This is a genomic window from Bartonella silvatica, from assembly GCF_040545155.1.
Taxonomy (GTDB): Bacteria; Pseudomonadota; Alphaproteobacteria; order Rhizobiales; family Rhizobiaceae; genus Bartonella; species Bartonella silvatica.
This window is the reverse complement of the sequence record NZ_JBEPLI010000010.1, coordinates 1-55,222: the sequence shown is the minus strand read 5'-3', so window position 1 is coordinate 55,222 and position 55,222 is coordinate 1. Positions and strand designations below refer to the sequence as shown.

42 protein-coding genes, 3 tRNA genes and 2 pseudogenes are annotated in these 55,222 nt (G+C 36.1%); 20 read left to right on the top strand and 27 right to left on the bottom strand.

All coding sequences use genetic code 11. From position 1 onward, the window contains the following. The first annotated feature begins 891 nt into the window (after positions 1–891). Both ABID23_RS05160 and ABID23_RS05155 read left to right on the top strand, forming a co-directional pair. Positions 892–1,581: an LbetaH domain-containing protein gene (locus ABID23_RS05160; protein WP_354189986.1), complete on the top strand. Its 690-nt coding sequence runs from the start codon at positions 892–894 to the stop codon at positions 1,579–1,581. 80 nt (positions 1,582–1,661) lie between these two features. Continuing rightward, entirely contained in the window at positions 1,662–2,225 is a 564-nt protein-coding gene (locus ABID23_RS05155; RefSeq protein ID WP_354189984.1) for a hypothetical protein, read from the top strand. A gap of 2,301 nt (positions 2,226–4,526) precedes the next feature. Here ABID23_RS05155 and ABID23_RS05150 read toward each other — a convergent pair. From ABID23_RS05150 to ABID23_RS05100, 12 genes and pseudogenes are all read right to left on the bottom strand, one after another. Continuing rightward, the gene (locus tag ABID23_RS05150) at positions 4,527–4,844 is read right to left on the bottom strand and encodes a YadA-like family protein (RefSeq protein WP_354189982.1); all 318 of its coding nucleotides are present in this window, start codon (positions 4,842–4,844) and stop codon (positions 4,527–4,529) included. Positions 4,845–4,926: 82 nt separating this feature from the next. Then, a complete protein-coding gene (locus ABID23_RS05145) occupies positions 4,927–5,754 on the bottom strand; it encodes a hypothetical protein (RefSeq protein WP_354189980.1) in 828 nt (275 codons plus the stop codon). A 15-nt stretch (positions 5,755–5,769) separates the two neighbouring features. Beyond that, positions 5,770–5,901, bottom strand: coding sequence for a hypothetical protein (locus ABID23_RS05140; RefSeq protein ID WP_354189996.1), 132 nt, complete (start codon positions 5,899–5,901; stop codon positions 5,770–5,772). 45 nt (positions 5,902–5,946) lie between these two features. Next, positions 5,947–5,997 (bottom strand): annotated as a pseudogene (locus ABID23_RS08215) (hypothetical protein); the annotation flags it as partial. A gap of 289 nt (positions 5,998–6,286) precedes the next feature. Next, positions 6,287–6,379: pseudogene (locus ABID23_RS05135) on the bottom strand (hypothetical protein); the annotation flags it as partial. 128 nt (positions 6,380–6,507) lie between these two features. Beyond that, positions 6,508–6,924: a hypothetical protein gene (locus tag ABID23_RS05130; RefSeq protein WP_354189978.1), complete on the bottom strand. Its 417-nt coding sequence runs from the start codon at positions 6,922–6,924 to the stop codon at positions 6,508–6,510. Continuing rightward, entirely contained in the window at positions 6,917–7,489 is a 573-nt protein-coding gene (locus ABID23_RS05125) for a hypothetical protein (RefSeq protein WP_354189976.1), read from the bottom strand. Before ABID23_RS05125 ends, ABID23_RS05130 begins: the two co-directional genes overlap by 8 nt. Positions 7,490–9,472: 1,983 nt before the next feature. After that, a tRNA-Arg gene (locus tag ABID23_RS05120) sits at positions 9,473–9,549 on the bottom strand. A gap of 39 nt (positions 9,550–9,588) precedes the next feature. Then, positions 9,589–9,894, bottom strand: a complete 306-nt coding sequence (locus tag ABID23_RS05115) for an ETC complex I subunit (RefSeq protein ID WP_354189974.1) — start codon at positions 9,892–9,894, stop codon at positions 9,589–9,591. An 83-nt stretch (positions 9,895–9,977) separates the two neighbouring features. After that, positions 9,978–10,054: transfer RNA gene (locus ABID23_RS05110), tRNA-Pro, on the bottom strand. A 406-nt stretch (positions 10,055–10,460) separates the two neighbouring features. Further along, positions 10,461–11,150, bottom strand: a complete 690-nt coding sequence (gene hdaA / locus ABID23_RS05105; RefSeq protein WP_354189972.1) for a DnaA regulatory inactivator HdaA — start codon at positions 11,148–11,150, stop codon at positions 10,461–10,463. Next, a complete protein-coding gene (locus ABID23_RS05100) occupies positions 11,147–12,358 on the bottom strand; it encodes an AI-2E family transporter (RefSeq protein ID WP_354189970.1) in 1,212 nt (403 codons plus the stop codon). Before ABID23_RS05100 ends, hdaA begins: the two co-directional genes overlap by 4 nt. A 161-nt stretch (positions 12,359–12,519) precedes the next feature. On the opposite strand from ABID23_RS05100, the gene purM reads away from it, so the two are divergent. Further along, positions 12,520–13,605: a phosphoribosylformylglycinamidine cyclo-ligase gene (purM, locus tag ABID23_RS05095; RefSeq protein ID WP_354189968.1), complete on the top strand. Its 1,086-nt coding sequence runs from the start codon at positions 12,520–12,522 to the stop codon at positions 13,603–13,605. Next, positions 13,602–14,213 carry a phosphoribosylglycinamide formyltransferase gene (purN, locus tag ABID23_RS05090; protein ID WP_354189966.1) on the top strand — a complete coding sequence of 204 codons (612 nt, stop codon included), beginning with the start codon at positions 13,602–13,604 and terminating at the stop codon, positions 14,211–14,213. Before purM ends, purN begins: the two co-directional genes overlap by 4 nt. Before the next feature lie 248 nt (positions 14,214–14,461). Here purN and ABID23_RS05085 read toward each other — a convergent pair whose 3' ends face one another. Continuing rightward, positions 14,462–16,999, bottom strand: coding sequence for a response regulator (locus ABID23_RS05085; protein WP_354189964.1), 2,538 nt, complete (start codon positions 16,997–16,999; stop codon positions 14,462–14,464). 213 nt (positions 17,000–17,212) lie between these two features. Here ABID23_RS05085 and ABID23_RS05080 point away from each other — a divergent pair, with 213 nt between their 5' ends. Continuing rightward, positions 17,213–17,725: a hypothetical protein gene (locus ABID23_RS05080; protein WP_354189962.1), complete on the top strand. Its 513-nt coding sequence runs from the start codon at positions 17,213–17,215 to the stop codon at positions 17,723–17,725. Between the two features lie 51 nt (positions 17,726–17,776). On the opposite strand, the gene dksA is transcribed toward ABID23_RS05080, so the two are convergent. Together dksA and ABID23_RS05070 are read right to left on the bottom strand one after the other, a co-directional pair. Then, positions 17,777–18,193: an RNA polymerase-binding protein DksA gene (dksA, locus tag ABID23_RS05075; RefSeq protein WP_354189960.1), complete on the bottom strand. Its 417-nt coding sequence runs from the start codon at positions 18,191–18,193 to the stop codon at positions 17,777–17,779. Between the two features lie 322 nt (positions 18,194–18,515). Beyond that, positions 18,516–19,049 (bottom strand): flavin reductase, encoded by a 534-nt coding sequence (locus ABID23_RS05070; RefSeq protein ID WP_354189958.1) that lies wholly within the window; start codon positions 19,047–19,049, stop codon positions 18,516–18,518. Positions 19,050–19,192: 143 nt separating this feature from the next. Here ABID23_RS05070 and rpe point away from each other — a divergent pair, with 143 nt between their 5' ends. From rpe to ABID23_RS05020, 10 genes are all read left to right on the top strand, one after another. Continuing rightward, entirely contained in the window at positions 19,193–19,867 is a 675-nt protein-coding gene (gene rpe / locus ABID23_RS05065) for a ribulose-phosphate 3-epimerase (protein WP_354189956.1), read from the top strand. A gap of 10 nt (positions 19,868–19,877) precedes the next feature. Further along, on the top strand, positions 19,878–21,182 hold the full coding sequence (gene purB / locus ABID23_RS05060; protein WP_354189954.1) for an adenylosuccinate lyase: 1,305 nt from the start codon (positions 19,878–19,880) through the stop codon (positions 21,180–21,182). Positions 21,183–21,237: 55 nt separating this feature from the next. Continuing rightward, positions 21,238–21,786 carry an RBBP9/YdeN family alpha/beta hydrolase gene (locus ABID23_RS05055; protein WP_354189951.1) on the top strand — a complete coding sequence of 183 codons (549 nt, stop codon included), beginning with the start codon at positions 21,238–21,240 and terminating at the stop codon, positions 21,784–21,786. A 434-nt stretch (positions 21,787–22,220) separates the two neighbouring features. Beyond that, a complete protein-coding gene (purC, locus tag ABID23_RS05050) occupies positions 22,221–22,985 on the top strand; it encodes a phosphoribosylaminoimidazolesuccinocarboxamide synthase (RefSeq protein ID WP_354189994.1) in 765 nt (254 codons plus the stop codon). Positions 22,986–23,075: 90 nt separating this feature from the next. Then, a complete protein-coding gene (purS, locus tag ABID23_RS05045; protein ID WP_354189949.1) occupies positions 23,076–23,315 on the top strand; it encodes a phosphoribosylformylglycinamidine synthase subunit PurS in 240 nt (79 codons plus the stop codon). 12 nt (positions 23,316–23,327) lie between these two features. Further along, entirely contained in the window at positions 23,328–23,999 is a 672-nt protein-coding gene (purQ, locus tag ABID23_RS05040) for a phosphoribosylformylglycinamidine synthase subunit PurQ (protein WP_354189947.1), read from the top strand. 297 nt (positions 24,000–24,296) lie between these two features. Then, positions 24,297–26,507 (top strand): phosphoribosylformylglycinamidine synthase subunit PurL, encoded by a 2,211-nt coding sequence (purL, locus tag ABID23_RS05035; protein ID WP_354189945.1) that lies wholly within the window; start codon positions 24,297–24,299, stop codon positions 26,505–26,507. A gap of 63 nt (positions 26,508–26,570) precedes the next feature. Next, positions 26,571–26,804 (top strand): BolA/IbaG family iron-sulfur metabolism protein, encoded by a 234-nt coding sequence (locus tag ABID23_RS05030; protein ID WP_354189943.1) that lies wholly within the window; start codon positions 26,571–26,573, stop codon positions 26,802–26,804. A 98-nt stretch (positions 26,805–26,902) separates the two neighbouring features. Next, positions 26,903–27,235 carry a Grx4 family monothiol glutaredoxin gene (grxD, locus tag ABID23_RS05025; RefSeq protein ID WP_354189941.1) on the top strand — a complete coding sequence of 111 codons (333 nt, stop codon included), beginning with the start codon at positions 26,903–26,905 and terminating at the stop codon, positions 27,233–27,235. Positions 27,236–27,304: 69 nt separating this feature from the next. Beyond that, positions 27,305–28,561, top strand: coding sequence for a multidrug effflux MFS transporter (locus tag ABID23_RS05020; RefSeq protein WP_354189940.1), 1,257 nt, complete (start codon positions 27,305–27,307; stop codon positions 28,559–28,561). Positions 28,562–28,910: 349 nt separating this feature from the next. Here the strand turns inward: ABID23_RS05020 and parC are convergent, their stop codons facing one another. Both parC and aspS read right to left on the bottom strand, forming a co-directional pair. Further along, positions 28,911–31,160 (bottom strand): DNA topoisomerase IV subunit A, encoded by a 2,250-nt coding sequence (parC, locus tag ABID23_RS05015; protein ID WP_354189992.1) that lies wholly within the window; start codon positions 31,158–31,160, stop codon positions 28,911–28,913. 629 nt (positions 31,161–31,789) lie between these two features. Continuing rightward, the gene (aspS, locus tag ABID23_RS05010; protein ID WP_354189939.1) at positions 31,790–33,583 is read right to left on the bottom strand and encodes an aspartate--tRNA ligase; all 1,794 of its coding nucleotides are present in this window, start codon (positions 33,581–33,583) and stop codon (positions 31,790–31,792) included. A 133-nt stretch (positions 33,584–33,716) separates the two neighbouring features. On the opposite strand from aspS, the gene rnd reads away from it, so the two are divergent. Next, a complete protein-coding gene (gene rnd, locus ABID23_RS05005; RefSeq protein WP_354189990.1) occupies positions 33,717–34,871 on the top strand; it encodes a ribonuclease D in 1,155 nt (384 codons plus the stop codon). A 343-nt stretch (positions 34,872–35,214) separates the two neighbouring features. Here rnd and ppx read toward each other — a convergent pair whose 3' ends face one another. Together ppx and ABID23_RS04995 are read right to left on the bottom strand one after the other, a co-directional pair. Further along, the gene (gene ppx, locus ABID23_RS05000; protein ID WP_354189937.1) at positions 35,215–36,726 is read right to left on the bottom strand and encodes an exopolyphosphatase; all 1,512 of its coding nucleotides are present in this window, start codon (positions 36,724–36,726) and stop codon (positions 35,215–35,217) included. 6 nt (positions 36,727–36,732) lie between these two features. Continuing rightward, a complete protein-coding gene (locus tag ABID23_RS04995) occupies positions 36,733–38,910 on the bottom strand; it encodes an RNA degradosome polyphosphate kinase (protein WP_354189935.1) in 2,178 nt (725 codons plus the stop codon). 314 nt (positions 38,911–39,224) lie between these two features. Here ABID23_RS04995 and ABID23_RS04990 point away from each other — a divergent pair, with 314 nt between their 5' ends. Further along, positions 39,225–39,473, top strand: a complete 249-nt coding sequence (locus tag ABID23_RS04990) for a zinc-finger domain-containing protein (protein WP_354189933.1) — start codon at positions 39,225–39,227, stop codon at positions 39,471–39,473. 31 nt (positions 39,474–39,504) lie between these two features. Next, entirely contained in the window at positions 39,505–40,749 is a 1,245-nt protein-coding gene (locus ABID23_RS04985; RefSeq protein ID WP_354189931.1) for an FAD-binding protein, read from the top strand. Positions 40,750–40,833: 84 nt separating this feature from the next. Here ABID23_RS04985 and dnaE read toward each other — a convergent pair whose 3' ends face one another. Then, positions 40,834–44,322, bottom strand: a complete 3,489-nt coding sequence (gene dnaE, locus ABID23_RS04980) for a DNA polymerase III subunit alpha (protein ID WP_354189929.1) — start codon at positions 44,320–44,322, stop codon at positions 40,834–40,836. Positions 44,323–44,725: 403 nt separating this feature from the next. On the opposite strand from dnaE, the gene recG reads away from it, so the two are divergent. Further along, positions 44,726–46,834 carry an ATP-dependent DNA helicase RecG gene (recG, locus tag ABID23_RS04975; RefSeq protein ID WP_354189927.1) on the top strand — a complete coding sequence of 703 codons (2,109 nt, stop codon included), beginning with the start codon at positions 44,726–44,728 and terminating at the stop codon, positions 46,832–46,834. A 394-nt stretch (positions 46,835–47,228) separates the two neighbouring features. On the opposite strand, the gene glmS is transcribed toward recG, so the two are convergent. From glmS to ABID23_RS08175, 6 genes are all read right to left on the bottom strand, one after another. Next, positions 47,229–49,052, bottom strand: a complete 1,824-nt coding sequence (glmS, locus tag ABID23_RS04970) for a glutamine--fructose-6-phosphate transaminase (isomerizing) (protein ID WP_354189925.1) — start codon at positions 49,050–49,052, stop codon at positions 47,229–47,231. Between the two features lie 145 nt (positions 49,053–49,197). Continuing rightward, entirely contained in the window at positions 49,198–50,547 is a 1,350-nt protein-coding gene (glmU, locus tag ABID23_RS04965; RefSeq protein ID WP_354189923.1) for a bifunctional UDP-N-acetylglucosamine diphosphorylase/glucosamine-1-phosphate N-acetyltransferase GlmU, read from the bottom strand. 14 nt (positions 50,548–50,561) lie between these two features. After that, positions 50,562–51,347 (bottom strand): cytochrome c biogenesis CcdA family protein, encoded by a 786-nt coding sequence (locus tag ABID23_RS04960; RefSeq protein ID WP_354189921.1) that lies wholly within the window; start codon positions 51,345–51,347, stop codon positions 50,562–50,564. Between the two features lie 36 nt (positions 51,348–51,383). Then, complete coding sequence (locus tag ABID23_RS04955; RefSeq protein ID WP_494337404.1) at positions 51,384–52,397, bottom strand: RgsD C-terminal domain-containing protein; 1,014 nt, start codon at positions 52,395–52,397, stop codon at positions 51,384–51,386. A 776-nt stretch (positions 52,398–53,173) separates the two neighbouring features. Beyond that, entirely contained in the window at positions 53,174–53,302 is a 129-nt protein-coding gene (locus ABID23_RS04950; protein ID WP_354189919.1) for a hypothetical protein, read from the bottom strand. Positions 53,303–53,446: 144 nt separating this feature from the next. Beyond that, entirely contained in the window at positions 53,447–53,602 is a 156-nt protein-coding gene (locus ABID23_RS08175) for a glycoside hydrolase family protein (protein WP_435521250.1), read from the bottom strand. Positions 53,603–54,269: 667 nt separating this feature from the next. On the opposite strand from ABID23_RS08175, the gene ABID23_RS04945 reads away from it, so the two are divergent. Further along, positions 54,270–54,359: transfer RNA gene (locus ABID23_RS04945), tRNA-Ser, on the top strand. 143 nt (positions 54,360–54,502) lie between these two features. On the opposite strand, the gene ABID23_RS04940 is transcribed toward ABID23_RS04945, so the two are convergent. Then, on the bottom strand, positions 54,503–55,222 hold a 720-nt coding region (locus ABID23_RS04940; RefSeq protein ID WP_354189917.1), incomplete at its 5' end, for a DNA adenine methylase.

Sequence of the window (55,222 nt, the reverse complement as noted above, 5' to 3'; positions counted from 1 at the left end):
TGAGTTATGTTTTAAAGAGATTAACCTATTGAAATATAATATTTTTAATTTTTCTCATTTAAAAAAATAATAGAGGCTCTAAAAAGAACTGACAACACTGATATTAAAAGGGATTTTGATAATCTCTATAATTATCAGTTTTTCTTTAGATGTTTTCATAACAGTCTATAAATTACAATTATCCTATTTATCGTTTCTCTTATGAAAATGAAAAATGATGCGATGGCTGTAAAGAAGATAACAGCTATAGAGAATGCGTAAAAACAATAGCTTTGTTTGAATAAAGCAAAAATGCAAATGAATGCATTGGTTATAAGAGCGCGGTGCCTATTAAGACAGTTCAAATGATAAATGCGTTATAAACAAAATTCACAAAAAAATTTTAAATTCATTTAGTAAAAAAACTGATAGATTATAAAGATAAAAATACGCATTATGAGAGCGTTTTTAAATATTATAAATGTATAGATTCAAACAATAACGCAATCGTTTTATAAAGCCTATAATATATCTTTAAACGCATATAAATATAAAAGAAGCAATTAATAAGCATATGATATTATCAATACACAACGTATTTAAAAAAATACAAAAAATATCAAAAAAGATAAAATATTATTTGACAATAAATACGTATTTTGTTATATAAATAATCAAGTGCTTAACAACACTAAACAGTAAGCGAATAGGTTGCGATAAACCTAATCCTATTAAAAACTGACTATCTTTTATGCTTTTGTTAGCATATATAGTGATTTTGTCGGGTGTAGTTACACCATACAATACCCATTTATGGGAAAAGTGTAACGACGGACTTACTGCCGTGTTTGTTAGCACCCGGCGCCTCTATAGAGGTGTCAATAACAAACATTTAATCAGTAAGGTTTAAATATGACAAATATATTAAACAACACCCCCGTTAATAAGAAAAAAACATCAAAAAAATATGAATTTACAAGCGAAATGGATTGCGTAGCTGGTCATTTCTTATATCGCATTCGGGCTTTAAGAGATTTTGGGGATGTTAAAGCTGGCGATCTAGGCGGCTTTATTGAAAAGGAAAGCAACTTATCTCATGATGGCAATTGCTGGGTGTATGACAAAGCGCGTGTTTTTGAAAATGCAAGGGTTTATCACAATGCTAAAGTCAAAGGCTTTTTTGTAGACGTTTATGGCGATGCACGTATTTATGGCAATGCTATTTTTCAAGGCATGGCAATAAATGATTATTGTGAGGTTTATGGCAATGCACATGTTGAAAATGCCGTTATCATCGAAGGCAATGTTAAAATTTATGATAACGCCCGTGTAAGTGGTCATGCTCATATTTCTGATATGTCTGTTATTTGTGATAATGCTCATGTCGGGGGCAATGCAAAAATAAGTGATGGTGCTTATATCTGTGATGATTCCTATGTCGTTGATGATGCCGTGGTTTGTGGTTCTTATGTATCTGGTTCTTCTTGTGTTCATAGTGCTGCCTCTTTAACAGAAGATGATCAAATTCATGATGAAGCAATTCCAAGATTTGGGAGTGATGATGATTATTACCGTCATGAATATTATGACGAGGCAATGTAATTAACACTAGGCGCGGCGGGGGCGCCCCTCTTTAAACATTTCATTCTAAAATTCAAATCTATTTATAAAGGAATTGTGTTATGCAAAAGAAGTTTGCACTCACAAATGAAACGCGTGTAATTAGTAATCAAATTCTTTATCGCATTAAAGCTTTAAAAGATTTTGATGATGTTAAGACGGGGGATTTAGGGGGTTTTATTGAAAAGGAAGCTAATCTATCCCATGATGGCAATTGCTGGGTTTATGATAAAGCTTGTGTGTATGGCTATGCCGTCGTTGCTGAAAATGCAAAAATACGGCATTTTTCTCAAGTTTGTGGTCAAGTCTATGGGAATTGTGAAATCTATGGCAAGGCTTTCATCTCTCAATACGCAAAAATTTATGACCATGCTTGTGTCTATGGCAATGCTCATGTTTCTTATGATGCTACGGTTTTTAGTTATGCAAGGGTCTATGGTCGTGCCATTGTTGCTGGCTCGGCTCGTATTCATAGCTATGCCAAGGTTTTATTCTATACTAAGGTCTGGGGTCGCGCTTATGGCAATGCGAAATTAACCAAGAAAAGCAAAGTAAAGGAAGTTCCTATAAATTATGAGGTTTATGAAAGCGATAACCTTGTCAAGATTGTTGATGAAACAGAATAAAAATAGACATGGGGGTGCCTTCTTGATGGCTATAAACGCATTATAAGATAATGCTTAATATACATATCATAAAAGAGAGCATTCATAAAAGAAAGCCGTGCCAAGTGATATGACGCGGCTTTCAAATATGATTCTAATGATAAAAAATAATCATCCACAATGGAGTAATGAATGCATATATACAAAACGTATCATATTGCAAGCGCTCTATGAAAGATATGAAAACTTATCAAAAGGAACGTAAATGATGCATATGATCTTTAATCACTCATTTGAATGAGAGAGCCTATAAACGCTTGTTATGGCTATCAAACCTATCAAACAAATCAAAACGCTCGGTAGCTTTAACAATCCAATCAAAAGAAAATGCATATTAAGTGAATGTCTTGTAAAAACGTTCTTTTTAGCTTGCAAGCATTGGTTTTTAAAAACAGATTTTCATAAGATAAATAAACAAACGCTTTTATAAAGTGTAAGGTTTTCAAGATTTTGCTCTGCTGTGAAATCTAGATCTTCGTTTTTCATAAATAAAACGTTTTTAAGAGCAAATGATAACTAAGTTATAACTGTAATAAAAAACGTATCATAAAATTTATGAACTGTTATGCATGATAACTGCTTTTCATTTCATTTGAACGTTTACATGCGTTATAATATTTACGTCATGATTTGCTTTTTATGGTCTATTCATACATGGCAATCTTATATAAAAAATGGTCAAATGAATCACGTATAAAAGTGTGGATTCTTAAGTGGATTCATATAAAATAATTATACACAAGCTATTGACTTTATTTCATTTTTTGATATTATTCCGATTAAAGGTCATATGAATATCCATTATCTTAATACTAATATCACGTCCCTATTGTTCTCTATAAAGCTAGAGCAATATCCCCGATAGTTTGTACGAAACATAGGAATATTTTACGTCCCCTTACCACAAGTCTTAACATGATTTCTGCCTTCTTATAATATCATAGCAAACATCTATTATATCTGCAAGATACCCCTTAAAACTAGAGTGAAATTCATAAAATATGCTTCAAATCAATTTCTTTCATATAGTGTTTTATAACATTAACTTTGATACTAGATGAGAGATTCAAGTAATATGAGATTTTCTCATTCTAAACTTGTGTATTTTGTATCAATCAAAACTATACTCTGGCACATCACGAATGTAGAAAGCGTAAGGACAAAAACATTAGAAGAAGGAAGCAAAAATATTATCAAGCATCTTAATACAAGAGTTACCACAACATTTCCAAATTAGTAAGTATAATAATAATGCTGGTTTACTCCTTAAAAAGTGTAACAATGAAGGAGCAAAGTGGCTTTATTGTTATAGCATTCACGATTTGGGCACTGTGAAACGCTCTTGGAATTTTAAGAGGAGTTTTCTTTCAAGCAAGTATTTGAATATGTAACAATAATGGCGCTCTGGTTGGTGTGAAGTGCATGACCTCATTAAAGGATGCGATGGTAGAAGTATGAATTTATTCATATTTTTCGTTATTTAAAAGATATTTTAATAAATACTTTTGAAAGGTAAAAAGCTGGAACAAAAGGCTATGATAACCTTGGAGATGGGGCTTTTACCTTTATATCCCCCTCAGTTTATTGTCTTCCTTTTTCAAAAAATATACAGCAGATATATAATACACTCACCCCTATTTGGCATACAAAGGTTGCAATAATTAATAGAGCTTTATCTCTATTAATTTTTGTCTCAAATATGCAGCTAGATTACACCTGAATATGATTTACAAGCAATAGAAAAAGCACGCGCTCTTTTTATCCTTAACGGAATTCCCCAAAATAATGGAATAACGAACACAAAGTAGAGACAATATTTCCCGAAAGTTTGATATCAGCTTTCTATGTCACAAATATTTTATTAGAAATGAAGTAGATATAACTCCTATGAATTATTTTAAAGCAAAAATCTTTAAGGAGAAAGCCATTGTAATATTGGGAAACTGAAAAATAAAATGTTAACTCACACTTTCGATAGAAATTTTAGTTTGTGATTAAATATGATTTCTTACATTATTCTTTGTATTCAATGTTTGTCGATAAATTCTTATATTTTCTATAGAAATATTGAAGCATATCATAAAAGTTTTTTAATATTATAAATCATTATGTAATGGAAATAATGACCTCATTTTATTGAGGCGCCTTACAAAAAACGTTCACAACATGTTGAAATATTTATTTTTTATATGAAAAATAATTTGCCCCCACTTAAATTAAAGCAGGGGCAAAAATAAAGATTAAATAATCTATTTCTGACAATTAGTTGAGCGTCAAACTCAATCCTACACCGACTCCCCAATGTCCTCCAGAACTTGTTACAGATAGATTAGAACGAATGTTTCCATCTTCAGAGGTATAACCAACACCAACAGCAAATGCAGATTGGCTAAGCCATATACCACTACCAAGTGCAACACTCAATTTTCCTGGTGTATCATTATAACGCAAGCTAGATGCCGCTATACCAATGGCTGCTGCTTGTCTTGCTTCTTTGCGGACATCTTCAATACCGTAACTTAATGCTTCAAACTTTAGATCAGTATAAGCTTGAGCCTTACCGATACTATTTTTCATCATGTTATTTACTTGCTGATTTGTGTACTGATTTGCATCTTCGAGAATGGTTTTCATCTTCTCGTCAGTACCATTATAAAACTGATCAGCATTTACTGTTTTTTTTAGGTTCTTCCTTAGTATCCTCATGAGCGATATTATCTATTAAAACCGGATCGCTTTCATCAGCGCCTTTTAAAGTGATGCTGCTCTTTTTATTGCTACTTTTTTTATCATGATCATAGCTAAAAATAGCGATATCATTTTTAGTATTATCAGCAATGTCTTCAGTTTTCTTATTTGTCTCCCAGAGCTGATCACCAGTTACAATATCTTCAGAAGATTTTTTAACATCACCTTCGGCAACATTTATAATCTTGCTATCGTTATTATTGTGACTTGTATCATAGGATTCTTTCTTCTTACTCCAATTCAAACCCTCAGATATTGAGCCGGACACTGCATTATTTTCAATCTTATTGATACGATCATTAAGATTTTTCATACTGCCATTGACACCTTCAAAAGCACTGGCAACATTATCATATGTCGTGAAAGTATTTTCTCCATGACGAGATAATTGTGCAATGCTGAAACTTGGAGCAGTCCATGTTCTATTCCTATATCCAGCTCCACCACCAAAATAACCGGCAAACTGTTCATACATTGAATAAAGTTGGGAACCATTCACCACTTCTGTCGAGTCTTCTGCTAATCTTCCACGTTTTATACCAGAAAGAACACGTACCTCATTATCTTTATTCAAAAAATTAATCTCATCACCATCTATTTTGTTACCAAAAAGAATTCTATTTGTTTTACCGGCAACTTCTTCCTTTAAATTACGACTTGTACAGAAAAGCCCCTCTTCTATTTCACTCCAATCATCCAAAGAAAAACCATCATCTTTACTAATAATACTGTTATTTTTCATATCTTCAATTTCTTCTCAAAGATCCATAATAGAATTATCAGTACCACCAAAAGCATCAGCAACAGTATGGTATTCCTTACCACCAACATAGAAGGTAGGCATAATTCCCTTAAATATATCTGCGCCATCACCAAAATATTTCGACACACTCGCACCTAATACAAGAATAGCACGTTTGGTTGCATAAAGCTGCGAACCATTCACTGCATCTGTGGAATCTTGTGCAACGGCTCCATCTTTTATGCCAGAAAGGATCCTTTTTTACTGCAGAACCAATGGTAATACGGTGCTTTTTTTGATCATATTGAACAAGACTATCACCACCAACTATATTAGCAACCACATCATTAACTTTTTGGGTAATTTGATGATTAACTTTATTCTCAAAACTCGTGAAAGCAACATTCATGCCATCAAAAACGTCTGCAACATTTGTATAGCTTTGCATTTTTTCGCTGCCATCATCGTTAAAGATTTTAACCTTAAAGTTTGGGGTTTGCCAATTTCCTTGATGATCATAACCAGCGCCGCCACCAAAATAACCGGAAAACTGTTCATACATTGAATAAAGTTGGGAGCCATTCACTGCATCTGTCGATTCTGCTGCAAGCGTTCCATTTTTTATACCTGAAAGTATACGGGCTCCACCAAAGGTATTAGCAATATTGATTTCATATCCAGGTACTAAGCCACCAACCGCGATACGACCACTCGCTTGATCATACTTAATGAGACTATTGTCTACACCACCAGCTATATGAGTGATGGCTTCATGAATTTTTTGTTAATTTTATTTTCAAAACCCGTGAAAGCATCATTAACGGCGTCAAAGGCGCTGGCAACATCCGTATAAGTTCTTTTGTCTTCAAAACCATCGTCTTTAAAAACTTTAACCTTAAAAAACGCTGCCCTCCAGTTTCCATTCTGATCATAGCCAGATTCGCGACCAAAGTAACTCATAATCTCATTTCTTAGAGAATAGATTTGTGCGCTATTTATAGCCTCAGATGATTTTGACGAAATAATTCCAGGAGCGAGAAAAGCAATTTTGCTGTGCTCACCTTTGCGCATTGCTGAAAATGCATGGAAGTTTTGATCCCATGACAATGTATCATTTTTACCTTGTAATGCCTTCAACTGAGCAACATTCACAGCATCTGTATCATTCAAACCAGCTGCAATTCCTGTAACCCTGTTTGGAATTTATTACACCATCAGCCAAAAATAGTCGACCTATCGTATTTTTCCAAGTTGGATTGGTTTGTACGGACTGTGGCCCTGTTACAGGATCATAACCAGCAATCCCCCAATTAAAAGTGCGCGCCATAGGAGGTAAATTAGACGCTGAAGGAGTCAAAGTTTGTGTCGAAGGAACAGTCGAAATAAAACGAGCACGACTACTTAACAAAACTGGATTACTTACATTTAAAGCAATCTTGTAGACATTAGAAGCAATCGAATTCCTATCAAGAACAGTGGTTACTGGTTTAATAAGATCAAATAGTTGTTTATTTTCCTTTGATCTTTTATTTGCCTCTTTCCGGAGAGCACTCGTGTCTTTATTAATATTATCATGCTCTAGAGCAGCCGCCTCAGAACGTACGAGAGTAACACTCGACAAAGCTGCGACAAGAACAGAAGTTACGGCCAAAACTTTAATGGAAAATGACCGAAAAATTAAACTAAAAAAGTTTAAACTATGTATAAATGATTTAGCATATAGTAACTGTTTCATAAAATCCCCTTGAAAAAATATATTTTAAAAATTGCATTTTGCGGTGAAAAATTTAGAAGCGATGCTCAAAATTATTATGATAAGCAAAGGAGTTCTTTTGAGTTTTGATGAAATCGCAATAAGAAATAATTAGCGATTAAATCAAAAATATTTTGAATGATCGGAGCTTTAGACAAACTCGATTTTTCCAAAAAAAACATCATAAAAAGAGTTGCGTATATTGAAAAAATGTAAAAAAGATCTCTCACATCTTGGTAAGATGTGAGAGATCTTTTTGTCGAACTTGTAGAAAGTTAAGAAAAAATTCATTTTTTGTATTTATAAAATTGTAAGATATTTAAATTTGAGAAAAAAGTTATCCTCTCCGGTTTAAGTGTGGAGATTTAACCATGTTGTTTTTTGCAACAATACATTCTCTGTGCAGATTTTTTTGTTGCACAGGAAGTTATTCTCGATGAAAATAATAATCGCGCGCGCGTTAAAGACCCTCTTAAAACATGAAGGAGAGCTTTGTTTTTCGTGAATTATTTGGATAATTAAAGGTTATTTCGCTTTATATGTATAACATTTCTTCCCTCCCCTAAAAAAGATAATGTTTTGCGTAGAATGTTGTAAAAAGTAAACATTACTAATTTGTAATATACCTTTTGTATAGAAGATAGAAAGTAATAAAGTGATTTTTTTATTTTAAGGGATGTCTTTAAAAATAGTAGTGATTTTGCATTTTTTATAAAAGTTTAAAAAGGTCTAATATATTTTGAATGTTATTCAAAAATTATGTGCTTTTATAAATTTCAAGTTTGGATGTTTTTTGCGTATGGAATAAATGTTTGACTCCTGTCTTGTGAAATAAAGAGAAAACAGAGTTGTCTCTGGCATATTTGATTTATTATCACATTCGGTGTCATATGAGAGCCAACCTGTATACCCCCAATGTCCACCAGAAATGATAAGTGCTAAAGTAAAAAGACAAAAGTTGATTAGTCACACCATAAACTGCTACCAAGCCCAATGTGACTACCGGAGAGTTATGCATAATTTAACACTGGTCTTTGCAACCAATTTATTTTTTAGAATCGTGGAAGCCTTTTCAAGAATTATTTATAAAAATCCTTTCAAGATATCTTTGTCTTTTCTTCTAAACAAAGCAATTTATAATCTTTATTCTTATCCAGAAGTGAATTCTTTGAACCGCATGGTTAAAATATGCTGTACTCTTTGAAGAAAAGCAGGCTAAAAGTTTGTCGAATCTGTGATCTCTCATTGAAAGGCAGAAAAAACTTTTCCTTTATTTGGGTAACAAGCGTGGCTATCCTCTGATAATCCTTCTGTTTAAAATGAATCCTTTCCATAGTAATCTTCTACATCCCAACAAAACAGATCAAGGTAAAATAAGGTCTTTGATTGATCATAACGTCATCCAGATCAGTCTAAATGTTTAATGGTAACTTGATAAAAAATCCGGTAAATCACTTTTAATAAAGCTACAAACTCGAGACGATTAAATTGTAGCTCACGGTAAGAAACGGCATAAAATTTTTACTTCGCCACTTGCTCAAAAAAAATTAAATACTCTAAATATAAAAAATGCAAAGCTCTCTACGTTCCTGAGAGACTTTGAATGTAGAGCGAGAAACATTGAAATGCCTCACTGAGGTTTTATCTAGAATGCAAATAGATCCTCATAAAAGGATGAGAATAGCGTTGCAACGCCTGTAAAAATTCACCCTCCACCTTGAACAATCATTGATAAATTCATACTCAGAGAGTTAACTTTCTCTTAACAAAAGATTGGACATCCTATTTTGCAATTGAAGATACTTTTAGGCTGAATAGAAAATAAATTGGCATTGCTTTATATCAAAACAGCGAATGAGAAAACAGCTCGCAATAGAAAACCTCAACAAGATTGAGAATAAATAAATCAAGCTAAAAGAACCAAATAGCCAAAATTTCTAAACCTTTGTATATATTATATAAATATGGTGATCCCGACAGGATTCGAACCTGTGACCCACGGCTTAGAAGGCCGTTGCTCTATCCAGCTGAGCTACGGGACCAATGGACTGTTTTTTTTCATTTTCAATAACATCCTTAACTCAATGAGTCCAAGGCTGTTGCCGATCAGTGCGAAAGTTATCAGAATAAGACACAGCACGCCGAATTGATTTACGTGTTTTTTCTACACGATAAGGGATAGCATTCCTACGCGCAAAAGCGACAGCCTCCTCTTCACTGTAAAACCGGATTTTTATCTGACTATTCATATCAGACGTCGCGGTATATCCCATAAGGGGCTCAATAATTTTTGCCTGTAACGGTTCATATTGCAAAATCCAAAAACTAGTATTTCCTCTTCCTGACTGCATAGCTGTCTTTGCAGGATTATAAATACGTGCAACCATGTTTATCTTTCCTCGTATAAAACAACGTTTGAATGATAACAGTTCCCCCTTAAACAAACCACTCCCTTATACAAAAATAAATATGGTCGGAGCGATAGGATTCGAACCTACGACCCCCTGATCCCAAATCAGGTGCGCTACCAGACTGCGCTACGCTCCGCTAATGACATTGATCTTATGCATATTCCCTAAAATTTTCGGAACAGAAGTGCAAGAGAAAAACGCATTTTTTTTAAATTTTATTATATTTTTTTACCCAAAATGGCTTTTAAAACTTTTTTTCCACCCAATGATATTGTTTATTAACATAAATAAGAAAAAATCTTTTTCTAAAATCACGAATAGTTAAATCTGCTTGTACAGATTAAAGACTTTAAAATTAATTAAATAATACATGAATCATAAAAGTGCTATCACGTAAAAAATAAGGAAAAATATATCTTTTTATTCACTTTAGACAGATATTTAAAAAGTAGAAAATTGAAATAGAGGTATTTTATCTGACATTAATAATGATAGCATATGAACAGTTTTTATTGAGCCCTTTAAGCAACAACAGAAAATATTCACTGTGTTTGCATATTAAGGACTTCATTAATGACAGCACGTGTTATTTTGCTTTTTCTTTGTAATGTTAACCGATCAATAGAATCAATAACACGCTTCAATGAGAATAAAGAACGTTCACAACGACGTACAAGGTAATAAACAATATCTGGGTGAACCATAATCTGTTTATCAGAAAAAAGTTTAAAAGCAACAGCCGTTAATAATGCATCATCTGGCTGATGAATCGTAACCAACATAACCGAATTAAGACGACTTTTAAGGTCACTTAACTTTAAATTCCATGCTGAAGGTACTGTATGTGCAGTTATCAGCAAAGTTGCTTGACGTACATCAAGATTTGCCTGCTTAACATTGTTAATAAGATGAAAAAGCCCTCTCTCGCTGATTTTTTCCACATCAATGTTTTCAATTAACAATGATCTTCCTGAAGCAGCGACAGCAACAGCTTGGTCAATTTCATTATGATGAATAGTCAGAGCTTCAGCTTTTTGCGCCCACACGCTAGAAAAATGTGTTTTTCCAGATCCTTTTTTTCCAACCAAAACGGCAATCGGTAAAGCCCAATGAGGCCAACGATCAATAAGCTGAAAAGCCATACGATTGCTTTCCGTCACCACTAAATCATCAAATCGGAAAGCTGAATTATGAGCAAAGTTTAAAGGTAATTGCGTTTCACGCCGATTCATTCTCGCGGCTCCGAGTTTCCATTTTGCGAATACATTTGAGAATTAAGATAAGTATGAAGAGCAAAACGAACTAAAACACCAACAGCCGCAGCAGCAGGAACGGCTACAAGCATACCAGTGAAACCAAAAAGTGAAGAAAAAGCGAAAAGTGCAAACATCAACCAAACGGGATGCAATCCCACTGATGATCCCACCAGTTTTGGTTGCAAAATATACCCCTCAATAAATTGACCAATTAAAAAAAGTGCCATAACAACAACGATCCATCCCCAATTGTTGGGGTAGAACTGAACCCAAGCAACACCAACAGAGAGTACAAAACCACTCATTGTGCCAATATAAGGAACAAAGCTAATAAGACCAATAAACATACCAATCAAAAGGCCAAAATTAAGTCCTGTAATCGTTAGACCAATAGCATAATATCCTCCCAATATTAAACAAACTGTTCCCTGTCCACGAACAAAACCAGCAATTGCTCTATCCATTTCGTGAAAAATACTACGAACAGTTTCGAGATGATCTCGCGGTATTAACGAATCAATTGCTGCAACCATACGTGGCCAATCTAACAACATGTAAAATGCCACGACAGGTGCCACAACAAATAGACTAACAAGATTAACAATAGATTTTCCTGATTTCAAAAGTGAATTCAAAAGAGACGTAATGAAGTCAGAACCTTCTCCCAATAGTCCCTTAATGCTACTTCGCAATTCATTAGGATCACTACCAAAATAGCGTCTGACCCAATCAAAATCATGTTCAATAAAAAAGGCTTGAATACGATTAATATAAATAGGTAAACCATCACTCACAAATTGCTGTATTTGCCAACTAATAATAGGAATTAAAATAATCAAAGCAGCAACCAACACAATGATAATAAACAAGGTAATAAGGATTGTAGCTAAAACACGATGAATACCAATTTTTTCAAAGAATTGAACAATAGGATTAAGAAAGTAAGCTAATACAATTCCTGCAACAAAAGGCAGTAAAATGGATCCAAAAGTGAACATAAAAATAATGAAAAAGACTGATGTGCCAAGCCAGAAAAAAATTTGCCTTTTCATATTATTTGGTAACGGGACTTGAGCATAAGCGGGGACATAAGTCTTATAGCGATCATGAGATTTATTCTCACCAACTTTCTTTTTCATAATCTTCCAAGAAGATTGTTCATGATTATTTGATATCTTGCTCATAAAATATCCTAAAAACTCTTCACAAAAACGATAAACTTCTTCAAAATAGACTAAAAAATTACTTAGTTTCTTCAGTGGTAAATATCAATATCTCTTGCAGAGATCACTCTATCATGGCATTGCATAATATTAAAACCTGATTTTCCATAAGGAAGGCTCCAATGAGCAATCAAGATATTACAAATAATAAACCAAAGTCTAATCTTACCTACGCAAAAGCCGGTGTTAGTATTGATATGGGCAATGCCATGGTAGAAAAAATCAAACCTTTCATACGTTCAACAAAACGAGCAGGAGCAGATGCAGAAATTGGTGGGTTTGGTGGGCTCTTTGATTTAAAAGCAGCAGGTTTCACAGATCCCATTCTCGTGGCTGCCAATGATGGTGTGGGAACAAAATTGAGGATTGCTATTGAAGTCGGTATTCATGACACTGTGGGCATTGATCTTGTCGCTATGTGTGTCAATGATTTACTTGTACAAGGTGCTGAGCCTCTCTTTTTTCTTGATTATTTTGCAACTGGTAAGCTTAATCCCGAACAAGGGGCTGCAATTGTTTCTGGTATTGCAGAAGGATGTAAACAAGCAGGTGCTGCCCTTATTGGGGGGGAGACTGCAGAGATGCCAGGTATGTATGCAGAAGGAGACTATGATTTAGCAGGCTTTGCTGTAGGTGCATGTGAACGTAATGCCCTGCTCCCTTCAAAAGATCTTACAGAAGGTGATGTTATTTTAGGTCTCAACGCATCTGGAGTTCACTCTAATGGCTTTTCTCTTATCAGAAAAATCGTTCAACAAAGTCACCTAAAGTGGGATGCTGTTGCTCCTTTTAATCCTGAAATCAGCCTTGGTAGAGCACTCCTCACACCAACACGCATTTATATAAAATCGCTCCTCCCCACCATGAGAAGTTATGAAGGAATCAAAGCGCTTGCCCATATTACAGGTGGAGGTTTTCTTGAAAATATTCCACGGATACTCCCATCTTCTCTCTGCGCTGAAATTAATCTTTCTGCTATTCAAGTTCCCTCCGTTTTTTCATGGATTGCCAAAGAAGGCAGAATTGAAGAAACTGAAATGCTACGGACATTCAATTGTGGCATTGGCATGGTTGTTATCGTTGCACAAAACGCGGTTCAAAAAATTACACAAGCTCTTGAAGTACAAGGAGAAAATGTTACGCATCTTGGATTTTTAACAAAACGCCAAGATAAAGGTATACTTTATAAAGGTACACTTCACTTATGAAAAAAAAGATTGTTATTTTTATTTCTGGCAATGGATCGAACATGGTTGCACTTGCCAAAGCCAGCAAAAAAAAAGAATATCCTGCTGAAATTGTTGCAGTCATTTGTGACAAACCACATGCTGCCGGCATTGAAAAAGCACGTAACAATAACTTGCCTGTTCATATTGTTGATCGAAAAAATTATCCTACAACAGAAGCACACGAAGAATCGATCTTTATGGTTTTAGAAAAATATCAGCCTGATCTTCTTTGCTTTGCTGGCTATATGCGTCTCATTTCGCCGCATTTTGTAAAACTTTATGAAGGGAAAATTTTAAACATCCACCCTTCTCTTTTACCTTCATTTAAAGGTTTAAATACGCATGAAAGAGTTTTGCAATCAGGCGTTAAAATCACTGGTTGCACTGTTCATCTTGTTACAGAAGACATGGATGCAGGAAGAATTCTTGCTCAAGCAGCGGTTCCTGTTTACCCAAACGATACAGTTGACAGTTTGGCACAAAAAGTCTTGGAAGTTGAGCATAAACTCTATCCTGAGGCTGTAAAAATCTTTATTGAAGGCAATAATAAAATCATAGATACGCAACAACAACTTTTATCTTTCTAAGCATATCAATAATAAAAATACTGAATTTAAAGTCTAACTTTAATAGATATATTTTAAACTCTATGAAATATTAATAATTTGTCCTTTTCGCACATATCTTATACCAAACCTGCCGTATTTTTAATTTCTAAAAATAGATTCTCAAGTTGCTTATGTGATTTACAGATTTTCTGAGTTGCAATACTTTGTTTTGAAAATGCATTTACTTTTTTATCTAAGCTAGCTTAAAAAAGAAGCAACTTTTTATTTTATTGTTCTAGTGTTTCTTTAACTGTTAGAGCTAACTGTTTGAGTGTAAATGGCTTAGATAAAAAACCAAAAACAGCATCTTGTGGAAGATTCTTCGCAAATGCATCTTTTGCGTACCCAGAAACAAAAATAAATTTGATATCAGGATAGTTTTTGCGAACCTCTTTGAGGAGCGTTGGGCCATCCATTTCTGGCATCACCACATCGGAAACAATAATATTAATATCGCCCTTATTTTCTTCAAGAATGGCCAGAGCTTCTACTCCACTTGCTGCCTCTAAAACGGTATATCCTCTCATCTGAAGTGCTCTTACTCCACCCATTCTAACAGCATCTTCATCTTCAACCAACAAAACAGTTGCCGATCCAGTTAAATCTGTATTTTTCTCTTTTTCTTCAGTTGTTTCAATTTGGAGTAAAGATTCTCTGTTATTATGCGGAATATAACGAGGAAGAAAAATATGAAATGTTGTGCCTTCCATTTCTTTGCTATCACAATAAATATATCCTCCAGTTTGTTTGATAATTCCATAAACCATTGATAAGCCCAGTCCAGTCCCTTTTCCGACTTCCTTTGTTGTAAAGAATGGTTCAAACATTTTTTCTTGTATAGCAGGTGATATACCTGTTCCTGTATCTGAAATAGTCAATTGCACATACTCACCAATTCCAAAACCAACATGATCAAATTCAGCACTTTGTTGTTTTGTAATATTATTTGTTGCAATTGTGATAATGCCACCATCTGGCATGGCATCACGTGCATTAATAACCAAATTCATAATCACACGCTGAAATGATGCTTGATCAATTTCAACATTCCATAAATCTCTTCCATAAATAATTTTTAATTGAATTTTATTACCTAAAAGGGGTAAAAGAAGATTGCGGATATCTGATAAAAAGTCAGTAAAATCAACCTGTTCAGGACGAAGTGTCTGTTTTCTTGAAAAAGCTAATAATTGTTGCACAAGAGCAGCTGCACGATTAGCGTTATTTTTAATATTGATAAGATCAGCATAAGCGGGATCTGAACTGCGATGTGTATTTAAAAGAAGATCGCATGACATCAAAATTGCCGTTAGAACATTATTAAAATCATGCGCGATACCACCAGCCAATTGTCCTACCGCTTGCATTTTTTGGCTGTGTATCATTTTATCTTCAAGCGTTTTTTGTTCTGTTATCTCTATGACAGAAATGAGAGCAAAGTTTTGTAAGAGATCATCATAATATGATTTTATTGACATAATATGGAGACGCAGATGACATTCTTCATTATTTTTTAAAACAGTTTCTATGGAAACTGTACAACTTTTATTTGTCGTAATTTTTTGAAATGCCCGCTCTAACTGTACACGATCACGATGAGATATAACATCATAAAGATTAATTGTTTTGTCTACACACCCCATAAGCGATGAAAAGACACTATTCATATGGAGCAAGCGTCCACCCTGCTCCACCACAGCGATTGCAAATGGACTCGCATCAAAATATTCTGTGAATATATTGGGAAAACTTAATTGATCCTCCTCCACTTCCTCTGATATTTGCTGTGGAATGATCACAATACGATAAATGGCTTCATCCTCTACAAAAGAAGCGCACATAAAACAGCTCAATATTTTCTTAGCGTCAGTTTTTGAATTTAAATATAGTGAAAATTTGTAAGGAGAAGAATAACCTGAATTTTGATATTTGTTGTTTTGTAAACAAATATCATTCCACGTACTATTTTCCTCAAAGTTATCAAATAATTTATCAAAATAATATTGACCAACAGTAAAATTTGCCAAATCAATTGAAAACCATTCAGCAAAAACTGCATTTGCATAAAGAATAGTTCCTTGTGTGTTAACGGATACAAAACCAAAAGGAGCTTGATCCAAATGATTGATAGCTTCTTTAAGATTTGAGAAAAGAACCTCATGAGATTCTTGCAAATGGGAAATATCACTAATGCGCCAAAATAAAAGCTTTTTTCCTCGATTTGTGATGGGTTGAACAGAGATATTATACCAAACAGGTGTTTTTTGTGCACTATATGCAAAAATTGACTGCTCTACTCTTAATTCTTCTTGTGCTGCAAGATGATGACACGCAGCAACCTTTAAACGATACGAAAGTGCCCTAGCTCCCGGAAGGCTTGCAATAACAACATAACAAGAAGATTCAGGCTTATAGGTCAAAACTTTTTGATAAGTGTGGTTAGAATAATAGACAAAACCAGATAAATCAGAAACTATGATGGCATCATTGCTACTATTAAAGATGCTAAGGTCGAGATTTTCATGCAACGGTGCGCCATTATATCTTAAAATACCCATTCCAAGAAGAACAAGTACAGCAACCCCTATAATTGCTAAAGCCACCAAAGATACGAATTCAACTTTTTGCGAATAGCTTTGAGGATAAAAAAAATTGAGAATTGCTACGATAAATAGACAAATTATTATAAAAATAATACTAAAAATCATCTCTTTTCGATATATAGAAGAAGATGATCTTTTACTATTCTCAAAATCTTTATTCATCTCTACTTGCCTTGCTAATAGCTGTTTCTTATGTCACAAGTTTCCTGCATAATTATTGTTATAAAGTATATAGCATGATAATATCTCCCCAAGAAAAAATCACTCAATTGTTAAAAAATCTTTTCTTTTATATTATTAAATAAGTCAGAGGTATGTTTGCAAAATTATCTCAATAAAAAATAACCATTTCCATTCTAAGATGAGAGGAACTCTATGTATATCTGGTTATCAAACCAAATAGGCGCATCAGCCGCTAATATAACCATAAGCTTTGCATTTTGCATAATAACACTCATAGCTATTACCACGATTATCCTTTTTTTGCGTCGCTTAAATAGAGGAAGAATGGGTTTTAGTCGGAAAAAGTGTCCATCACGATTAACTCTACGTGAAACAATCACTCTCGATCGCAATCGTCGCCTTATTTTAGTCGGTTGTGATGATAAAGAGCATTTGCTTCTTATTGGTGGGCTAACAGATATTGTTGTAGAATCCAATATCAGCGCTACCACACAAAAGAGAGAAACACAGCCAACATTAACAACAAAAACCAACAAAAACACTGAGATTATAGAAAAAAGATCTTCTCCTGCACATAAAAATGAGCACACACAAGAAGGCGCCCCTATTCTTTCTATGAATAAAAAGGTGGAAGACTCAGCAATCACTGCTGAAATTGAAGGACGACAAGAACCATCTTTGTTTATTCCAGCCCAGGATAAATGAAACATATCATCAGAAGTCGAATGCTTCATTTTCTACCATTAAAAGTCAATTTTAATCGTCGCGATAAACTCTTTCTCTTCGTTCATGGCGTTCTTGTGCCTCTAATGATAAAATAGCAATTGGTCGTGCTTCAAGACGTTTAAGACTAATAGGTTCGCCAGTTTCCTCGCAAAAACCATAAGTGCCATTATTAATACGCTCCAAAGCAGCATCTATTTTTAAAATGAGTTTTCTTTGACGATCACGAGCACGTAATTCGGTTGTACGGTCAGTTTCGCAAGATGCTCTATCTGTTAAATCAGGTTGACCTACGTTTTCTTCCTGTAAGTTTTCTAAAGTCTCACGTGCTTCTCTCAATATATCATCCTTCCAAGAAAGCAATTTAGCACGGAAATATGCCTTTTGCCGCTCATTCATAAAAGGCTCATCTTCACTAGGACGATATTGACTATCAATCTCTTTGCTCATGCCATAAAATCTCCCTATATGGTATGTGCGGACTATATATTGTGCAACACCCATCAACACAAGTGTAAAATGCTTTTTCCTTCTTCTCTGCAATGCATTTAAGACCTCTGCTTAGGTTTCTAGCTACTTTTTTGCAAAACATGTATTCTCTTGACATAATCACTGTTCAATCTTCCTTCCAATTATATTTACAAATCTATATAAGAAAGAAATGTGGATATCTTATATCATACGGCATTATTTCCACCCAGTGATGAGATTATACTTCTAATACATCAATCAATCGTACTCATATGCAAAAATATGCAAAAAACAAAAATCCTTATAAGGAGAGAGTGCGATATTCACGTTTCAAATATATCAAAGCATCTTTTTCTTGATTGCAGTTGATAGCAACAACTTCACCAATCAAAATATAATGTGTTGTATGTTCATGCGAACAAACCAAACGACAATCAAAAGATGCAACAGCGTCTGAAAGACTTGGGGCACCGGTTTGCATAACGTCCCATTGCGCTACGTCAAAACATTCATTCTGTGCATAATTGCGACGCCTAGAAAAAACATCTGCCAATAAACGATGTTTTCCTGCCAAACTATTAACACAAAAGCTCCCATTTTCGATAAATAACCGATTCTTGAGATTATGTCGCATAAGACAGACAAGCAGAGTCGGAGGATCATCAGACAAAGAACAACAGGCTGAAACCGTCACCCCTCTCTTTCCCTTAATACCATCCGTTGTCACAATATGTACAGCTCCTGCAAAACGACTCATTGCATCTCTATACTGCTGCGAAGAAACAGGAATATTATGTTGAAATTTAGACATTAAATACGTTGTACGATTTGGCATATTCTTCACTTATACAACTCTGAAGTTTCAAGTTATCTTCCCATAAAAAGATTTGTGATACATATTTTTCTTTTACTTCATAACACAAAAGATATTTTAGTATACACAACGACATGATAAAAAAGCCAATCAAGGAGATTTTAATGCCCCATTCTCACCTCATTTCACCTTCGCTTTTGGCTGCTGACTTTTCTAAACTTGGACAAGAAGTATTGGATGTTATGGATTCCGGTGCAGATTGGCTTCATCTTGATATCATGGATGGTCACTTTGTTCCTAACATCACTTTTGGCCCTGATATTGTTAAAGCACTTCGCCCTTTAACCAAAGCAATATTCGATGTCCACTTAATGATCTCACCTGTCGATCTTTATCTTGAAGCTTTTGCAAAAGCTGGTTCAGATATAATCACCATTCACGCTGAAGCTAGTCCTCATCTTCATCGTTCTCTGCAAATAATCAAAGCAATGGGAAAAAAAGCAGGCATTGCAATTAATCCCAGCACACCAGAAACAGTAGTTGAGTATCTACTTGATCAATTAGATCTTATCCTCATTATGGCAGTTAATCCTGGTTTTGGTGGACAAAGCTTCATTCCAGAAATGGAAAATAAAATCAAACGTGTTAAAAGCATAATTGCTGATAGACCTATTGATCTTGAAGTTGATGGTGGTATCACAGTTGATACAATTGGTGTAGCGGCTAAAGCTGGTGCAAATGTATTTGTCGCAGGTTCTGCAATTTATAAAAATGGAAATAAAGCGCTTTACAAAACGCGTATTAATGCGTTGCGCCAAGCCGCTACTTTTTCACAATAAGGAAAAAATTATGATAGAACGTTATTCCCGCCCCGAAATGGTAACAATTTGGTCTCCAAAAACAAAATATCGTATTTGGTTTGAAATTGAAGCACATGCTTGTGATGCCTTGGCTAAATTAGGAATTATTCCAAAAGAAGCAGCAAAAGTCATTTGGGAAAAGGGAAGAACAGCCGAGTTTAATGTCAACCGCATTAATGAAATTGAGGCGATTACTAAGCATGATGTTATAGCATTTCTAACGCACTTAGCTGAGTTCATCGGACCAGAAGCTCGTTTTATTCACCAAGGTATGACATCATCAGATATTTTAGATACAACACTTAATATTCAATTGATGCGCGCTAGTGATATTTTGCTCAAAGATTTGGATCAACTTCTTCAGGTCTTAAAAAAACGTGCTTTTGAACATAAAGAAACAATCACAATTGGCCGAAGTCATGGCATTCATGCTGAGCCAACAACATTCGGAATCAAATTTGCTCTTGCGTATGCTGAATTTTTTCGGTGTCGTAAGCGTCTTCTTGCAGCACGTGAAGAAATTTCTACTTGTGCTATTTCAGGAGCTGTAGGGACTTTTGCCAATATTGATCCACGTGTTGAAGAACATGTAGCAAAAGCATTAGGCTTGCATGCTGAACCTGTTTCCACTCAAATTATACCACGTGATCGTCATGCTATGTTTTTTGCCACACTTGGTGTTATTGCTTCGTCTATTGAAAGATTAGCTGTAGAAATACGCCATTTACAACGAACAGAAGTTTTAGAAGCAGAAGAGCACTTTTCTCCTGGGCAAAAAGGTTCTTCTGCCATGCCGCATAAACGTAATCCAGTTTTGACTGAAAATTTAACGGGATTAGCGCGTATGGTGCGTGCATTTGCAATACCTGCCATGGAAAATGTAGCACTTTGGCATGAACGTGATATTTCTCATTCATCTGTTGAGCGTTATATTGCTCCTGACGCAACCATAACACTTGATTTTGCTCTTGCTCGCCTCACATCTGTTGTTGAGAATTTAATTATCTATCCAGATAATATGCAGAAAAACCTCAATAGATTCAGAGGTCTTGTTCATTCACAACGAGTGCTTTTAGCACTTACACAAGCTGGAATGAGTCGTGAAGATTCTTATCGGATTGTGCAACGAAATGCGATGAAGGTTTGGGAGCAAGGAAAAGACTTTTTAGAGGAATTGCTCAATGACAAAGATGTTACAAATACCCTAAATGAAGCAGAGATTCGCGAGAAATTTAATCTTTCTTATCATACAAAACATGTCAATACGATTTTTAAACGCGTTTTTGGAAAATAATAAAATATCCTCTTCCAACCATAGTTAAAAAACTCTTGTAATGAGAAAATAATTTATGAAAGTAAATCAACTCGATATTCTTATTGTTCCTGGCTACAAAGGTGCTGGTCCTGATCATTGGCAAACGCGATGGGAAAAAAAACTGTCTACAGCTCGCCGCATTAAACAAGCCCATTGGTCAAAACCTGTTTATGAAGAATGGGTTAATGAGGTTAAAATTGCCATCGCACAAGCTCAAAAACCCGTTGTAATTATTGCTCATTCATTGGGGGTCCCCACGGCTCTCCACGCAACATTACAGTATCCAGAAAAAATCTGTGGCGCTTTTCTTGTCGCACCTCCAGATGTAACCAATGAAAAAATACGTCCTAAACATTTAATGACATTCGGTCCATATAACAGAAGAAAATTGCTTTTTCCTTCTGTTGTTATAGCCAGTCGAAATGATGAATTTTGTCAATTTTCAGTAGCAGAAAAACTTGCAAATGATTGGAATGCACTTTTCGTTGATGCAGGTCAGTCTGGTCATATCAATGAAGAGTCTGGACACGGGCCTTGGCCTGAAGGACTGATGGTTCTCTCCCATTTTTTAGCAAAAATCTAACTTAAAAGGACGGAGATAGCGTCTTCATCCTCATTTATTTTCATGCAGTTTATCCCCCTTTATAGAGCTTTAATAAAAAATAAGACTTCAATTAAATAATGTTCTTCATTATCAGTTTTTATTTCATAAGTAGTTTTTTACAATAATATATACTTATTTATTTTGAATAATATGATAATAAAAATTATCAATATTCATAATAATTTAAAAAACATGATCATATTATAAAACCTAATATTTCAGAGTATTTTTGGTATTTTATTGTTGATTTATGATTCAATTTATAGAACGTCTTTTTCCGTATTGTTGCTCTCAGAAAAATTTCATCCATAATTGTAAGAAATGTTATAGCAATCATTGAGAATTTCTACCAATTAGGGTAGTATCACTTAATCAGTGTTATTTAAGACCTCTCAAATAAACAGAGAATTATGATGAATCGTCGCCACCGTATTTATGAAGGCAAGGCCAAAATTTTATATGAAGGACCTGAACCAGGGACCTATATTCAGTTTTTTAAAGATGATGCAACGGCCTTTAATGCAAAAAAACATGAAATTATTGATGGAAAAGGGGTTTTAAATAACCGTATTTCTGAACATATTTTCAGCAATCTCAGCCGTTTGGGGATCCCCACACATTTCATCAAGCGTATCAATATGCGTGAGCAACTTATTAAAGCTGTTGAAATTATTCCACTAGAAGTTGTTGTTCGTAATGTTGCGGCAGGCTCTCTCTCTAAGCGCTTAGGATTAGAAGAAGGAACGCCTCTTTCTCAAGCTATCATTGAGTTTTATTATAAAAATGATTCTCTTGATGATCCAATGGTAACGGAAGAGCATATCACTGCTTTCGGGTGGGCGGTTCCACAAGAAATAGAAGATATTATGCAACTTTCAATTCGCATCAATGATTTTCTTTCTGGGCTTTTTGCAGGTGTCAACATTCAACTCATTGACTTTAAAATGGAGTTTGGTCGCTTGTGGGAAGATGAAACAATGCGCATTGTTCTTGCCGATGAAATTTCACCTGATTCTGCCAGACTATGGGATATGCAAACACAAGAAAAAATGGATAAAGACCGCTTCCGCTGTGACTTAGGAGGACTGATTAACGCTTATCAAGAGGTTGCAAAACGTCTTGGTATCATCAATGAAAATGAACCTCCACGGCCAAGTGGTCCCGTTTTAGTCAAATAAACAATAAGGAGACTCTATGTCATCTTCCTTTATTTATAGTGTTAAGCGCATCTTTTCACAAAGAGGAATTCTAATAACAGGAAAAAAATAATGAAAGCACGCGTTATAGTTACTTTAAAAAACAGCGTCCTGGACCCGCAAGGAGAAGCGATTGCCGGTGCTTTGAAAAGTCTAGCATTCACAGGTATTCACTCTATTCGTCAAGGAAAAGTTTTTGATATTGTGCTCGATGATCAACCTTCTGAAACTGCAAAACAAAAACTCGAACAAATGTGTGAAGAGTTATTGGCAAATACTGTCATTGAAAATTACACTATAGAACTTCTTTAAACGGAGCTCTTCATGAAAACTGCTATCATTCAGTTACCTGGACTTAATCGCGATCGGGATATGATTGCAGCGTTGCATTATATAACAGGTGTTGAGCCATTAAAAATTTGGCAAACAGAGACAACCATTCCAAATGTAGATGTTATTGTTATTCCTGGTGGTTTTTCTTATGGGGATTACTTAAGATGCGGTGCTATTGGCGCACGCACACCCGTTTTACAAGCTGTTCATGAAAAGGCACAAAAAGGCGTTACAATAATTGGTATCTGTAATGGATTTCAAATTCTGCTGGAAGCTGGTTTGTTGCCCGGGACTTTAATGCGTAATGCTTCATTAAAATTTGTTTGTCGTGAAATAAAGCTCGAAGTAACTAATGCGAATACAAAATTTTCTCGGTACTACTCTAAAGGACAAATCATTCGTTGTCCTGTTGCACATCATGATGGAAATTACTTCGTTGACAATGAAACGTTAAAGCAAATGGAAGACAATGAACAAATTGTTTTTCGCTATACAAAAAGTACAAATCCTAATGGATCGATAAATGATATTGCCGCTATCATTAATAAAACTGGTAATATTCTTGGTATGATGCCTCATCCTGAAAACTTTATTGAGCCAGCACATGGTGGGACTGATGGTTGTTTACTTTTTAAAAGTGCTTTAGGATTAGCAAATGGATAATAACAAAAAACTGTTATGCTCCTTACCCATTTTAAAAATAGAGCCTGTATTACCTCTTACGCAATGCCTCTGCGAATTAACGCTTGACTGACATAATGGATAGTATTTTTCTCAACAAACACAGATTTATTCAAGGATCGTTTTCAATTTTTGAAGAGAGCAAAAACACATCCACCATACCCATTAAGAGTTATGAGGCTTTGCTTTATGGAATAACAAAATCACTTATGACCTAAATTGCTATATCTAAAACAATAAAGATTCTAAAATTCAATTAATTTGATGGATAAAACACTTATGAAGTCTTGCAATAACATTGCTATTACACCAGAACTGATTACACAACATGGCTTAAAAAGTGATGAGTATCAACATATTCTAACTCTCATTGGAAGAGAGCCAACATTTACTGAGCTGGGAATTTTTTCTGCTATGTGGAACGAACATTGTTCCTATAAATCCTCTAAAAAGTGGCTTAAAACACTTCCGACAGAAGGAAAATGTGTTATTCAAGGCCCCGGTGAAAATGCTGGCGTTGTAGATATTGGTGAGGGGCAATGTGTCGTTTTTAAAATGGAAAGCCATAACCATCCTTCCTATATCGAACCTTATCAAGGTGCTGCAACAGGTGTTGGTGGTATCTTACGTGATGTTTTTACAATGGGTGCTCGCCCTGTTGCTGCTATGAATGCGTTACGGTTTGGCGCCCCTGATCACCCTCGAACACGTCATCTTGTTTCTGGCGTTGTTGCTGGAATCGGTGGCTATGGTAATGCCTTTGGTGTTCCAACTGTTGGTGGGGAAGTCAATTTTAATAAACGCTATAACGGTAATATCCTTGTTAACGCTTTTGTTGCTGGTATTGCAAAGACAGAACGTCTTTTTTACTCCAAGGCACAAGGAGTGGGACTTCCTGTTGTTTATCTTGGTGCCAAAACAGGACGTGATGGTGTCGGTGGGGCAACAATGGCTTCTAGCGAATTTGATGATTCAATTCGTGAAAAGCGCCCTACTGTTCAAGTAGGAGATCCTTTTACAGAAAAATGCCTGCTTGAGGCATGTTTAGAACTGATGGAATTGGGAGCTGTTGTTGCTATTCAAGATATGGGAGCAGCAGGACTAACATCTTCTTCTGTTGAAATGGGTGCAAAAGGGAATTTAGGAATAGAACTGGATCTTGATAAAGTTCCCGTTCGAGAAGACAACATGACAGCCTATGAAATGATGCTTTCTGAAAGCCAAGAACGCATGCTTATGATTCTTAAACCAGAGTTAGAAAAACAAGCCGCTGCCATTTTTCATAAATGGGGACTTCATTTTTCTATTATTGGCAAGACAACAGATGATTTACGTTTTCGTGTGCTGCATCAAGGAGAAGAAGTCGTTAATCTGCCTATTAAAGACCTTGGGGATGAAGCACCCGTTTATGATCGACCTTGGAGCGAACCTGTAAAAAAGACGCCTCTCATAACAGAGGAAGTAGAAGAAGTGGACAATCTTGGTGATGCACTCCTGACATTACTAAACTCTGCTAATCAAAGTTCACGGAGATGGATTTATGAACAATATGATACGCTGATTCAAGGAAATACTCTTGTTTGTCCAGGAAGTGATGCAGGAGTCATTCGTATCGGTAATAACGACAAACGTGCCCTTGCCTTTTCTTCCGATGTAACACCTCGCTATTGTGAAGCTGATCCTTATGAAGGAGGAAAACAAGCCGTCGCAGAATGTTGGCGTAATATCAGTACGACAGGCGCAACCCCACTTGCAGCGACAGATAACCTTAATTTTGGTAACCCCGAAAAAGCTGACATTATGGGACAATTGGTATTCGCTATTAAAGGTATAGGTGAAGCCTGTAGAGTTCTTGATTTTCCTATCGTTTCAGGAAATGTCTCCCTTTACAATGAAACCAATGGAGAAGCAATTCCTCCCACACCAACAATCGCTGGTGTTGGACTTCTTTCCGATTGGTCTAAAACGGTAACAATCAGTGGGATGCAAAATGGAGATCATATTGTTTTAATTGGAGATTGCGGTTCTCATTTAGGGCAGTCAATCTACGCACATAATATTTTGAATATTGATACAGGTGCACCGCCTCATGTAGATTTACAACTTGAAAAGAAGCATGGACAGTTTATTCGAGACGTTATTCATCATGGTTTTGTTCATGCCGCTCATGATATTTCTGACGGAGGATTAGCTATCGCACTTGCAGAAATGGTCATTAAATCAGGAAGAGGAATTAAAGCCAAGTTAAGCAACAAATTACCACGCCATGCTGAACTATTTGGAGAAGACCAAGCACGTTATCTCTTAGCCGTGAAGCCTCATGCCCTTAACCAACTTAAAGAATTTGCGCAAACAAACAAAATTTCTTTAACAGAGCTTGGTATCGTTGAAGGAAACTCTCTCACCATAGATGGGATATTAACTCTTTCCTTGGACAAACTCACACAAGCCTATGAAAGTTGGTTTCCGCAATTTATGGGTGAACAATGAAGAATTATTTATCTCTCCTAAACTTATATGCTATTCTACAAAAATAAATAAAGGAAAACAATTATGGCAATGAGTGCCCATGAAATTGAAACACTTATTCGTGAAGCGATTCCTGATGCAATAGTGACAATTCGTGATCTTGCTGGTGATGGAGAGCACTATGCTGCAGAAGTTATTTCCGAAAGTTTTCGCGGCAGAAACCGTGTCCAGCAACATAAAATGGTCTATGAGGCTTTTAAAGGCAGTATGGGAAACGAACTTCATGCGTTAATGTTGCAAACGCGTATTCCCAAATAATCTAGAAAATTCTTCTTGCATTCAGTCATTCAATACTATTAAAAGTAGCAATAGATACAAATATGCGCTAAAAAAATCTGAAAGATCGAGAGATAGAGATGACCATTGTTCATGATTTTATTGACAACGAAATTACAACAAATGATGTCGTTTTATTCATGAAAGGAACACCTGCTGCTCCTCAATGCGGATTTTCAGGACAAGTTGTTCAAATTCTTGACTATTTAGGATTAGATTATAAAGGGATCAATATTCTAAGTTCTAATGAATTGCGTCAAGGAATTAAAGACTACTCAAATTGGCCAACGATTCCACAACTTTATATCAAAGGTGAGTTTATTGGTGGTTGTGATATTGTGAAAGAGATGTTTCAAAGCAATGAACTACAAGAACTGCTGAAGGAAAAAAATATTTCCTGCAATAAATTGTAGAATATCTTTCATTTTATCCAGACTCTTTTAAGGCTGTTTTTAGTCAGAGTTTTTATTCAAGGAAGCGGTATGTCATATTCAATTGACGAACAAGCGCATAGTGATGCGATAAGAAAAAGAATTGGCTATAAAGAGTTTGTTATGCTTATTGGTTCCCTTATGGCTATCAATTCTATAGCTGTTGACATTATGCTGCCAGCCATGCCTGACATTTTAAATAGCCTACACGCTATCAATGAAAATGATCAACATTATATTATTTCTAGTTACCTTTTTAGCTATGGTATCACGCAAATATTTTTTGGTCCGATAAGCGATCGTTATGGACGGCGGAAAATTATTCTTATTGGTCTTGCACTTTATTCATTTGCGGCAATTGGCTGTGTTTTTGTATCTAATTTTTTTATGCTGCTTATTTTGCGTATCCTACAAGGAATGGGAGGAGCTGCCATGCGCGTGCTTACAGTCTCCGTTATACGCGATCTCTATAGTGGTCGAAAAATGGCAGAAGTTATGTCTATTGTTATGATGATTTTTCTGATTGCACCAATGATTGGTCCTGCAACAGGACAAATTATTTTACTGCTTGGACATTGGAAATTGATTTTTATATTTATGGCAATGATCGGTTTTGGACTGATGATTTGGATTCAATTGCGCTTACCTGAAACTCTTCATACACAACGTTCTCTCTCTTTTTCTTCAGTCAAATATAATTTGTGGTTTGTCATAACCAATCGGACAACACTTTGTTACACACTTGCAACTTCCATCATTTTAGGCTGCATTTTCACTTCTGTGAATACATCACAACAAACATATGAAGGAATCTATGACCTAGGTCTCTGGTTTCCTATTGTCTTCGCTATCGGTGCAGCATTTCAAATTCTATCTTCATTCTTTAATTCTCACCTTGTTGGACGCCTTGGTATGCGACGTATTGCACATACTATGCTTTTACTGTTTAGTATCACTTCATGTATTTGGTTTATCGGAGCTATCTTGACTCGTGGCATTATGCCATTTCCTCTCTACATGCTTTTATTTTGTATACTCATGTTTGCTTGCGGGGGAATTATGGCTAATTTTAATACACTTGCTCTCGAATCCGTAGGAGAAGTTGCTGGAACAGCATCTTCTGTATCCGGCTTTCTACAAACATCTATTGGTGCAGGACTTAGTTTTTTTATTGCACAACAATTTAATGGAACGACTACCCCTAATGCGGCAGGATTCTTATTTCTTAGTCTCATCGCCATAGTTCTTGTTTTATGGGCTGAACATGGGCATCTTTTTAAACAATATAATCGTAATCCTCATCAGTAAAAAATGTAAAAAGATATCTAAGTACTTAATATGAAGCTTGAGAGAATATTGAAGTAGAAAACATTATACTACAAAGAAATTTTCTATAGATCATCAAAAACTATTAGATAAACCGTAAACTTGATAAAAACTCTTTCAATGAAATTGCAGAAAATTTTTTCTATTTTGACTAACAAATATATTTTTTTATTAAATGTTTTTTATAAGTAAGTTAAAAGTAGTAAGAAACTGAATACATATATTTTAAAAATAATTATAAAATAACTTGGAAATGCCCCTAACAATAATTAAATTACACAACATTTCCTCTTATACTTTTATAAGTTCTAAATTAAATGTACTATATAATTTAATTGGTAAACTTTCCTGATTTTGGAAAACCTTTTGGAACCAGACGTCCTCCTCCAGCCCGAGCTCCCATCCACTCAATGAGATCATCAGCTTGACGATGAAAGCGGCGTTCAGCCGTATCTTGCCAAGTTAAGCCTTCCGACAAATTAAAAGTCTGGGCATCAACAATTCCTCCCTCTTTATAACGTTGCAAACGAACACCTTTACCGCGACTCATTTCTGGAATTTGTTTAACAGAAAAAATAAGCATTTTTCGGTTTTCACCGATCACTGTAACATGATCACCTCTTACTGGAACGCAAAGCTTAACTCTATCAGGAGATTTCACATTCATAATTTGCTTGCCTTTTCGTGTATTCGCAACCACATCAGCAGCAGATACAATAAAACCATTCCCATGATACGAAATTAAAAGAAGTTTTTCCTGTGTATTATGCACAAATGCTGTCAAAACTTCCTGTTCATCATCCATATCAACTAAAATACGAATTGGTTCACCATGCCCTCGTCCTCCAGGTAAGCTATTAGCAGAAATAGAAAAAAACTTACCGCCTGTGCTTACCACCACAATCTTATCTGTCGTAAATGCTGGAAATGCTAACTTTAAACTATCGCCTTCTTTGAAAGAAAGCGCATTATAATCACTCAAATGTCCTTTCAAAGCACGCATCCAACCTTTTTCAGAAATAACAATTGTAACGGGTTCTTTTTCGATCATTGCTTGCTGAATGTCATCAACATTATGTCTCGGTGCTTCCTCAAATGTCGTGCGCCTTTTGCCTAGGAGTGTATCAGGACCAAATGCTTTACGAATTTTTGTTATTTCCTCTGAAATAACGTTCCATTGCTTTGTAGGAGAATCTAACAGATTCTGTAATTTTTCTTTTTCAATCTTTAGAACCTCAAACTCTTTACGAATTTCAAATTCTTCAAGTTTGCGTAAAGAACGCAAACGCATATTAAGAATAGCTTCGGCTTGGTTTTCTGTTAATTGAAAATGGCTTATCAATTCTTTTTTAGGTTCATCCTCTTCACGAATAATTTGAATGACTTCATCAAGATTTAAATAGGCAATAAGATAACCATGGAGAATTTCTAATCGGCAATCAATTTGATCAAGTTGATAACGAGAACGGCGAATAAGCACTTCTTGACGATGTTCAAGCCATTGTTTTAAGCTTTCACGCAAAGAAAGAACATTAGGCATTTTCCCCAAAGATAAGACATTCAGATTAAGGGGAAATCTCACTTCAAAATCGGTTAATTTAAAAAGAGACTCCATAAGAAGCTCAGGATCAATGGTACGATTTTTAGGAACAAGCACGATACGGATATCTTCTGCCGACTCATCACGAATATCTTCAAGCATTGGGATACGCCGTGCAAGTAGTAGTTCTGCCGTTTTTTCAATAAGCCGTGACTTTTGAACTTGATAAGGAATTTCAGTTACAACAATGACATAAGAACCACGATTACCCGTTTCTTGATGCCAGCGCGAACGCAATCGAAAGAAACCGCGTCCAGTACGATAAGATTCCTCAATACTTTTTTTAGGCTCAACTAAAATACCACCTGTTGGAAAATCAGGTCCAAGAACAAACTGATTTAATTCCTCATCCTCTCCATCAGGATATGCAATCAAATGAAGTGCGGCATCACAGAGCTCAGCAACATTATGAGGTGGGATAGATGTTGCCATACCCACAGCAATACCTGATGAACCATTTGCTAAAAGATTAGGAAATGCACCAGGTAAAACAATCGGTTCTTTATCTTCCTCATTATAGGTCAAACGGAAATCAACAGCATTTTCATTAATTCCCTCAAGTAGCAAAGCAGCCACTTCAGTCATACGCGCTTCCGTATACCGCATAGCGGCAGCATTATCACCGTCGATATTACCAAAATTTCCTTGCCCATCCACCAATGGATAACGAACAGCAAAACTCTGTGCCAAACGCACGAGTGCATCATAAATAGACGCATCACCATGCGGATGGAACTTTCCCATGACATCACCAATAATCCGCGCACACTTTGCATAAGACTGGCTTGGATTAAGTTTGAGCAAACGCATGGCATGAATGATACGCCGGTGCACAGGTTTTAAACCATCACGAACATCAGGTAATGCACGGTGTGTAATAGTAGAAAGCGCATAAGCCAAATAGCGCTCTTGTAAAGCAGAGCGCAACTCTATTGGTTCAATATGTTCTTTATCAAAAAGTAAAACCATTTTATCAGACATCACATTAAGATAACAATTCCTCAAATAATGAGCAATTCTTCCATCCGATTTTCAGCGAAATTTCTTACGAGATGACACTTTTTATTGAAAATAGACTATATAAAATAAACAATGTAACTAGAACATGAACAAAAATATTTTAAATATGGTAAAATATTTTCTTAAAAAGTAAATCAAAAGAAAATGGAAAACACCTCTTCCATTAAATTTAAATATTGATCTCAACATATAGAGTGTTTTGACAATGAACAGAGCTCGACGAGACGATGCTCCCCATGGTTTTCTTAAAAACAAGACGACAAAAATTTCGTAATACTTTCGCCAATAACTCTCTATTTTTTATAGTTTGAACATGAATGTTGAAAACGTCCCAACAATCACAACATCTCTCTCAAATTATAACGATAATAAATTCTCTAAACTTGTAGCTTTTTAAATACGAGGCTAGATTATATAACAGCATTATCCGATTTCTATGCAAGGGAATTTATAAAATAATGTACAGCTTAACAACACCGTATTATTATAAAATAACGCTAAAACAGGTGAGTTTTTCTACCTAAATTAGAACAATTAAAACAAAACGTATGTCTAAGTTTTTAACGGCAGTATAAACACCTTTAATCAATTTAAGAGTTATTTTTAGCAGCAGGCGCAATTCGTATCCCTAAGTCACGTAATTGTGCAGAAGACACATCAGAAGGAGCATTCATCAAAAGATCAAGAGCTTGTTGATTCATAGGAAATAAAGCAACCTCACGTAAATTTTTAACGCCCTGCAAAAGCATAATAATACGGTCAATACCAGCCGCCATACCACCATGCGGCGGAGCTCCATAGTGAAATGCACGATAAAGAGCACCAAAGCGATCTTCTACCACTTCTTTGGAAAGACCCGCAAGATTAAAAACTTTAAGCATCACGTCCGGTAAATGATTACGAATTCCTCCCGATGCGATCTCATAACCATTGCATACAAGATCATACTGAAAAGCTTTAAGAGTGAGAGGATCTTGATTTTCCAAAGCACTCTCCCCCCCCTGTGGCATAGAAAAAGGATTATGCGAAAAATCAATCTTCTTTTCCTCTTCATTCCATTCAAAAAATGGAAAATCAACAATCCACGCTAAACAGAAACACTCCTTATTAATAAGATTTAATTCCTCCCCCACTCTTGTCCGTGCTGCTCCTGCAAAAGGTGCAAATTTCTTAGGGTCACCTGCAACAAAAAAGCAAGCATCACCACCTTCAAGTCCAAGCTGCATACGAAGTGATTCAGTTCTTTTCTCACCAATATTTTTGGCGATAGGGCCAGCTCCTTCAAATTTTCCTTGTTCCTCACGCCAGAAAATATAACCAAGTCCTGGTTGTCCTTCACTTTGTGCCCATCCGTTCATACGATCACAAAAAGCACGACTTCCACCCGTTTTAGCTGGAATTACCCATATTTTTGCATTTTTATCATTAGCCAAAATATGGGAAAAAACTTTAAAACCAGAATCATAAAAATGCTGAGAGACATCTTCCATAACAATTGGATTCCGTAGATCAGGTTTATCCGAGCCATATTTCTGCATTGCTTCATCATAAGAAATACGAGGGAAGACTTGTGTTACAGGCTTTCCATCAGAAAACTGTTCGAAAAGCGAACGCATAATGGGTTCCATTGTAACAAAAATGTCCTCTTGTTCAACAAAACTCATTTCAACATCTAATTGATAAAACTCTCCTGGAAGACGATCTGCTCTTGGATCTTCATCACGAAAACATGGGGCAATTTGAAAATAACGATCAAAACCCGACATCATCAACAACTGTTTATATTGTTGAGGGGCTTGTGGTAATGCATAAAATTTGCCTTGATAAATACGGCTTGGAATTAAAAAGTCACGTGCCCCCTCTGGTGATGAAGCAGTCAAAAGTGGTGTTGCGAATTCTGTAAAACCATGATCTTGCATAGACCGTCTGATAGCAGCAATAATTTCGCTACGACGCATAATATTTTTATGCATAGTTTCACGACGTAAATCAAGAAAACGATATTTTAATCGAATATCTTCTGGATAATCAGGTTCACCAAAAACAGGTAAAGGAAGCTCATCAGACTTTGAAAGAACTTCTACCTCTTGCGCAAAAACTTCAACCTCACCTGTTGGAAGAGAAGCATTAATCACTTCATCAGAACGTGCACATACTTCTCCATCTATACGAATAACCCATTCAGAGCGCACTTTTTCTATTATCTTAAAAGCTGGCGAAGCAGGATCAACAACAATCTGCGTGATTCCAAAATGATCACGCAAATCTACAAAAAGAATTCCGCCATGATCACGAACACGATGAACCCATCCCGAAAGGCGAACCTGTGTTCCTACATCACATTTACGAAGAGCTGCGCAATGATGACTGCGATAACGATGCATAATTTTTGCCTTTAATTATAATATCTACGTGCGTTACAAATACTTTTTAATAACCACTTGTCAAGCTATGAGAAAAAATATTCAAAAAAAGTCAATAAAAGACAAATTTAATTTACCTTGCTATAATAAAATGATGATGAAACTTATTACAAAAACAAAAGATCTTGAACTTGCACTTTCCACTCTACGTACTTCAGATTTTATAACTGTTGATACTGAATTTATCCGCGAAACAACTTTCTGGCCACAGTTGTGTCTCATTCAACTTGCATCGCCAGACACGACGGCTCTTATTGACCCAATGTCTCAGGATATTGATTTAAAACCTTTTTTTGATATTATGGTTGATGAAAAAATTGTCAAAGTCTTTCACGCGGCACGTCAAGACATTGAAACAATTTATCATCTTGGAGGAATTATTCCCACCCCCCTCTTTGATACGCAGATAGCAGGATCAATTTGTGGATTTGGTGATTCTATCTCCTATGATCAAATTGTAGAACGTTGCACAGGACATCAACTCGATAAATCATCTCGTTTTACAGATTGGAGCTATCGCCCTCTCTCTGAAAAACAGCTACTTTACGCACTCGCTGATGTAACCTATTTAAGAGATGTTTATCTTTTACTAAAAAAGCAGCTAGAAAAAAATAAACGCACACACTGGATGGAGGATGAGGTAGCAATTCTCTTAGCACCCAAAACCTATGATATTCCAGAAGATGAAGCATGGAAAAAAGTGAAAGGCAAAGTTAAGAAACCGCGTGAATTTGCTGTACTACAAAAAATAGCAGCTTGGCGTGAACGCGAAGCACGAAGATGTAATATCCCGCGTCGCCATGTCATGAAAGATGAATGTCTTATCGAAATCGCAATACAACAACCAAAAGATGAAGCTGCCTTGAAGCGTTTACGTAGTCTGAATAAAAGCTGGGATAGACTCTCAATCGCACATACATTGATCAAAGCTATTCACGAAGGATTAGATGTTGAGCTTGCAACTTTACCCGCACTTCCTAAACATACCCCGCTTAATGAGACATCGACTGCTGCTATTGATCTTCTTAAAGTATTGTTAAAACTTGTTGCAAACGAAAATGGCATAGCACCTAAAATTATTGCAACTTCTAGTGACTTAGAAAAAATTGTAAATGGCTATAGACAAAAAAATATCCCCGCTATGACTGGTTGGCGCTATGAAATATTTGGAAAAAAGGCCGAACAAATGCTAAAAGGTGAAATAGGATTTTATTTTAACGATGGAAAAATAAATACAAAACAGCTCTAATCAAAAAAAGTTTTAACACTTTATATTTTTGAACTGTTGTAATGAATCTCTTCTAGAAGGTCAGATTATTTATCTTATTCTGTAATAATAAATGACTAAAAAATTGGGCAATGCCATATGGTTAGGCTAATTATTATTTGAATCATAAGAGAGAAACGTTCTGGACAAACGATCAATTTTTACTTAGAAAAATTGATCATAACATCCATGTTTCTTAATGAAGCAAACATAATGTAATTGCGATAAAAAAAGAACGGATATCATCTTAAAAGCACAAATTAAACAGCCAAAATCTAAAATTACCAAAGTAATAGAGATGAAACTTCACACTTTAATAGAAAGATCAAAATGTTTCAAACAAAAGGGGTAATTTTATTATTTTTGATAATTTCTTCAATCGGACGTGAGGACGTTCCCCCAATAAGTCAGCATAACGCCCAGGAATATGCAAGGCAACATGATCTGTTTTTTTATGCCATGATAAATGTGGTAAAATGCCTGCAGTAGACGCACTAAAAAGATGGGCAAGACGCATAGTTTCACCAAGAATGCGTGCTTTCTCAATTATATTTTTAGTTGCTAATTGAAAAACAGGAAAAGAACCTTCATCAATCAATAAACCTGTGTTGCTAAAAAAGACAGCGAGTGCAGCATAAGCACGCCCTTCATGAGTGATTCCTGGATAAGATCCCAACGCTATCCGGTTTGCAGCCTCATTTCCTCGATAATCTGGATGTATCCGCCAACCAATATCTGCAAGAAGACAAGCAGCCTTGCGATAACGGCATTCATTTTCAGTTTCCAAAATTTCAAAAGCTTCAAAGGCATTGGTCGTAAAATCAATAAGCTCTTCTGCTTGCTTTGGTGAACGAGCCCGCAAAATAGCCATTTCTGAACATGCCGCAATAAGAGGATCTGACACACGAATTTCTTTTGGTAACCGTGAATAAAGAAAGCCTTCACGAACGCCAGCTCCAGAAAAAATGATTTTTTCAAAACGCATAGATCGAATAAGTTCAATAAGAACAATCGCTCCATAGGATAAAAGCTGACGACGATTTTTTGAAATGGCTGAAATTCCTTTTATGTTGTCAATATTGCCGCTTACAACAAAACGCAAAAAATCTTCCATTTCAACGGCAGTAATTTCATAGCCATGCATAACAGGAAGACGATACTGTTTTGTTGCCATATGGAGTTTTGCTAAATTACGCCAAGTCCCTCCTACAGCATAAAAACAACGTGCCATGCCTTTACGAATAAAAGAAAATTTATCAAACTGTTCATGAACAATGTTTGCAGCAACAGCAATATCATTATTGGATATATATTGTAGGCGCAAACCACCTAATGGAAAAGTTACCCCCTTACCGACATCAGAACCGTCAATATCAATAAGCTCAAGACTCCCACCACCAAGATCTCCAGAAATACCCTTTGGTTTGTAAAAAGTAGAAACAACCCCATATGCTGAATAAGCAGCCTCTTCACTTCCTGAAAGAAGATGTATTTTACTTTGCAACACGTTTTCAGCATCCTGAATAAATGCTGGTCCATTTTTTGCGTCTCGCGCTGCTGCAGTTGCTAATGTATAAACCTCATCGGCTCCGATTTGCCGACATAGTGCACGAAAACGTTTCAGTGCCTGCAATGCCATTTTTACCGATTCTTCTTCTAAAAAACCAGTTTTTGCAACCCCTTGACCAAGACCACAAAGAATTTTTTCATTAAACAAAACCGTTGGGGAGCGAACAAGACCTTCATAAACAACAAGCCGCACAGAATTTGAGCCAATATCGATAACAGCAACAGGTTTACGCCCCTTTAATCGACCTTGAGCATCTATATATGTCATCAGATTTTAGTCTTTATACATTGCGGCTCTCTGCCGATAACGTGCAACCAAATGTGAAGCACACGCCTCAAAAGATCCCTTTTCTTCCGTAAAGCCGGCATTGGCCATAAAATACTCCTGTGCATTAAACGGACTTTCACCTCTTTGCGGTTTGATACGCCTTGATGTTCCATCACGGAGTATATCAAAGCTTTGTTGATTATCAATAATATTTGCCAACATAATCTGTAAAAGAATTTTCTTACGAACCGTTTTATTAAAAACTGGAACCAATGTTTCAACACGATAATCCAAATTACGAGGCATCATATCAGCCGATCCTAAATAAACAAGAGCATCCTCATTTGGCAAATCTTTACCATTACCAAAACAAAAAACGCGACTATGTTCAAGAAAACGCCCCACGATTGATTTTACACGAATATTATCTGAAATTTTTGGAATACTAGGACGTAAACAACAGATTCCCCGAACCACAAGATCAATCTGTACGCCTGCCTGACTAGCACAATATAAAGCATCAATAATCTCAGGATCGACCAACGCATTAACTTTCATCCAAATCGCAGCAAATTGTCCTTGCCTCGCATTGGTAATTTCACTCTCAATATGATCAAGGATACGATTGCGCAACGTTAAAGGTGAAAAAGCAATCTTCATTGCTTCTTTTGGCGGTTCATCCCGAGCAATATAATTAAATAATAATCCAACATCATGAGCAATATCATCATTCGTGGTAAAAAAAGAAAGATCAGTATAAACTTTGGCATTAACGGGGTGATAATTTCCAGTTCCAAGGTGGACATAAGAGCAAAGACGCTTTTCTTCACGTCTCACAATAAGCGACATCTTAGCGTGTGTTTTTAAGGCCATAAAACCAAAAAAAACCTGCACACCCGCATGCTCAAGATCACGCGCCCAACGAATATTAGCTTCCTCATCAAAACGTGCTTTAAGTTCTACTAAAGCTGTCACCGATTTCCCCTGTTTAGCAGCCTTAATCAAAGCACTGACAATTGGGCTATCATGCGATGTGCGATAAAGGGTTTGTTTAATCTCTACAACATCAGGATCATTGGCTGCTTGATGTAAAAATTGTACCACAACATCAAATGACTCATAAGGATGATGAACGACAATATCATTTTCACGAATAGCGGCAAAGCAATCACCATTATGTTTACGAATACATTCAGGAAAACGAGGAATATAAGGAATAAACTTAAGATCACCACGTGGAATAGAAACAATTTCTGACACCATATCAAGCGCTAAAAATTCATCAAGAACACGAATACAGTTATCAGGAACAGCAAAACTATCCGTTATAAATTTGCGTAAACTTTCCGGCATTTTTGCATCAAATTCAATACGAATAACCTGTCCACGACGACGTCTTTTAAGAGCCGTTTCAAAAAAATGAACAACATCTTCAGCCTCTTCTTCCACTTCAATATCACTATCACGAATGACTCTGAATGCACCAATTCCCACAACCTCAAAATCAGGAAAAATATGGTGTAAAAAAAGGCTCACAACATTCTCAAATGTAATAAAACGAAAATGATTACCTTTCTGAGGAAGAAGAATAAAACGACTTAAACTCGTTGGAATAGGCAACAACACTATGCTGGAACTTTGATCAATACACCGAACTATTTGAAGAGCAACAGAAAGCTCCAAATTAGGAATAAATGGAAAGCGGGACGTATCAATGAATAAAGGCTTTAAAACAGGAAAAATCGTAGTTAAAAAATATTTTTCAAGCCATGACTTTTCAATATCTGAAAGTGCATCTGAAGAAATAATTTCAATACCATTCTGTTTTAATTCATGATGTAAAGTTCTTAATTCTTGTAATTGTTGAGTCTGCAAATATGAAGTTTCAGCTAAGACAAGGTCAAGTTGTTCTTGCGGTGTATGCCCATCTGCACTGCACACCGTAACTCCAGAACGGATTTGCGCCACAAGACCAGCAACACGGACCATGAAAAACTCATCAAGGTTTGCTGCCGAAATCGAAAGAAATTGTAACCGTTCTAATAAAGGGTGCCTTGGATTAGCAGCCTCCATCAATACACGAGTATTAAATTGTAACCATGAAAATTCCCTATTAATAAATCTCATCGAACTTTTCATTGTTATATCCGACAGGAAAACTTTATCGACCACCCTCTGTTTCATATACTCTAGTTAATCTTTCTTTATACTTTGTGATAGCATTATATGGTATAATATCTCGCAAAACGATTTATAATATATTACCGCAATTATAACATATCACTCATTATTATTTCTCATATTACTTAATATGTAATATCTAAAAATATTGCGAACTATTCCCATAGCAAAATAATAAAAAATATGATCATTGGCTTACGCAACACAAAGGATCGTAAAAAGTGCCTTGCATTATGCTAGGCTTTATTACAAACTAATATATGGAAGAAAAAACAAAGCATACTTAACTTAAGAAATTTACTCGGAGCTTTCATGCTATGGTTGAGCACAACATTCCCCATTTCCAAAATGATCTTGGATATAAAACAATCAGCATTGGTGTAAAAGAATTTATGTGTGCGGGCGCGACACCCCCCTTTGATCATCCCCATGTTTTTATTGATATGGGAGCTGCTGATGAAAAAATTTGCCCTTATTGTTCAACACTTTATCGCTATGATCCTTCACTACCATACAATCAGACAGATCCGAAAGGATGTTTGTATCATCCAGATGATTCGCTATGATGTATTCTCTTTCTTTTAATATGAAATATTGATGGATCAATCACCAATCATTGTAGGAGCGGGAATTGCAGGTTTAAGCTCTGCTTTAGCACTTGCTCATAAAGGAATTGCAAGCACCATTATTGAAAAATGTAACCAGCTTGACACTGTGGGAGCTGGTATTCAATTAACCCCAAATGCAACGCGTATCCTTTCTCAATGGGGGGTGCTGAATAAGCTCACTAAAGCAGGTATAACGCCGCATTTCCTTGAGTTAAGAGATGGAGTGTCTTTAAAAACACGCTTGCGTGTTGATCTTATCAATTTATCAAAAAAAAAATGGAAATTCCCTTATATTACGATTCATCGTGCTGCCTTACAAAAAACTTTATATGAAGCGGTTATTGAAAATCCTTATATCAAATATAAAACAGCTGAAGCGGTTATATCAGCAACTCAAATAGCACTTAGCAATATTCATATAAAAACAGTAAAAACAGATGTATCCACAAAAATACAGCAAGATCAGTTTTACTCAACCTCTCTTCTTATTGGATGCGATGGAGTTTGGTCTACATTACGACAATTGCCTCCCTTTCATGAAAAGGCTGATTTCAGTGGCTTTATTGCTTGGCGTGCAACAACAGACTTTGAAAATTTTCCTGAAAGCTTTCGTTTATTATTACAAGATTTAAAGACAATTACGGCTTGGATGGGACCCAAAAGTCATCTTATTATCTATCCCATTCAATCATCAGAAAAAAAATTTAATTTGGTTTCCATTACTCATGGTAAAAATTCAAAAGAAGGTTGGGCACATAAAGGAAATAAAGAAACTTTAAAATCTCTTTTTAAAGGTTGGGATGCACAAATTTTGCAAATCTTTGACTATATTGATAACTGGACCTATTGGCCACTCTTTCAGATGAAACAGAATCGTTTTCTCGGTTTAGAAAGACAAGTATTTGTCGGTGATTGCGCACATGCAGCCCTCCCTTTTGCAGCACAAGGTGCGGCTATGGCAATAGAAGACGCTGCCATATTAGCAGAACTGCTCTCTCATAAGGATCTCTCACAAACAAAAGCTCTCTTACTTTATGAAAAAATACGGGCACCTCGAGTGAAAGCTGTAAAAAAACGCGGAGATTTCAATAGAATAGCCTACCATGCAACCGGTCCTATAGCAATTGCACGCAACCTTATTATGAAAACGCATACACCAGAAAGTATCATGTCTCGTCTTAATTGGCTTTATATGTATGATGCCATGAATCATGCTATAATCCATCACCTGTAAACAAAAAACTTTCAAAATTTACAGTCAAATCTAAAATAAGTATCTTTAAAAAAAACAGATAGTTAGACCTAATAAGTTATTAAATCAAGTTAACTCTACGTCAATAACATCCCGTATTGATTTCATAGCACTCACCACACGTGAGTCAATCTTATATCGCTCCGGAAGTGCAATTTCAACTTCCCTTAATCCATCATCTTGAATGAGAATAAGCCCAACTTCTCCATTACCACCAGAATTTAAATTCTGCTCAATTTGTGCAAGCATATCAACTGTTTTTATAAAAATGCGCATCATTTGATGATGCTGTGATGCCTCTTTTTCCAAACATTGAACTGTCTCTAGTCGTAAACTAATACCCTCAGAACGATTCTCTGCACTAACTGTAATGATAAAAGATTTTCCGACCTCTAAGATTTCTTCATAATCCGCAAGAGTTTCAGAAAAGAGAACCGTCTCATATTGTCCGTTTGTATCAGAAAAATGTATAATTCCCATTTTCTTTCCAGATTTTGTTTTACGGACTTGTTTTGCCACAACAGTTCCAGCCAGCCTAGCAGCGGTCGCTCCTCCTTTAACAGCATGAGCAAAATGAACCCAAGTTTGTACGCGTTTTTTAGCAAGAATAGCTTGATATTCATCCAAAGGATGTGCAGAAAAATAAAAACCGATTGCTTGAAATTCTCGATGAAGTTTTTCATTCAGTGACCAAGGAGAGGTTTGCGATAAAATCAAAGGCTCTTTTAATCCACCTGTCATCCCAAATATATCAATCTGTCCGCTAGAATTATTTTCAAAAACACGAAGTGCACGTGCATGAATTGTTTCAAGACTTGCCAATAAAACCTCACGAGCAATTTGAAAGCAATCAAAGGCTCCAGCACAAACCAAACCTTCCATTACCCGTTTATTAACAATACGAGGATCAATGCGCTCACAAAAATCTTCCAAATCTTTAAAAAGTTTATTTCCGCGACAAGCAACGATATGGTCAACGACAGTTTCTCCCACACCTTTAATGGCAGCAAGAGAATAATAAATACAGTTATCACCAACTTCAAAAATACGATGTGATGTTTGCACACAAGGAGCAACAACCTTAATTCCCAATCTTAATGCTTCACGTCGAAAGTCATTTAACTTGTCGGTATTTGTCATATCATACGTCATTGAAGCTGCTAAAAACTCAACCGGATGATGGGCTTTCATATAGGCTGTTTGATAAGAAACAATCGCGTAAGCAGCGGCATGAGATTTATTAAAACCATAATCAGCAAATTTTGCTAAAAGATCAAAAATAATATCAGCCTGCTCTTTATCCACACCTCCAGAAACAGCTCCATTCACAAAACGTGTACGCTGTTTCTGCATTTCTTGGTGAATCTTTTTACCCATAGCACGGCGTAATAAATCCGCTTCCCCAAGTGAATAACCAGCAAGCACTTGAGCAATCTGCATGACTTGCTCTTGGTAAACAATAACCCCTTGCGTTTCTTTAATCAGATAATCTATTTTGGGGTGAATAGAAGCAGTTTCCTCCTCCCCATGTTTGCGTGCATTATAAGTTGGAATATTCTCCATAGGACCAGGACGATAAAGCGCAACAAGAGCAATAATATCTTCAATCCGGTCTGGTTTCATTCCAATGAGCGCTTTACGCATTCCAGAGCTTTCAACTTGAAATACGCCAACCGTTTCACCACGTGCCATCATGGCATAGGTAATATCATCATCTAGAGGGATATTTGATAAATCTATTTTTATCCCTTTTCGTGCGACAAAATCTACTGCCATTTTCAAGACAGTCAGTGTTTTTAACCCCAGAAAATCAAACTTTACCAATCCAGCTTGTTCAACACATTTCATATTAAATTGTGTCACAGGCATATCGGAACGAGGATCACGATACATTGGAACAAGCTCTGAAAGCGGACGATCACCGATAACAATTCCAGCTGCGTGAGTCGACGCATGACGATAAAGTCCTTCCAACTGAAGTGCTATATCTAATGTACGCCCAACAACAGGATCCTTTTTCTTTTCTTCTTCAAATTTAGGTTCATCCTTAATAGCATCAGCCAATTCAATCTGACTTCCCGGTGTAGCAGGAACTAATTTTGTCAGATAATCGACCTGACGATAAGGAACTTCTAAAACGCGTCCAACATCACGCAACACTGCGCGTGCCTGTAATTTACCAAAAGTAATAATTTGAGCGACCTGATCGCGACCATATTTTTTTTGAACATAATGAATAACCTCTTCACGTCGTTCTTGACAAAAGTCGATATCAAAATCTGGCATAGAAACGCGGTCTGGATTAAGAAAACGTTCAAAAAGGAGAGAAAAGCGCAATGGATCAACATCTGTAATCGTCAATGCATAAGCGACAAGTGAACCAGCACCCGAACCACGTCCAGGACCAACAGGGATATCATGAGCCTTTGCCCATTTTATGAAATCTGAAACGATGAGAAAATAGCCAGAAAATTGCATACGTGTAATAACAGAAACTTCATAATCAAGTCGCTGCTCATAATCTGCAACTGCATATCCTTCTGCTAGTCCAATTGATTCAAGCCGCATTTTCAAACCAGCTTTAGCTTGATTTAATAATTCATGATCTTCCACTTTTAAAGCAAGGTTTGCATCAACAGACTGCTCCATGAAACGAGGCAAAATTGGTTTGCGAATTGGCGTAGCAGTATGACAACGCAATGCAATTTCAACGCTGTTCTCCAAAGCTTCTGGAAGATCAGAAAATAATGCAATCATTTCATCTTGTGATTTCAAATAATGATCTGGCGTCACACGTTTACGCTCTGGATTAGAAACAATTTGTCCTTCGGCAACCGCCATCAACGCATCATGTGCTTCATACCCTTCCCTATTTAGAAAAAAAGCTTCATTGGTAGCAACAAGAGGAATTTCATATTTATACGCCAATTCAATAAGAATAGCTTCTACGTTTCGATCAAAAGAGCCATGGCGCTGTAACTCTACATAAAGGCGATCACCAAAAACTTTTTTTAAATAAATTAAACGTTCAACAGCGCGTTCTGTTTTATCTTCTGCCAAAGGAAAGTTGATAGGCCCTCCCTTACCACCAGTCAAAGCAATAACTCCTTCACTGTGCGATGACAGCCAATCGGCTTTGATATGAGGAGGATCCGTATCACACTTATCAAGATAAGCACGACTAACAAGACGAACTAAATGAGCATAACCAACATCACTGGCTGCAAACAAAACGAGAGAACAAAAGTCAGAAGGGCGAGACCATTTAGCAAAATGTTGATGATGTTCTTCACCATAAAAATCAACAGTAAGCTGACAACCAATAATTGGCTGAATCCCATGAGAAAAACAATATTGTGAAAACTCCAACGCACCAAATAAATTATTTGTATCGGTAATAGCAATAGCTGGTGTATAATCTGAAATCGCATGTTGAATAATTTGTGGGATTTTTAAAGCTCCTTCAAGTAATGAATAAGCAGAATGTACCCTCAAATGAACAAAGCGAGGAAAAGATTTCTGGTCATCTCGTATTTTAGTCTTATCTTTTGCCACTCTCAAATTTCTCACAACTAATTAAATGCTACACAGCATCCCCTATCTGCCCCTCTAAGGAAACCATTGTAGCTTATCACACCCTTAAATCTATGAATTTAGCGCTCCACATATTGGCAAGACATTGCAATTTTATCTCTCTTTATAAGAGAGTTCTATCAAGAAAATATCTCTATTCACAGTAAATAAATACATCAAAATAAAAAGAAAAAATCGAATAGAATCATTACAAATATTACCCCTCTTTTTTATATTTTTTTATCTCATGCGTTCTTTAAGTGTTGATATTTCTAATAAAAACTTAAAATGTAAAAGAGGTGGTTTTGTCTTAAATATTAATGTATTCTCAAAAAACTCTTTATAAAGCACTGGAAAAAATAAAAGAAGAAAGCCAATTTTCCTTATGCCTCCACGCCTTATTACACCTCTTTTTAATTCTATACGTACTCTTCCTGGGGTTACACCTAAAGTATGTGGTTTATTATCAAAAATTTTAAATAGTAATCCTACTCAACATGAGCCTACCCTTATTGATCTACTTCAGTTAATGCCCTATTCCGTTGTAGATCGCAGAATATGCCCCAATATTGCTTGTGCACAAGAAGGAATCACGACAACTCTTGAAATTATCATTGATAAACATCAACCACCACCAGTGGGCCGTAATCGCTTACCCTATCGCGTCATGGCACATGATCCAACAGGAAAAATGAATTTAGTTTTTTTTCATGCTCAATCCTCTTGGCTAAAAAAACAACTCCCGATAGGAAAAAAAGTCATTGTCTCAGGTAAGGTTGAATGGTTTAATGGATACCTTTCCATGGCACATCCAGATTATATCGTACCGAGTGAGCAATCAAATCAGATTCCTTTGATCGAACCCATTTATCCTTCTACTGCTGGATTATCCGTAAAAATACTAAAGCGTACCATACAAAATGCTCTCGATTGTATTCCTCTTTTGCCAGAATGGATAGAAGAAGACGTCAAAAAACAACACAATTTTGCTTCTTTTCCAGTTGCTTTACGTCGTATCCATAGTCCCATTGACCCCGATGACTTAACTTTAGAAAGTACGGCACGCAAACGTCTTGCCTATGATGAATTGCTTGCTTGCCAATTAGCTCTTGGTCTCATACGTTTACAAACAAAATCTCTTTCTGGAATATCTCGACCACCAACAGGGGTTTATACTCAGAAATTACTGGAAGCCATCCCTTTTCAACTGACAAGTGGACAGACAAAAGCAATACAGGATATTGCAAAGGATCTTTCTTCACCAGAACCGATGTTAAGACTTCTCCAAGGAGATGTAGGAGCAGGAAAAACCATTGTTGCCCTCACAGCAATGACACAAATTTCTGAAAATTCAGGGCAATCAGCTTTAATGGCCCCGACAGAAGTTCTTGCTCGGCAACATTTTGCAACAATCGCACCTCTTGCTGAAAAAGTCGGATTAAAAACAGTCCTTTTAACAGGGCGAGAAAAAGGTAAATTACGTACAAATATTTTAAATGATATTTTATCAGGGCAAGCCTCTATTATCATTGGAACTCATGCCCTCATACAAGAAAGCGTTTCTTATAATAATCTTGCTTTAGCCATTATTGATGAACAGCATCGTTTTGGCGTACATCAACGCCTTGCCCTTACAGAAAAAGGTCATAAACCTGATATGCTTGTAATGACAGCAACCCCGATTCCACGTACACTTGTTTTAACAGCTTTTGGTGATATGGATGTTTCTCAAATTACAGAAAAACCAATCGGTCGACAGTCCATTACAACAGCAACACTTTCTTTAAAACGTATTAATGAACTCATAGAACGCGTTGCTGTTGCACTTGAAAAAGGAGAAAAAATTTATTGGATTTGCCCTTTAGTGGAGGAATCTATCGCTCTCGATCTCACTTCAATCGAAAGTCGTTTTTCTATCCTCCAAGAGCGGTTTGGAACACGTGTTGGTATAATCCATGGAAAAATGTCAACAGATGAAAAAGAAGAAGCTATGACATCTTTTAAATGTGGAAATATCCGTATTTTGGTTGCAACTACAGTCATTGAAGTGGGGGTAGACATTCCGGATGCTTCAATTATCATTATCGAACACGCGGAACATTTTGGTCTTTCACAATTACACCAATTGCGTGGACGTGTCGGACGAGGAGAAAGAAAATCCTCCTGTATTTTACTCTACAAAGAGCCGCTCACAAAAATGGCGGCAACACGCCTTAATATCATACGGAGTACAGAAGATGGTTTTAAAATTGCTGAGGAAGACTGGCGTCTCCGAGGAGAAGGAGAGCTTTTAGGAACCAAACAATCCGGCATGCCTGAGTTCAAAATAGCAAATCTTTCAGTCCATAGTGATCTTTTATCAATGGCAAGAAGAGATGCACGTTTATTTTTACAACGCGACCCTAACCTTTCTTCCAAACAAGGAGAAGCTTTACGTCTGCTCCTGTATCTTTTCGGACACAACGACGCCACACGCCTTTTACGAGCAGGCTAATAAAATAAAAACACCCCTAAACGAAAGCTTGATGTATTTATTATAAAAGCTCTTTTATAATTTGTACTCTTAAATAGCCCATCAATGATATGAAACAAACCCTCTATATCCCCCTTATCTCTGCAGGGTAACAAACTATAATTATCATCTTCATCACCAATATTGCCGCTTTTCTATTAAAACAGCCCCATAGAAAATATATTAAGCATTTTCGCAAACAGTTTTATCCATACATCGTTTTTCTCTTTTAGCATACAAGGTGACAAGTTTTTTGGATGCTAAATTCAAAAGTTTGAATTTAGAAACTGTTATGTGTATTTTAAACAAAAAATAATCATTATAAGTCCGCTCTCTACGCCCACAACCATTCTCCCTTCCCCATAAAAATACGAAATTATTCAACGGTGACTGATTTTGCTAAATTACGCGGTTGATCCACATCCGTTCCTAATAAAACAGCTGTATGATAAGCGATTAATTGAATAGGTAAAGCATAAACAATCGGCGTAATAAATTCCGGCATATCTGGCAAAATAATAGTTGATAAAGTGTCAAGTTGAGCTGCCTCCACTCCTCTTTTATCGGTTATCAAAATAATACGACCATTGCGTGCTGCAACCTCTTTCATGTTAGAAAAAGTTTTTTCAAACCACCGGTCATAAGGTGCCACAACAATAACGGGAATGGTCTCATCCACAAGTGCAATGGGTCCATGTTTTAATTCACCTGCTGCATAACCTTCAGCATGAATATAAGAAAGCTCCTTCAGCTTAAGCGCCCCCTCTAAAGCAATCGGATAAGAAGTCCCACGTCCAAGATAAAGAACACCTTTTGCGTTCATTAAATGACGACAAATTTGTTCAACTTTACTATCTAACTTTAAAACCTCATTTAAAATCCGAGGGACTTCTGCCAATTGGTGAACAAACTGATGCTCAGCCTTTTCTGAGAGATACCCACGTTGCTTTGCTGCATCAAGCGCCATAGCAGCAAGCGTTGTCAATTGACAGGTAAAAGCTTTTGTTGAGGCAACACCAATTTCTGGTCCAGCGAGCGTGGGTAAAATAAAATCAGCTTCTCTTGCCATTGTCGACTGCTCAACATTCACGATTGTTGCTGTTTTTACACCGCGTTCACGACAATAACGCAAGGAAGCCAGTGTATCAGCTGTCTCACCAGATTGAGAAACGAATAACGATAATACATCAGGAGTTATAGGGGGTTCACGATAACGAAACTCCGAAGCGACATCATTATCTACACTTAAAGCAGCAAAACTCTCGAACCAGTAACGAGCAACTAAAGTAGAATAATAAGCCGTCCCACAGCTGGCAAAGAGTAGCCGATTAATATGTTTCCAATCAATGAGATTCTTAAATGAACGAACCGTGTAATTTCCAAAGTCAAAATAATGTGCTAGGTTATGAGAAATTACTTCAGGCTGCTCAAACATTTCTTTGTGCATGAAATGACGATGATTTCCCTTAGAAACCAATAAATTTCCTGCAAACAATGTTGTAATAGGACGCTCTACCGATTGGTTTTTAGCATCATAAACTGTTACACCTTCTCGTGTCAGAACAGCCCAATCCCCATTTTCCATATAGCTAATAGAATCAACAAATGGCGCCAAAGCAACCGCATCCGATCCAATAAAAAACTCATCTTTTCCATAACCAATCACCAGAGGTGGACCAGAGCAAGCAGCAATCATAAGATTGTCCTCACCATGAAAGATAACAACGATAGAAAAAGCACCTTGTAATCTTTTCCAAATTGTGCGCATAGCATCCTTTGGAGAAAGACCACTTTTTAATGCACGTGTCATTAAATGTGCAATAACCTCTGTATCCGTATCTGTTTCAAAGATATAACCATCTTCAATGAGCTCCTTTTGCAGCTCTACAAAATTTTCAATAATACCATTATGAACAACTGCAAGTTTTTCCGTCATATGAGGATGTGCATTTCGCTCTATAGCAGCTCCATGGGTAGCCCAACGTGTATGGCCAATTCCTAAATGTCCTTCCAAAGGTGTTTTTTTTAGCTTTTCTTCTAAATGAATGAGTTTTCCCTCAGCGCGCACACGATAAAGTTGCCCATTATGCACTGTTGCAATACCAGAGGAATCATATCCTCTGTACTCAAGACGTCTCAATCCCTCAATCAAAGAAGATGTAACACATCTCTTTCCAAGAATGCCTATAATTCCGCACATTTAAAAGCTCCAATTCATATCCTAGATATTCATAAATAACTAAGTATCCCTCATCTTAAATCTTAAGGTATCAGATACATCAAATATGTCGTGCGGTAACACTTAAAAACAAGCCTCCTACACAATGATCAATTATAAGCAATGATCACTTTTTTTGTTTACTCGCTGATAAGCGCGCACGCAACTTTGTTGCATAATTCTCTTTTGTCACTTGTCGCGCACGTCCAAAAGCCATACTGTTCATAGGCACATTTTCAGTAATAACACTTCCTGAAGCAATATAAGAACCATCCCCTATCACCAATGGAGAAACAAGTGCTGAATTAGATCCGATGAAAGTGCGGTTACCAATCATTGTTTTATATTTTTGAAACCCATCATAATTACAAGTAATCGTGCCAGCCCCGATATTGGTATGAGCACCAATTTCTGCATCACCAATATAACTCAAATGATTAATTTTGGTACCTTCTCCTATCTTGGCTTTTTTAATTTCACAAAAATTCCCAATTTTTACGGATTGTCCAAGCTCTGTTCCAAAACGCAAACGTGCATAAGGCCCAATTTGCGCATTCTTACCAATTACAGTACCTTCTAAATAACTAAATGCATGAATAACCGCACCAGTCTCTATTTTTACCCCTAAACCAAAATAAACATTTGGCTCAATGATCACTTCTGGTTCAATTTCTGTGTCATAAGAAAAATAGACTGTTTCTGGTTTAAGAACTGTCACACCACACAACATTAAATTTCGCGCTTTACGCTTTTGCCATAAAGCATCAGCTTCAGAAAGCTCAAAACAATTATTAATTCCTACGATATTATCAAAAGGTACATCAACAATACGAATATCTAATCCCTGCTGAGAGGCAATAGAAACAACATCTGTTAAATAATATTCTTGCTTTGCATTGTTATTACCAACCTTTTCTAAAAGAGAAAGTGCATGTTTTCCATTAAGAGCAAATATCCCACCATTACAAAAAGAGATCTTTTTTTCTTCATGGTTTGCATCTTTTTCTTCTACAATCGCGATAAGCTTACCATTTTTCTCAAGAAGACGTCCATAACCTGTTGGATCTTTGGCATGAAAACCAGCAACAACAACATCAGCTCCATCAGCAAGTTGTGCACGAATTTTCAACAATGAATTTTGCTCAATTAAAGGCGTATCACCAAATACAATAAGCACATCATCACTCTCGTTCTGCAAAGCTAGGCGAGCAGAAAGAACGGCATGAGCTGTGCCTAAACGCTTTTTTTGTTCAAAAATCATCGGATTTTTGACAAATGACTGAACAGTTTCAGTAACATCATCTGCACCAAACCCCACAACAACCGCTAATTGTGAAGTGCCTGCCAATTCTATTTGTTTTATGACATGGCATACAAGGGGCAATCCAGCAATTTTATGCAGCACTTTAGGAAGAGACGACTTCATACGCGTCCCCTCACCTGCTGCAAGAACAATAGAAAGACAACTTCTAACCATAAAAACACATAAGACTAACGAGAAAAACCAAAAAAATTTACAACATCATACCAATGAATAGCTTCAATATCACTTAACGAAGGATAATTTTCTAAAAGCCAAAAGGAAAAATTCTGCATAGAACCCGTTAAAAATAAAATACCCGTGATAACCAATAAAATACCAATAATTTTTTCAACTTTTCCTAAATGAATACGAAAAGCGCCTAAAAATTTCATAAAACTGCTAGAAAATAAGGCTGCTAACACAAAAGGCACTCCAAGACCTAATGCATAGATGCCTAAAAGAAGCGCTCCCTCACCTACGGTTTCTTTCGTTCCAGCAAGGGTTATGATAGGTCCTAAAATTGGACCAATACACGGTGTCCAACCAAATGCAAAAGCCAAACCAATAATATAAGCTCCTAAAGGACCAGCTGGCGTTTTGTACGTTTGAAAACGCGCTTCACGGAATAAAAAAGCAATCTTGAAAAAACCCAAAAAGTTGAGACCAAACATGATAATGATAATTCCAGCAGCAAGTGCAAGCCAATCACGATAATAACCAATAAACTTACCAATTGTACTTGCACTGGCACCTAAAGCAATAAAAACGGTTGTAAAGCCTAATACAAAAGCAATAACAGAAGATAAGAGCCCCCAACGTATCAACGTTTTTTTATGGTGTTCTTCTGAATAAAAATCCTCAATTCCAATACCTGCCATATAACATAAATAAGGAGGCACTAATGGCAACACACACGGTGATAAAAAAGATAACGCACCTGCAAAAAACACACCAAATGTTGAAATTTCTATCACAAAAACTCTCTACCCATCCCTATAATCTATATAATATTAATTTATTTCTTCATCGATTCGTTGCATATTTTGTGTGTTTGCTATCACATTTATATCTTCATCATGGCCAGAAACAACAGAAAAAACTTTCTGATAAATTTTATCTTGATTTTTAGCAATCGCGATATAATCCCCTTCAGCTAAAACAAGCGAAACATAAGCTCCAACAGTTTCGTAAATAATATCACCAGAATCATTGGTAATAGACCAACTTGTATCTGCAAGCGCTTCCCCTCCTTCTTGTCGTACCAATTTTAAAACAATTTGAGCTGCTTGATGTTCAAGAGTTACTTCTGTAACTTTACCTGTATCTACTTGAATATCAGAACGAACCATAGCGTTAATGGAACCATAATGGGACGCAACATGATACCGACCAGCTTTTAAACGCACAATTGACTGAGCTTTAATATTTGATAAAATCACACCTGTATCATCATTTTCTTTTTCATCCTCATAAATAGTAAAACGCAATTCTTTTTCATTGATTGTACCATTTAAAAGTGTCGCATTAAAAATCACAGCACCAGCATCAAGATTAAAGCTTTTAACAAGGCTTTGCCCATTTTCTAAATTTATTTGCTGCATCGCACTTGCATGACCAAATGAGACGTGAACAAGATAATTTCCTGGCTCTAAATCAAAATGTGCACTCCCACCTTCATAAGTCGCAAGTAATGGTAATTTATTATCAATCCCTAAAATGGGTGCATAAATCCGCCATACAAGCCCTTTCACAATATCCTCATTACTATTTTTTAAACGAGCATACAAAATAAGTTGTGCTTTAGAAGTTAAATTTTCTGTTTCTTGATCTTGCGATCTTATAAAAAAACTTGTCGATGGCTTTTGTTGATAATCTTTCTCGTCTACTTCTTCAGAAAAAGCAGAAGGACTCCAGACCAATAAAATAAACGCTAGAAATAAGCATAACCATCGGCATAGTGTTTTTGGAAAAATGCCCATTCTTACATTATTGAACAAAGGATTATACTTTATTTTATTGCACATAACATATTAATCTTACTATTCTTTATTTAACACCAAGGGTGCATGAAAAAATGCTAAGGAATAAGATCTTATAATAAATTAATATACCATGAGTCAGGACTTCTTTCCTAGGTATTTTTTAATCATAAAAAAATTAGCTTTTTATGACCTACTGTTTTAACTATGAATATATTCTCTATTACCTTGATAAGATGAAAAAAATAAAAGATAAATAAAAAGGAGAGGTATATTCACTTCATAAAATATAACATCATCTTCAAGCCTTTATAAGCCTCAATCTGTTCATAAAGCAGCTGCTATTCTGTTTCTGTTAGCTCTTTAATTTTTTCTGTTTTATTTTTGTCCTTCCTTCCAACCATATAAGTTGTTTCCTATTTGTTATGCTTCAAAATATCTCTTGCTAGATAAGACTGATGACAGACACATCCTTATTATCCAAATAGATGGATAACCAGCTACCACAAGAAACAGATCTATTTCTCCCTCCCAACGAGACAAAGCAGAACGCACACTTGATTTATTTCATTTACAATTTCAAGCTGTGCTATGGCTATCTTTAAAGCATGTTTCATATTCTCATCGCACTCTTTTTTCCTGCTAAGATGAAATGCTTGCAATAAAGCCATAAAAAATAATTAAAATCGCTATAAGTACTAAGAATTAAATAATATTTCTTTCCTCCCAAAATCACAAACATTACTCCCGAAAACGCCTGACTACAATCACTAGCCCTGTATAGGCTGCTAAAAACATAATACCTGCTAATACCCATTGCGCTATGCCATTTCCAACCAATACCCCCCCCCAAATTCCGAACAAGCCTCTATGATCAGTGCCAAAGCTTCTACTTTCAAAAGACCTGTTGCCTCTTTCATTTTTACTTTGTGATAATTCGAAAAAAACATACCCCCTTTCTCATAAATCCGCTTCTACTGCTCAACGATTCGCTAAACTCTAAGGAGATTTTCTATCTACCTTATTCCATTTCTGTAACTCTACCTGAATAGCATAATCCCCTTGATTAAACTTTTTCAACAATGTTGCGCTTACTAAAAGCTTGTGTAGCTACGATATAATAAGCATGATACTAATGCTGCGAATTGGCAATTCGTTAACAAAACCGTCATCGCTTCCTCGACTACTTTTTCAAATTGCTTTAAGTCATCACAAAGGATTTCATCCGCTTGTCCTTGCGTAATATGCATGCTTTTTTTGATAAAGAGGCACCTGCATGACTCGTGTGACCATAACCAATGATTGTCTAAATGCACGCCGTGTTTCTATACCCCTCCAAGCGTAATCTTTCCCATTATTTGATCAACGATATTCTTCCTTACAATAGCCCTCTCATACATGCTTCCATAAAAAAGATATTTATGTGATTTATAAAAATAATTTATCTTTTAAAATTAGAACTAAAAATAACGTAATATTTTCTCATCTCAAATCTATTGATTTTGAATCACCACTGATACAGCATATACAGTAGCGATTTGTTTCAATACGAAATAACTTATAATAGGAAAATTTTGCAGTAATCTAAATTACGCATTATGCTTAAAAATTACTTTTATCATTATAAATCAATATGTTATTTTTTTATAAAACATTGCACTGCTGTCTATATCATAAGACTTTATGAGCTTTTCTTTCAATTCAATGAATTGTTTAGAATAACCAATACGAAGTTTATATAAAACTCTGCCCAAAAGTGTTTTAGAAAAAGGAATTAAATTGATTTAAAGATTTTCACAAAAGGGTTACATCTTAATTTTTTAATTAACATCCAATAAATTGTATCAAAAGCTAATGGAAATTCATTAAAAATGATTGACCTTTTGCAAGAACTTTGTAAAAAGGTGTACTCAGTTTGGAGGGGTGGCCGAGCGGTTTAAGGCACCGGTCTTGAAAACCGGCGTGCAGGAGACTGTACCGTGGGTTCGAATCCCACCCCCTCCGCCACAGCGCTTTTATTGCATGTAGCTTGCCAGCGGGTTTTGTATATTTTGACAGCAGGTTTTGTACCAATTCATTTTTTTCAAAGTTTTTTTAAAGAGTCTTCAAAGACCTTTCAAAGATCATTTAAAGATCCTTTTCCTTTTTTGCTAAAAGTCGCAATTTGAGATGATCACCTCTTGAGCCGGCGTCGGATTATTTGAACTGCATGTATAAGATGTGTTGACCTCTTTTATCTTAAATTGGCTAAAGATTTTGCGGATTTCGGGCACATCATTGAGAGACAGAAGAAACTTTCTCTTTAATTGTGCAAGCAGTGTGGACATTGTTTGATAATCCTCTCGCTTAAACAAATCCTTGCCATAATAATCCTCCATATCCCAATAAGGTGGATCAAAATAAAAAGCTTCAACACTCCCATATTGGGTACGAGGCTCTAGCGTGAATTCCCAACTGGAACAGTCAGATTTATGAAGTTCGAGTGCTGGTAAATTGTCTCCGCTTATAAATAAAAACTTATTGTCTTTGATTAAAAAACGTGCCTGCATGCGATCAGCGAGGCGGGTTAAAAAATCAACAGCCGATTGATCGGTGCGAACCACATAAGGTAAAGTTTGTTGAGTAAACTGAGGACTGATCTTGGCTTGATAACAATGGCGTTTGGCTAATGTCTCAACAATCTCGCCAACAGTTTTGTGATCAAAATGTTCACTGTCCTGTTCTTTGAGTTCCTTGCGTATCGAGGCGCTTTTGCCACAAAGGCGCAAAATCTCCCCATCACTGCCACCACAACTTACAACCGATTCGACAACAAAACACCCCATAAAAGCACTGATGCTTCCCTCATAACCAAAAACCACCTGTAGAGT

Bases quoted from the DNA above. Each gene is read 5' to 3' on its own strand.
- purM (WP_354189968.1), top strand. From the start codon at position 12,520: ATGAGCAATCAAGATATTACAAATAATAAACCAAAGTCTAATCTTACC.
- hdaA (WP_354189972.1), bottom strand. From the start codon at position 11,150: ATGAATCGGCGTGAAACGCAATTACCTTTAAACTTTGCTCATAATTCA.
- ABID23_RS05070 (WP_354189958.1), bottom strand. From the start codon at position 19,049: ATGCCAAATCGTACAACGTATTTAATGTCTAAATTTCAACATAATATT.
- ABID23_RS05080 (WP_354189962.1), top strand. From the start codon at position 17,213: ATGTATATCTGGTTATCAAACCAAATAGGCGCATCAGCCGCTAATATA.
- ABID23_RS05055 (WP_354189951.1), top strand. From the start codon at position 21,238: ATGAAAGTAAATCAACTCGATATTCTTATTGTTCCTGGCTACAAAGGT.
- ABID23_RS05125 (WP_354189976.1), bottom strand. From the start codon at position 7,489: ATGAAACAGTTACTATATGCTAAATCATTTATACATAGTTTAAACTTT.
- ABID23_RS04990 (WP_354189933.1), top strand. From the start codon at position 39,225: ATGGTTGAGCACAACATTCCCCATTTCCAAAATGATCTTGGATATAAA.
- purQ (WP_354189947.1), top strand. From the start codon at position 23,328: ATGAAAACTGCTATCATTCAGTTACCTGGACTTAATCGCGATCGGGAT.
- ABID23_RS05150 (WP_354189982.1), bottom strand. From the start codon at position 4,844: ATGATGAAAAATAGTATCGGTAAGGCTCAAGCTTATACTGATCTAAAG.
- ABID23_RS04955 (WP_494337404.1), bottom strand. From the start codon at position 52,397: ATGTGCAATAAAATAAAGTATAATCCTTTGTTCAATAATGTAAGAATG.
- recG (WP_354189927.1), top strand. From the start codon at position 44,726: ATGCCTCCACGCCTTATTACACCTCTTTTTAATTCTATACGTACTCTT.
- dksA (WP_354189960.1), bottom strand. From the start codon at position 18,193: ATGAGCAAAGAGATTGATAGTCAATATCGTCCTAGTGAAGATGAGCCT.
- ABID23_RS05145 (WP_354189980.1), bottom strand. From the start codon at position 5,754: ATGAAAAATAACAGTATTATTAGTAAAGATGATGGTTTTTCTTTGGAT.
- purC (WP_354189994.1), top strand. From the start codon at position 22,221: ATGAATCGTCGCCACCGTATTTATGAAGGCAAGGCCAAAATTTTATAT.
- glmS (WP_354189925.1), bottom strand. From the start codon at position 49,052: ATGTGCGGAATTATAGGCATTCTTGGAAAGAGATGTGTTACATCTTCT.
- rpe (WP_354189956.1), top strand. From the start codon at position 19,193: ATGCCCCATTCTCACCTCATTTCACCTTCGCTTTTGGCTGCTGACTTT.
- ABID23_RS04995 (WP_354189935.1), bottom strand. From the start codon at position 38,910: ATGAAACAGAGGGTGGTCGATAAAGTTTTCCTGTCGGATATAACAATG.
- ABID23_RS04985 (WP_354189931.1), top strand. From the start codon at position 39,505: ATGGATCAATCACCAATCATTGTAGGAGCGGGAATTGCAGGTTTAAGC.
- purB (WP_354189954.1), top strand. From the start codon at position 19,878: ATGATAGAACGTTATTCCCGCCCCGAAATGGTAACAATTTGGTCTCCA.
- purN (WP_354189966.1), top strand. From the start codon at position 13,602: ATGAAAAAAAAGATTGTTATTTTTATTTCTGGCAATGGATCGAACATG.
- ppx (WP_354189937.1), bottom strand. From the start codon at position 36,726: ATGACATATATAGATGCTCAAGGTCGATTAAAGGGGCGTAAACCTGTT.
- grxD (WP_354189941.1), top strand. From the start codon at position 26,903: ATGACCATTGTTCATGATTTTATTGACAACGAAATTACAACAAATGAT.
- ABID23_RS05155 (WP_354189984.1), top strand. From the start codon at position 1,662: ATGCAAAAGAAGTTTGCACTCACAAATGAAACGCGTGTAATTAGTAAT.
- ABID23_RS08175 (WP_435521250.1), bottom strand. From the start codon at position 53,602: ATGCATATTACGCAAGGACAAGCGGATGAAATCCTTTGTGATGACTTA.
- ABID23_RS05100 (WP_354189970.1), bottom strand. From the start codon at position 12,358: ATGAGCAAGATATCAAATAATCATGAACAATCTTCTTGGAAGATTATG.
- purS (WP_354189949.1), top strand. From the start codon at position 23,076: ATGAAAGCACGCGTTATAGTTACTTTAAAAAACAGCGTCCTGGACCCG.
- rnd (WP_354189990.1), top strand. From the start codon at position 33,717: ATGATGAAACTTATTACAAAAACAAAAGATCTTGAACTTGCACTTTCC.
- ABID23_RS04950 (WP_354189919.1), bottom strand. From the start codon at position 53,302: ATGTTTTTTTCGAATTATCACAAAGTAAAAATGAAAGAGGCAACAGGT.
- purL (WP_354189945.1), top strand. From the start codon at position 24,297: ATGAAGTCTTGCAATAACATTGCTATTACACCAGAACTGATTACACAA.
- ABID23_RS05085 (WP_354189964.1), bottom strand. From the start codon at position 16,999: ATGAATAAAGATTTTGAGAATAGTAAAAGATCATCTTCTTCTATATAT.
- ABID23_RS05160 (WP_354189986.1), top strand. From the start codon at position 892: ATGACAAATATATTAAACAACACCCCCGTTAATAAGAAAAAAACATCA.
- ABID23_RS05020 (WP_354189940.1), top strand. From the start codon at position 27,305: ATGTCATATTCAATTGACGAACAAGCGCATAGTGATGCGATAAGAAAA.
- parC (WP_354189992.1), bottom strand. From the start codon at position 31,160: ATGTCTGATAAAATGGTTTTACTTTTTGATAAAGAACATATTGAACCA.
- aspS (WP_354189939.1), bottom strand. From the start codon at position 33,583: ATGCATCGTTATCGCAGTCATCATTGCGCAGCTCTTCGTAAATGTGAT.
- ABID23_RS05030 (WP_354189943.1), top strand. From the start codon at position 26,571: ATGGCAATGAGTGCCCATGAAATTGAAACACTTATTCGTGAAGCGATT.
- glmU (WP_354189923.1), bottom strand. From the start codon at position 50,547: ATGGTTAGAAGTTGTCTTTCTATTGTTCTTGCAGCAGGTGAGGGGACG.
- ABID23_RS05115 (WP_354189974.1), bottom strand. From the start codon at position 9,894: ATGGTTGCACGTATTTATAATCCTGCAAAGACAGCTATGCAGTCAGGA.